51 protein-coding genes and 2 tRNA genes (1 of these 53 running past the window's edge) are annotated in these 57671 nt (G+C 34.7%); 23 read left to right on the plus strand and 30 right to left on the minus strand.

Going from position 1 to position 57671, the window contains the following annotated elements:
- The 8 genes from ICJ83_RS13485 to ICJ83_RS13520 form a co-directional block, all read right to left on the minus strand.
- A protein-coding gene (locus ICJ83_RS13485; RefSeq protein ID WP_188230929.1) for an arsenate-mycothiol transferase ArsC crosses the window boundary here: on the minus strand, window positions 1-307 show its beginning. The gene continues 311 nt to the left of window position 1, outside the view; only the first 307 of its 618 coding nucleotides appear in the window; the start codon lies at window positions 305-307; its stop codon lies off the left edge, out of view.
- Window positions 308-333: 26 nt separating this feature from the next.
- Complete coding sequence (locus ICJ83_RS13490) at window positions 334-801, minus strand: DUF6428 family protein (RefSeq protein ID WP_188230930.1); 468 nt, start codon at window positions 799-801, stop codon at window positions 334-336.
- A 34-nt stretch (window positions 802-835) separates the two neighbouring features.
- A complete protein-coding gene (locus tag ICJ83_RS13495; RefSeq protein ID WP_188230931.1) occupies window positions 836-1165 on the minus strand; it encodes an ArsR/SmtB family transcription factor in 330 nt (109 codons plus the stop codon).
- Window positions 1166-1312: 147 nt separating this feature from the next.
- Window positions 1313-2848: a sulfatase gene (locus ICJ83_RS13500; RefSeq protein WP_188230932.1), complete on the minus strand. Its 1536-nt coding sequence runs from the start codon at window positions 2846-2848 to the stop codon at window positions 1313-1315.
- 263 nt (window positions 2849-3111) lie between these two features.
- The gene (locus ICJ83_RS13505) at window positions 3112-3912 is read right to left on the minus strand and encodes an anti-sigma factor (protein ID WP_188230933.1); all 801 of its coding nucleotides are present in this window, start codon (window positions 3910-3912) and stop codon (window positions 3112-3114) included.
- A gap of 1 nt (window position 3913) precedes the next feature.
- Window positions 3914-4444, minus strand: a complete 531-nt coding sequence (locus ICJ83_RS13510) for an RNA polymerase sigma factor (protein ID WP_188230934.1) — start codon at window positions 4442-4444, stop codon at window positions 3914-3916.
- Between the two features lie 700 nt (window positions 4445-5144).
- Entirely contained in the window at window positions 5145-6488 is a 1344-nt protein-coding gene (gene purB, locus ICJ83_RS13515; RefSeq protein WP_188230935.1) for an adenylosuccinate lyase, read from the minus strand.
- Between the two features lie 65 nt (window positions 6489-6553).
- Window positions 6554-7129, minus strand: coding sequence for an adenylosuccinate lyase (locus tag ICJ83_RS13520; protein WP_188230936.1), 576 nt, complete (start codon window positions 7127-7129; stop codon window positions 6554-6556).
- 54 nt (window positions 7130-7183) lie between these two features.
- On the opposite strand from ICJ83_RS13520, the gene ICJ83_RS13525 reads away from it, so the two are divergent.
- Both ICJ83_RS13525 and ICJ83_RS13530 read left to right on the plus strand, forming a co-directional pair.
- Window positions 7184-7657 carry a heme-binding domain-containing protein gene (locus ICJ83_RS13525; protein WP_188230937.1) on the plus strand — a complete coding sequence of 158 codons (474 nt, stop codon included), beginning with the start codon at window positions 7184-7186 and terminating at the stop codon, window positions 7655-7657.
- A 51-nt stretch (window positions 7658-7708) separates the two neighbouring features.
- Window positions 7709-8941 carry a glycosyltransferase family 4 protein gene (locus tag ICJ83_RS13530; RefSeq protein ID WP_188230938.1) on the plus strand — a complete coding sequence of 411 codons (1233 nt, stop codon included), beginning with the start codon at window positions 7709-7711 and terminating at the stop codon, window positions 8939-8941.
- Between the two features lie 4 nt (window positions 8942-8945).
- Here the strand turns inward: ICJ83_RS13530 and ICJ83_RS13535 are convergent, their stop codons facing one another.
- Both ICJ83_RS13535 and ICJ83_RS13540 read right to left on the minus strand, forming a co-directional pair.
- Window positions 8946-9515: a hypothetical protein gene (locus tag ICJ83_RS13535; protein ID WP_188230939.1), complete on the minus strand. Its 570-nt coding sequence runs from the start codon at window positions 9513-9515 to the stop codon at window positions 8946-8948.
- A 77-nt stretch (window positions 9516-9592) separates the two neighbouring features.
- Window positions 9593-10180 carry a hypothetical protein gene (locus ICJ83_RS13540; protein WP_188230940.1) on the minus strand — a complete coding sequence of 196 codons (588 nt, stop codon included), beginning with the start codon at window positions 10178-10180 and terminating at the stop codon, window positions 9593-9595.
- 157 nt (window positions 10181-10337) lie between these two features.
- Here ICJ83_RS13540 and ICJ83_RS13545 point away from each other — a divergent pair, with 157 nt between their 5' ends.
- Window positions 10338-11975 (plus strand): ABC-F family ATP-binding cassette domain-containing protein, encoded by a 1638-nt coding sequence (locus tag ICJ83_RS13545; protein WP_188230941.1) that lies wholly within the window; start codon window positions 10338-10340, stop codon window positions 11973-11975.
- Between the two features lie 88 nt (window positions 11976-12063).
- Window positions 12064-13512, plus strand: coding sequence for a sulfatase family protein (locus ICJ83_RS13550; protein WP_188230942.1), 1449 nt, complete (start codon window positions 12064-12066; stop codon window positions 13510-13512).
- 98 nt (window positions 13513-13610) lie between these two features.
- Here ICJ83_RS13550 and ICJ83_RS13555 read toward each other — a convergent pair whose 3' ends face one another.
- From ICJ83_RS13555 to ICJ83_RS13565, 3 genes are all read right to left on the minus strand, one after another.
- The gene (locus ICJ83_RS13555; protein ID WP_188230943.1) at window positions 13611-14021 is read right to left on the minus strand and encodes an Hsp20/alpha crystallin family protein; all 411 of its coding nucleotides are present in this window, start codon (window positions 14019-14021) and stop codon (window positions 13611-13613) included.
- 191 nt (window positions 14022-14212) lie between these two features.
- Window positions 14213-14905, minus strand: a complete 693-nt coding sequence (locus ICJ83_RS13560; RefSeq protein ID WP_188230944.1) for an SIR2 family NAD-dependent protein deacylase — start codon at window positions 14903-14905, stop codon at window positions 14213-14215.
- Window positions 14887-16113, minus strand: a complete 1227-nt coding sequence (locus ICJ83_RS13565) for a tetratricopeptide repeat protein (protein ID WP_188230945.1) — start codon at window positions 16111-16113, stop codon at window positions 14887-14889. Before ICJ83_RS13565 ends, ICJ83_RS13560 begins: the two co-directional genes overlap by 19 nt.
- A 38-nt stretch (window positions 16114-16151) precedes the next feature.
- Here ICJ83_RS13565 and ICJ83_RS13570 point away from each other — a divergent pair, with 38 nt between their 5' ends.
- On the plus strand, window positions 16152-16805 hold the full coding sequence (locus tag ICJ83_RS13570) for a TrmH family RNA methyltransferase (RefSeq protein WP_188230946.1): 654 nt from the start codon (window positions 16152-16154) through the stop codon (window positions 16803-16805).
- Here ICJ83_RS13570 and ICJ83_RS13575 read toward each other — a convergent pair.
- The 4 genes from ICJ83_RS13575 to ICJ83_RS13590 all read right to left on the minus strand — a co-directional run bounded on the left by ICJ83_RS13575 (window position 16802) and on the right by ICJ83_RS13590 (window position 21665).
- Window positions 16802-17584, minus strand: a complete 783-nt coding sequence (locus tag ICJ83_RS13575; RefSeq protein ID WP_188230947.1) for a hypothetical protein — start codon at window positions 17582-17584, stop codon at window positions 16802-16804. The genes ICJ83_RS13570 and ICJ83_RS13575 overlap by 4 nt on opposite strands.
- 135 nt (window positions 17585-17719) lie before the next feature.
- On the minus strand, window positions 17720-18484 hold the full coding sequence (locus tag ICJ83_RS13580) for a carboxypeptidase-like regulatory domain-containing protein (protein WP_188230948.1): 765 nt from the start codon (window positions 18482-18484) through the stop codon (window positions 17720-17722).
- Window positions 18485-18584: 100 nt separating this feature from the next.
- Window positions 18585-20387, minus strand: coding sequence for a DEAD/DEAH box helicase (locus tag ICJ83_RS13585; RefSeq protein ID WP_188230949.1), 1803 nt, complete (start codon window positions 20385-20387; stop codon window positions 18585-18587).
- A 396-nt stretch (window positions 20388-20783) separates the two neighbouring features.
- A complete protein-coding gene (locus ICJ83_RS13590) occupies window positions 20784-21665 on the minus strand; it encodes a LysR family transcriptional regulator (protein WP_188230950.1) in 882 nt (293 codons plus the stop codon).
- Window positions 21666-21757: 92 nt separating this feature from the next.
- On the opposite strand from ICJ83_RS13590, the gene hutH reads away from it, so the two are divergent.
- The 3 genes from hutH to hutI are packed head-to-tail and all read left to right on the plus strand — an operon-like array spanning window position 21758 to window position 26490.
- Window positions 21758-23248 (plus strand): histidine ammonia-lyase, encoded by a 1491-nt coding sequence (gene hutH, locus ICJ83_RS13595; RefSeq protein ID WP_188230951.1) that lies wholly within the window; start codon window positions 21758-21760, stop codon window positions 23246-23248.
- Window positions 23249-23254: 6 nt separating this feature from the next.
- Window positions 23255-25252, plus strand: coding sequence for a urocanate hydratase (locus tag ICJ83_RS13600; protein WP_188230952.1), 1998 nt, complete (start codon window positions 23255-23257; stop codon window positions 25250-25252).
- A complete protein-coding gene (gene hutI / locus ICJ83_RS13605) occupies window positions 25252-26490 on the plus strand; it encodes an imidazolonepropionase (RefSeq protein WP_188230953.1) in 1239 nt (412 codons plus the stop codon). The genes ICJ83_RS13600 and hutI overlap by 1 nt, the downstream gene beginning before the upstream one ends.
- 78 nt (window positions 26491-26568) lie before the next feature.
- Here hutI and ICJ83_RS13610 read toward each other — a convergent pair whose 3' ends face one another.
- Window positions 26569-27801 (minus strand): M48 family metallopeptidase, encoded by a 1233-nt coding sequence (locus ICJ83_RS13610; protein ID WP_188230954.1) that lies wholly within the window; start codon window positions 27799-27801, stop codon window positions 26569-26571.
- A 3-nt stretch (window positions 27802-27804) separates the two neighbouring features.
- Entirely contained in the window at window positions 27805-28602 is a 798-nt protein-coding gene (locus ICJ83_RS13615; protein ID WP_188230955.1) for a TrmH family RNA methyltransferase, read from the minus strand.
- Window positions 28603-28684: 82 nt separating this feature from the next.
- On the opposite strand from ICJ83_RS13615, the gene ICJ83_RS13620 reads away from it, so the two are divergent.
- The 4 genes from ICJ83_RS13620 (at window position 28685) to ICJ83_RS13635 (ending at window position 36724) form a co-directional block, all read left to right on the plus strand.
- Window positions 28685-29467 carry a DUF6503 family protein gene (locus ICJ83_RS13620; protein ID WP_188230956.1) on the plus strand — a complete coding sequence of 261 codons (783 nt, stop codon included), beginning with the start codon at window positions 28685-28687 and terminating at the stop codon, window positions 29465-29467.
- 239 nt (window positions 29468-29706) lie between these two features.
- Complete coding sequence (locus tag ICJ83_RS13625) at window positions 29707-33750, plus strand: discoidin domain-containing protein (protein ID WP_188230957.1); 4044 nt, start codon at window positions 29707-29709, stop codon at window positions 33748-33750.
- On the plus strand, window positions 33747-34436 hold the full coding sequence (locus ICJ83_RS13630) for a hypothetical protein (RefSeq protein ID WP_188230958.1): 690 nt from the start codon (window positions 33747-33749) through the stop codon (window positions 34434-34436). The genes ICJ83_RS13625 and ICJ83_RS13630 overlap by 4 nt, the downstream gene beginning before the upstream one ends.
- A 68-nt stretch (window positions 34437-34504) precedes the next feature.
- Window positions 34505-36724, plus strand: a complete 2220-nt coding sequence (locus tag ICJ83_RS13635; RefSeq protein WP_188230959.1) for a TonB-dependent receptor plug domain-containing protein — start codon at window positions 34505-34507, stop codon at window positions 36722-36724.
- Here ICJ83_RS13635 and ICJ83_RS13640 read toward each other — a convergent pair.
- The gene (locus tag ICJ83_RS13640) at window positions 36721-37794 is read right to left on the minus strand and encodes a DUF3810 domain-containing protein (protein ID WP_188230960.1); all 1074 of its coding nucleotides are present in this window, start codon (window positions 37792-37794) and stop codon (window positions 36721-36723) included. The genes ICJ83_RS13635 and ICJ83_RS13640 overlap by 4 nt on opposite strands.
- Window positions 37795-37973: 179 nt before the next feature.
- Between ICJ83_RS13640 and ICJ83_RS13645 the strand changes: the two genes are divergently transcribed.
- A complete protein-coding gene (locus tag ICJ83_RS13645; protein ID WP_188230961.1) occupies window positions 37974-39443 on the plus strand; it encodes an aminoacyl-histidine dipeptidase in 1470 nt (489 codons plus the stop codon).
- Window positions 39444-39594: 151 nt separating this feature from the next.
- Here the strand turns inward: ICJ83_RS13645 and yidD are convergent, their stop codons facing one another.
- The 5 genes from yidD to ICJ83_RS13670 form a co-directional block, all read right to left on the minus strand.
- On the minus strand, window positions 39595-39816 hold the full coding sequence (gene yidD / locus ICJ83_RS13650; RefSeq protein ID WP_188230962.1) for a membrane protein insertion efficiency factor YidD: 222 nt from the start codon (window positions 39814-39816) through the stop codon (window positions 39595-39597).
- Between the two features lie 83 nt (window positions 39817-39899).
- Window positions 39900-41381, minus strand: a complete 1482-nt coding sequence (gene cysS / locus ICJ83_RS13655) for a cysteine--tRNA ligase (protein ID WP_188230963.1) — start codon at window positions 41379-41381, stop codon at window positions 39900-39902.
- Between the two features lie 130 nt (window positions 41382-41511).
- Entirely contained in the window at window positions 41512-42189 is a 678-nt protein-coding gene (gene folE / locus ICJ83_RS13660; protein WP_188230964.1) for a GTP cyclohydrolase I FolE, read from the minus strand.
- A 220-nt stretch (window positions 42190-42409) separates the two neighbouring features.
- Window positions 42410-43927: an OmpP1/FadL family transporter gene (locus tag ICJ83_RS13665; protein ID WP_188230965.1), complete on the minus strand. Its 1518-nt coding sequence runs from the start codon at window positions 43925-43927 to the stop codon at window positions 42410-42412.
- 31 nt (window positions 43928-43958) lie between these two features.
- Window positions 43959-45083 (minus strand): hypothetical protein, encoded by a 1125-nt coding sequence (locus ICJ83_RS13670; RefSeq protein ID WP_188230966.1) that lies wholly within the window; start codon window positions 45081-45083, stop codon window positions 43959-43961.
- 99 nt (window positions 45084-45182) lie between these two features.
- On the opposite strand from ICJ83_RS13670, the gene proS reads away from it, so the two are divergent.
- The 5 genes from proS (at window position 45183) to ICJ83_RS13695 (ending at window position 47889) form a co-directional block, all read left to right on the plus strand.
- Window positions 45183-46661: a proline--tRNA ligase gene (proS, locus tag ICJ83_RS13675; RefSeq protein ID WP_188230967.1), complete on the plus strand. Its 1479-nt coding sequence runs from the start codon at window positions 45183-45185 to the stop codon at window positions 46659-46661.
- A 149-nt stretch (window positions 46662-46810) separates the two neighbouring features.
- Window positions 46811-46882, plus strand: a tRNA-Glu gene (locus ICJ83_RS13680).
- Between the two features lie 100 nt (window positions 46883-46982).
- Window positions 46983-47054 (plus strand) — tRNA-Glu (locus ICJ83_RS13685).
- A gap of 27 nt (window positions 47055-47081) precedes the next feature.
- Window positions 47082-47333 (plus strand): 30S ribosomal protein S20, encoded by a 252-nt coding sequence (gene rpsT / locus ICJ83_RS13690; protein WP_188230968.1) that lies wholly within the window; start codon window positions 47082-47084, stop codon window positions 47331-47333.
- 196 nt (window positions 47334-47529) lie between these two features.
- A complete protein-coding gene (locus ICJ83_RS13695; protein WP_188230969.1) occupies window positions 47530-47889 on the plus strand; it encodes a hypothetical protein in 360 nt (119 codons plus the stop codon).
- An 80-nt stretch (window positions 47890-47969) separates the two neighbouring features.
- Here ICJ83_RS13695 and rho read toward each other — a convergent pair whose 3' ends face one another.
- Entirely contained in the window at window positions 47970-49637 is a 1668-nt protein-coding gene (gene rho / locus ICJ83_RS13700) for a transcription termination factor Rho (protein WP_188230970.1), read from the minus strand.
- A 196-nt stretch (window positions 49638-49833) separates the two neighbouring features.
- On the opposite strand from rho, the gene ICJ83_RS13705 reads away from it, so the two are divergent.
- Window positions 49834-50244, plus strand: a complete 411-nt coding sequence (locus ICJ83_RS13705; protein ID WP_188230971.1) for a DUF4293 domain-containing protein — start codon at window positions 49834-49836, stop codon at window positions 50242-50244.
- A gap of 281 nt (window positions 50245-50525) precedes the next feature.
- Here the strand turns inward: ICJ83_RS13705 and ICJ83_RS13710 are convergent, their stop codons facing one another.
- Window positions 50526-51023, minus strand: a complete 498-nt coding sequence (locus tag ICJ83_RS13710; RefSeq protein WP_188230972.1) for a metallophosphoesterase family protein — start codon at window positions 51021-51023, stop codon at window positions 50526-50528.
- 252 nt (window positions 51024-51275) lie between these two features.
- Here ICJ83_RS13710 and ICJ83_RS13715 point away from each other — a divergent pair, with 252 nt between their 5' ends.
- From ICJ83_RS13715 to ICJ83_RS13730, 4 genes are all read left to right on the plus strand, one after another.
- The gene (locus ICJ83_RS13715; RefSeq protein WP_188230973.1) at window positions 51276-51887 is read left to right on the plus strand and encodes a helix-turn-helix domain-containing protein; all 612 of its coding nucleotides are present in this window, start codon (window positions 51276-51278) and stop codon (window positions 51885-51887) included.
- A gap of 2 nt (window positions 51888-51889) precedes the next feature.
- Window positions 51890-52333 carry a hypothetical protein gene (locus tag ICJ83_RS13720; protein ID WP_188230974.1) on the plus strand — a complete coding sequence of 148 codons (444 nt, stop codon included), beginning with the start codon at window positions 51890-51892 and terminating at the stop codon, window positions 52331-52333.
- 203 nt (window positions 52334-52536) lie between these two features.
- Window positions 52537-53280: a tRNA pseudouridine(38-40) synthase TruA gene (gene truA / locus ICJ83_RS13725; protein ID WP_188230975.1), complete on the plus strand. Its 744-nt coding sequence runs from the start codon at window positions 52537-52539 to the stop codon at window positions 53278-53280.
- Window positions 53280-55049, plus strand: coding sequence for an ABC transporter ATP-binding protein (locus ICJ83_RS13730; protein ID WP_188230976.1), 1770 nt, complete (start codon window positions 53280-53282; stop codon window positions 55047-55049). Before truA ends, ICJ83_RS13730 begins: the two co-directional genes overlap by 1 nt.
- Here the strand turns inward: ICJ83_RS13730 and ICJ83_RS13735 are convergent.
- The 3 genes from ICJ83_RS13735 to ICJ83_RS13745 form a co-directional block, all read right to left on the minus strand.
- Window positions 55046-55831, minus strand: coding sequence for a diadenylate cyclase (locus tag ICJ83_RS13735; RefSeq protein ID WP_188230977.1), 786 nt, complete (start codon window positions 55829-55831; stop codon window positions 55046-55048). The two genes, ICJ83_RS13730 and ICJ83_RS13735, sit on opposite strands and share 4 nt — an antisense overlap.
- A 35-nt stretch (window positions 55832-55866) precedes the next feature.
- A complete protein-coding gene (gene folP / locus ICJ83_RS13740; RefSeq protein ID WP_188230978.1) occupies window positions 55867-56691 on the minus strand; it encodes a dihydropteroate synthase in 825 nt (274 codons plus the stop codon).
- A 268-nt stretch (window positions 56692-56959) separates the two neighbouring features.
- A complete protein-coding gene (locus ICJ83_RS13745; RefSeq protein WP_188230979.1) occupies window positions 56960-57598 on the minus strand; it encodes an NUDIX hydrolase N-terminal domain-containing protein in 639 nt (212 codons plus the stop codon).
- Window positions 57599-57671: the final 73 nt, after the last annotated feature.

Raw genomic sequence — 57671 nt, forward strand, 5'->3', positions numbered from 1 at the left:
TATGGAACCCTGTGTTTTTTAAAGTTTCTGCCGCTTTAGGGAAAAGGGCAGTCGCTTCTGTACCACCAGAATAACAAAACACCGATGTAATATTAAAATAATGTGCCATTGCTTGTGCCCAAACCTGTGATAAATGGCTGCGACGCGAATTATGGGTACATATAAAATTTAATCGAATGTCTTTTTTTGCATTTACTTGATCCTGAATATAATTTATTAAGGGTTGTAAAATGAGTTGTCTTTCTTTACTTGTGTTTTCAGGAGATAGGCTCTGAATCGTTTCTTCAATCTTAGGAAATAATGCCATGTTATATGAATCTATAAGTATTTAAATTAGCAACAACCGCTTCCCGGAATACAGGCGTTTGCATTTTGTAATTCTGATAATTTTACTTTTGGTTTTTCAGTAGGAATACCACAGTTGTCTTTTGCTAAACAATCGGTTTGTTTGTTGGTTAATAAGAAGGTTTTTCCATCGAAATCTAATCCAAATTTACCTATAGTTTCTCCTTGATATTCTACTTCAATTTCATAGTTTTCTAATCCTAATGTTTTTTCTGAAAGCTCAATAATATGCATTAGTTTATCGGGGTGTAATCGGTGGTCGTAATCGTTCGCATTCCACAATTGAAAATTTATAATATTTTCATGACGCACTGTGCCACCACAGTCAATAAATGTTTTATCAATTTTACCAATTTCGGTAACGTGAAAATGACTTGGAACTAACTCTCCATTAGGCAGCTGAAATGCTATAGTTTCTATGTCTTGTAAAGCATTTTTTACTTCTGATAGTTTCATGATTTTATTAATTTAAATAGTTAATGATAAAGAATTAACAGCAGGTGGTATTTGGTAAATCCTGATTTAAAAAATGAGTCATTAAAGTTTTCATTTTTGACCAGGTTTCTGGGTTTATACAATAGCATACACTAGTTCCTTCAACCGAACCTTTTATCAGTCCTAACTGTTTTAATTCTTTTAAATGTTGCGATATGGTAGGTTGTGCTAAACCTATTTCATTAACCAAATCACCACAAACACAAGTTTTAATTTTAAACAGGTGCTGAAGTATAGCCACGCGTGCTGGATGCCCAAAGGCTTTGGCAAATAAGGCAATTTCGTTTTGGAGGTCGGTAAAGATTTCGGTTTTTGCTAATCCCATATTAATTGTTTTATTGCAATATTACGATTAATATGCAGAATAGTTAAATAAAAATTACTTTATTTATTTCTTTATGATGTATTATTAGAAAAAAAGCCTTAAAGTAAGTCTATACTTTAAGGCTTTGTTTGATGAGATGTCTCGATGTTATGGCTGAATAATTTTTAAAACCTGTCCATCTTTTTCTGGATATATGGCTCCCATCTTTTCCATGTTTTCCTGTAGGAGTTTCATCATTACCTTTAGTTGCTCTTTATTCGTTTCTGCTAAATTATGAGCTTCAAAAGGGTCGTTGTTTAAGTTAAATAAGTCGTATTTTGGTTCGCCTTTAACTTGAAAATGATAAACAACTTTCCAATTGTCTTTCACAAAACTTGTAAAATAAGAACTTCTATGATTGTGCGGGAAATGATTCAAAAATACATTGTCCCGATGATCGTTGGTTTTTCCCTTTAACTGTGGTTTTAAATCGTAGCCATCAATTTTATGAGATGCTGGTATTTCAACATGAGATAAATCACAGATAGTAGGGAATAGGTCAAAAATGGTTCCCATTTGATTTTCTAATTTACCTTTGGAAATTTTAAACCCTTTTTGCACTTTAACACGTTTATTTGGTGTTACCCAAGCTGCAATAAATGGAACGCGCATACCACCTTCCCAATGCATCGCTTTTTTACCACGTAAGGGTTCAGAACTACTATAGAAATCTTTGTCTGGTAGGGGTGCATCGGAACCATTGTCACCTAAAAATAAAATAAGGGTGTTTTCACCTAAGCCTAATTCTTTAACATGGGCCATAATATCTCCAAGAGATTTGTCCATGCCTTCAATTAAGGTAGCGTAGGCTTGAGCTTCTTTGGTTTTTCCCGAATTTTCATAATGTGAAGCGAAGCGCGGATCAGATTGAAAAGGTTGATGGACCGCATAATGCGACATGTATAAAAAGAACGGTTTTCCTTCGTTTTTAGCTTCAGTTATTTTGTTGTTGGCTTCTAAAGTTAAAGCTTCAGTTAAAAAAACATCGTCGTCCCAGTATTTTTCCAGTCCAGGAACAGCGCGTGTTTTATCGCCTTTAATGTGGCCATAACCATCCCGACCATAATAACTTGCAGGGTGACCAGCACCGCAACCAGCTATATTTACATCGAAACCTAAGTTTAGTGGGTTTTCGCCATCGTATCCATTGGGACCAAAATGTGCTTTTCCAACGTGAATGGTCTTATATCCGGATTTTTGAAGCAATCTAGGTAAAGTGACTGAAGACTTACTTAAACCCTCCCAATTCCAGTTGGAAGGTCCAAATTCATTTTTGTTGTTTTTTAATAAATGAATCCAGTTTGTGGTTCTGTGACGTGCAGAATTTTGTCCGGTTAAAATTGAAGCTCGGGTAGGAGAACAAACTGAATGCGCATAAAAATTAGTAAATCTAATGCCCTGGTCAGCTAATTGTTCCATGTTGGGTGTGATGTAGAAATCATTTAAAGGATAGGTTTTGGGCTTTCCTTTTTTATCGGTTAAAAATGGTACAGAAGTATCCATTAAACCCATGTCGTCTACCAAGAAAATAATTATGTTAGGCGGTGTATTATTGTTTTGTTGAGCAAAGTTTATGTTGGTTTGAAAAAATAGTAAAACCAGAATGAGTGACAATTTGTTTATTAAGCTGTTTCTATTTCGCATGGAATGTTAGAATTGTTTATTTGTTTGATGAGCTAAAATAAAATTTTGAAAACAAAAATGGAACCAATTAACCTGTAAATTTTGTTTTGATAAGCTTGTTTTAAATGGTTTAACCGGATAAGATTATAATTAACTTAGTTCTTTTTATGTTGGACGATTTATTCCAAAATTAAATTAAAAACAGTTAAACCATAAATGATTTACTGTTTTTAATCTTTTAAGAAGTTATTTAGCGTGATATTATGCTTTATGCTATAAGGCACTTATCCTAAGTTTACAACACCTAGAGTGTAAAGGAATTCCATAGTTGGTGTTTCGCTACCTCCTGCTGGTTCTAAAGTTATTCCAAAAGCTTCACTATTATTAGAATTTTCTATTTCAAAAATTTTATTATTATCACTTATAAAATTATCAATAGTACCTAGACTGGTAGGTGTTAATGGGTTTAGTGTTAATGACCAAACCTGATACACCTTACCTTCTGGTGGTTCTGGTAATCCTTGAGCGTCTAAAAAAATGCGATTACTCTCTTTGTCCCAATACACGTTTGCATAGGTGTTGGAAAAATTACCTTGTCCTGTTAATGGCACCTTGGTAATGTTATTATCACGTAATACCGAAATTAACGTATTGGCTTCTTCTAAACTGTTTTTAGAATTGGCTATTTGCGTTTCTAATAATTGCTGTTGGGTGTTCGCAATTTGAATTTCGGATTCTAATTTATTATTTTGTTTAAGTGTCCAGAATAATCCGATGGTAAGTAAAACGGAAGCTGCCCATCCAGTATATGTAACCCAATTATATCTAGGCATTTTTACGACTTTGACATTCTTATCTTTTAAGTCGAGATGCGATTTTATTGCTTGTAAAGTTTTCTCATTGTTTTTAACTGGCGAAACCGAAGCCGTAAGCTTTATCACGGCTGCTTCAATGTCCAGAACTTCTTGAAGTATTTCAGGATATTGTAGCATCAGGTTATACACTTCTTTATTTTCTTTTTCAGAAAGTGCTCCTGCCACATATAGCTCCAATATTCCTGATTCTATGTAAGCTTTTATATCCATTTTATTTTAATACCATATTTCTTAATTCCTGTATGCAATTTCGGTTTCGAGTTTTAATCGTACCTAAAGGCATGTTTAAAGTTTCCGAAGCTTCAACTTGTGTGTAGCCTTTAAAATAAAGAAGCTCTAAAACCGCTTTACACTGTTCGCCTAATTTTTTTACGAATGCTTTAATGCCGATCGCATCCGTCGATCTATCTAAATTGTCTTTGGTTTCAAGAATATCTACGAAAAAATTAGCATTGAGGTTTTGCTTTGATTTTTTAAAAGCCTTTGATCGCGTTTTATCTATCGCTGCATGTCTTGCAATATTAAGAATCCATGTGAAAAACCGACCCTTTTCAGAAGAATAACTATCGGCATTATGCCAGGCCTTAATAAATACATCCTGCATGACTTCTTCGGCTATATCGATGTCGCGAACAATATTGAAGATGACCCCCTGCATACTTTCACTATACATATGATATAGTTTTTCGAAGGCTTTTTCGTCTTTCTGTTTAAACTTTTCAATTAAGGTGTCAAGATTCATATAGGAAATTAAGTTATCGAAAATAATAAATTAAATAAGAAAAGACTATTTATTGTTTTGGTTTTACTTAAAATTCTAAATAAATCAATATTGGGAGAATTATTCGAATAAATTTAGTTTCTTTTTCTTAATCGTTTTTATTGGAAAAGGAGAAATTGAGCTGGGTTATTACCTAGTCTGAGGGACCATCTTTATGGTTTTGGTTTATATGGGCATGAACACCACCAAAAGTCCTCATCAAAGAAATTTTGCTTTTTTTGAAAGCTTTAAAAAGGCTTCTTTATTAAATGATTAAAGCAGATTTAGGTTGTCTTTTTGCTTTTTATAAGATGGTTTGTAAAGTAGCCTAGGAATGTTTTGAATATATTGTGAAGTGTTTACGAATTTGACTTTGCACCGCAGTGTTTCTTATTCATTAATGTAATTTAATTGTTGTTTAACCTATACAAAAAAAGAGAACCAATGGTTCTCTTTTTTTATTTAATGTATTACGAATATCTTTATTCTTAAGAAATGTTATTGTCCTCTTGTTTTTCCTTATACTTAATGTAAACAAGATTTACAACTATTGTTAAAAGTAAAACAGCAAGTAATGCTTTAATCGCAAAATTGTTTAAAATATTTAACACGCCTCCCGCAAAAAATACGGCTATTAATATACCGCAAAGCAATAGTGATTGTCTGTCTTTTAACATATAAATTAAATTCCCGTATAATTACCAGGTGTAATACGTTTTAATTCTTCTTTTATTGTTTCAGAAACCTCTAAAGTGTCAATAAAATTAGAAATAGAATTTTGATTTATCTTTTCATTTGTACGTGTTAATCCTTTTAGTGCTTCATATGGATTAGGGTAGGCTTCACGACGTAATATGGTTTGAATAGCTTCAGCAACAACCGCCCAGTTATTTTCTAAATCTTCCTCGAATTTAGCTTCGTTAAGTAGTAATTTGTCTAAGCCTTTTAAAGTCGATTTAAATCCTATTATAGTATGTCCAAATGGCACACCAACGTTTCTTAATACAGTACTATCGGTTAAATCGCGTTGTAATCTTGAAATGGGTAATTTGGCCGCCAAATGCTCAAAAATAGCATTGGCAATACCTAAATTTCCTTCAGAATTTTCAAAATCTATGGGGTTTACTTTGTGAGGCATTGCGCTACTACCAACTTCACCTGCTTTAATTTTTTGCTTAAAATAATCCATAGAAACATAGGTCCAAATATCTCTATCAAGGTCTATAATAATATTGTTAATGCGTTTTAAGGTATCAAATAAAGCGGCCATATGATCATAATGCTCAATTTGCGTTGTAGGGAATGAATGGTATAAACCAAGTTTTTCCTGAACAAATTTAGTTCCAAAAGCTTTCCAGTCGATTGCTGGGTAAGCTACGTTGTGCGCATTATAGTTTCCTGTAGCACCACCAAATTTAGCGGCATTTGGTATATCGTTTAATAGTTTTACTTGCTCTTCTAAGCGAACTACAAATACTTCAATTTCTTTACCTAAACGCGTTGGCGAAGCAGGTTGGCCGTGCGTTCTGGCTAACATTGAAATTCCAGACCAATCTTGAACTAAAGTTTTAAGTTTATTTACTACTAAAGTGTATTCTGGCAAATAAACATGATTTACTGCTTCCTTTATGCTTAACGGAATAGCCGTGTTATTAATGTCTTGCGATGTTAATCCGAAGTGGATAAACTCTTTATATTGCGATAAGTTTAAAGCATCAAATTTTTCTTTGATAAAATATTCAACGGCTTTAACATCGTGGTTTGTTACTTTTTCAATGTCTTTTATCGCAATGGCATCTTCACTTGAGAACTCTTTATAAATAGCTCTTAAATCTTCAAAAATTGAAGCGTCAACCTCTTTTAATTGTGGTAATGGAATTTCACATAAAGCGATAAAATATTCTATTTCGACTAGAACGCGATATTTAATTAAAGCTTCCTCAGAAAAATAAGGTGCTAAATCTTCAGCTTTACTTCTGTATCTTCCGTCTATTGGAGAAATGGCGTTAAGTGGTGATAATGACATAAAATGATTGATTTTTTACAAGTTGCAAAGATAGCTTTTTTACCCGTAAAGAACACCTGTCGGGCTTATAAGTTTTTATGCTTTTTAATTTTATTTAAAATATGTCTGGAACGCGATTTGAAAGCTGCTGATTGATGGTGAAAATCTCGCTTTAAAATTTGTATTAATTCAGGGTGAATCCAAGATGTTTCCAAGCCCAGAAAAAAAAGACTTTGCATGGCATGTACCTTTGAGGCAACTTTGTGGTCGTTAATCAACCAATCGAAACAGGATTCAATAATGTGTTCTTTGTGTTTTGTAGTTAATACTTTTTTAAATTCATTAGTTTCTTTTGAAGTATATGCTTCGGTAATTAAAGCACAAATTTTAGCAGTTGGACGTATTGAAGATTCTAAATGAATGTTTTTTAAATTATTTGTGAAAACTTCTAAAAAAGGTATCACGGCATTTAAGTTTTCAAGACAAACAAATTCTAGCACCCATAATGCACGCGATGACGTTTCGGAGTTTGTTAATAATGAGATATCTAATAGTTTGGGAAATAACGTCATGTCTTTTAATACCATTTCTGCATATTTTAAACGATTTTCTCTCGCCCCCGACATATTAGTTAATTCATTAAAAAATTCATCATTAGTCATTTTATATTTTATTACATTTAGCCTTTTAAAATTCAAGTCAAAAAAACATCTGATATGAAATTAACAAAAAAAATTGTTCTGGCGCTATTGGCTTTAATTGTTATAGCTCAATTTTTTAAACCAGAAAAAAATAGTGGAGATATGGCTTCTATAGAGCCTTTTTTAGCAGAAACTAACCCGCCCGAAGATGTGAAATTGATTTTAAAAGAAACGTGTTATGATTGCCATAGTGATGTAACACGATACCCATGGTATAATAATATAACACCAGTAAATTATTGGTTGGCCGAGCATATTGAAGACGGTAAAAAGCATTTCAATGTGTCGAATTGGGTTGATAATTCGGTGAAGCGAAAAGACCACAAATTTGAAGAGCTTATTGAAATGGTGGAAGATAAAAGTATGCCGTTAAAATCGTACACCATTACCCATAGTGAAGCGAAGCTATCCGATGATCAAATTAAAGCGGTTGTCGATTGGGCTAAAATGGTGCGTACTAAATATGCAATGATGCCTAAACCCGAATAAAAGTTCGGTTTTAACGGTTATTTTTGCTGAAAAATAAAATCTAAATTTTTCATGCCAAAGCGTTTGTTAATTATTGGTTTTGTTTGGCCTGAACCTAAAAGTTCAGCTGCTGGAAGCAGAATGATGCAGTTAATTCGGTTTTTTCAATTAGAAAATTATGAAATTACTTTTGTTAGTGCTTGCGCCAAAACCAACAATGCAGTAAACCTTAATGCTATTGGTGTAGAAGATGCGTTTGTAGAATTAAATAATTCTAGTTTTAATGGTTTTATTAAAACCTTAAAACCCGACGTCGTTTTATTTGATAGGTTTATGACCGAGGAGCAGTTTGGTTGGCGTGTGGCACAAGAATGCCCGAATACTATTCGGGTTTTAGATACCGAAGATTTACATAGTTTGCGAAAAGGCAGACATCAAGCGTTTAAGGATAAGCAACCATTTTCAAAACGCTATTTATTCAATGAAATAGCCAAGCGAGAAATAGCCAGTATTTATCGATGCGATTTAACTTTAATGATTTCGGAAGCTGAAATCGAAATTTTATCAACCGATTTTAACGTACCAAAATCGTTATTGGTTTATCTTCCTTTTTTGCTTGAAAAGTTGCCAGAGGAATCAATTGAAGAGTTGCCTTATTTTGAACAACGCAAACATTTTGTAACCATTGGCAATTTTTTGCATGAGCCGAATTTTAATGCGACCTTATACCTAAAGGAAACGATTTGGCCTTTAATCAAAGAAAAGTTACCTCATGCAGAAATGCATATTTATGGCGCTTATGCCACACAAAAGGTAAACCAATTAAATAATATTAAGGAAGGTTTTATGGTTAAAGGCTTTGCCGATGATGCGAATAAAGTTATGCAGCAGGCACGCGTTTGTTTAGCGCCGCTAAGGTTTGGTGCTGGTTTAAAAGGAAAATTAATTGATGCCATGAAAAACGGAACACCTTGCGTAACAACGCGTATTGGAGCAGAGGGTATGTTTGGGAATTTAGCACCAAATGGCTTTATAGAAGATCTACCAGATTTATTTGCCGAAAAGTCAGTACAATTGTATCAGGAGGAAAGTCTTTGGAGAAATAAACAATTAAAGGGTTTCGAAATTATTAAAAAGAGATTTGACGCTGCTAAGCATCAGAAAAATTTATTAGCTGTATTAGTAGAAACCGAAAAGAATCTACCAAATCATCGATTAAATAATTTCACCGGACAAATGCTTCAGCATCACGCCATGCAAAGCACAAAGTATATGAGTAAGTGGATTGAGGAGAAAAATAAATAATTTTCTACTTCAAATCAGATAAATCTAACCATTCAAAATTAGATAGTTTTATGCCCACTGTGCAATCGTCCATACAACCATCAGGGATATAATAACAATCTTTAATAATGTCGTTGCTATCGTAATTAAAAACCACCTTATTGTCGGAAGCGTCTACCGAAAGGTACTCCCTTAAACAGGAATCGTAAAGGTTGTCTATAGTTATTGCCGGTGCACCTGATGCATGCGTGTTTAAAGCTGTTTTATTTTCAGTGAAATTCTCTAAAACAATTCTGTTTTCGAAACCCAGATAATGTCCTGTATCTTCATTAAATAACGAATAAGATTCGTGAACTCTCGAGAAAACTATTCCGTTTATAACCGTAATCGTTGTATTCGTACCTGAACCAAATACAGAGCGGGTACTTATTGTGTATTTATACGAATTGCCATTGGAATCTTTTAAATTATTCCATTGGTCTAAACTTATTCTATAATCGATAAGACTTTCGGCTTTAGTTGCTCGATTACCATCACAACTTAAATAAATAAAAGCTAAAAGAGATAGCGTGAGGGCAACAAATTTCTTTTTCATAAATCCTTTTCTTCTTTGTTTAGGGATCCTAAAAATAAGAAAAAGGTTGCTATTTGTCAAGTTATTCAATTTTAAACTTATAACCATTTAAAGTTAGTGAGCTTAATACCGGTGTAACAATTGTCTGAGCAAAGGTTAGAGGTATAATAACAATTTTTTAAAAGGTTGAGATCGTCAACTTCGAAAACTATATTATTTGTTAATGCATTTACAGTCAAGTATGTGTTTAGGCAAGTGTTATAAAGTTCGTCTATAGTCAAGGCGGGAGCAGCATAACAATATGAAATCGAATTTAAATCGTCTTCACTGGCTTCACAAGAATGAGAGCCAATATTAGATATGTCTTCAATAAAAGAAGTTAAAATAATTCGATTTTCATATTTCAAACGGTTATTGTCCTCATCATATAACGTGTACTCTTCATAAACTCTGGAAAATACAATTCCTTTTTTAACCGTGATTTTAGTTTGGTTCAAATAACCTAAATTAGTTTTCGAACTTACGGTATACATATAAGAACTGGTATGCGAACGTTTTAGATTTTGCCAATGATTCAAACTCATTTTAAAATTTGAAAGTAATTCGGTACCGGAAGTGTCCTCAATATCGTTGGAACAATTTAAGAATAAAAGTACGCATGTTATTAAAAAGGGTTTCTTAAGCATTTATAGACGGTTTAAAGTCTGCCAAGGTACGTTTGTGTCTTATTGTTAAAGTCATGAAAGTTTTAATAAAACGTTAAGAATAGTTTTTTTCAATGTTATTTTACCGTAGCTAATTAGAAGGCTTTTTGCTAGTTTTGCAGCTTTAAATTTCACAAATATGATTTCAGTTGATGCTTTAGCGGTAGAGTTTGGAGGAAGCGCTTTATTTAGCGATGTATCTTTTACGATAAATGAAAACGATAAAATTGCTTTAATGGGCAAGAATGGTGCAGGAAAGAGTACAATGATGAAGATAATAGCCGGCGAACAAAAGGCAACACGTGGTCATGTGCGATTTCCTAAAGACGTTGTTATAGCTTATTTGCCTCAACACTTATTGACGGAGGATAACTGTACCGTTTTTGAAGAAGCCTCAAAAGCCTTTAAACATATTTTTGAAATGCGCGATGAAATGGATCGCTTAAATAAAGAATTAGAAACACGCACCGACTACGAGTCGGATGCGTATATGAATATCATAGAAAAAGTTTCCGATTTAGGAGAGAAGTTCTATGCGCTTGAAGAAATTAATTACGATGCGGAAGTGGAAAAAGCTTTGCGCGGACTTGGTTTTAAAAGAGAAGATTTTACAAGGCTTACCAGCGAATTTAGTGGAGGATATCGCATGCGTATAGAATTGGCGAAAATACTGCTACAAAAACCCGATTTAATTTTACTGGATGAACCTACAAACCACATCGATATCGAATCGGTAATTTGGCTGGAAGATTTTTTAATAAACAAAGCAAAAGCAGTAATGGTTATTTCGCACGATAAAGCCTTTATCGATAATATTACCAATCGTACCATAGAAGTTACTATGGGCCGCATCTACGATTATAAAGCGAACTATTCTCATTATTTACAATTACGCGAAGACCGAAGGGCGCATCAATTAAAAGCTTACGAGGAGCAACAAAAGTTTATAGCAGACAATAAAGCGTTTATTGAGCGATTTAAAGGAACATACTCTAAAACTAATCAAGTTAACTCGCGGGAGCGCATGCTTGAAAAGTTGGAAATTATAGAGGTAGATGAAGTTGATAATTCGGCCTTAAAATTACGTTTTCCTCCGGCGCCACGATCTGGAGATTATCCGGTAACAGTAAAGGATTTATCAAAATCTTACGACGACCATATTGTGTTTAAAAATGCAAGTATGTCTATATCCAGAGGAGAAAAAGTTGCTTTTGTAGGGAGAAATGGAGAAGGTAAATCGACCATGATTAAAGCTATTATGGGAGAAATTGATGTAGAAGGTCAATGCGGTTTAGGACATAACGTCAAGGTGGGATATTTTGCGCAAAACCAAGCCTCGTTGTTAGATGAAAACTTAACCATTTTTCAAACAGTTGATGAAGTTGCCGAAGGAGATATTCGAACACAAATTAAAAATATATTGGGAGGATTTATGTTTAAAGGCGACGATATCGACAAAAAGGTAGGCGTGCTTTCAGGTGGCGAAAAAACCCGTTTAGCCATGGTGAAATTGCTTTTAGAGCCTGTAAACCTCCTTATTCTCGATGAGCCAACCAACCATTTAGATTTAAAGTCGAAAGATGTATTAAAGGAAGCTTTAAAGAATTTTGATGGAACGCTAATTTTGGTTTCTCACGATCGTGATTTTCTTCAGGGGCTTTCAAATAAAGTATTCGAATTTAAAGACCAGCGGGTTATTGAACATTTCGAAACGATTGACGATTTCTTAACACGTAATCGCATTGAGAGCTTAAAACAAATCGATTTAAAGGTATAAATCCTGCATCCGTCTAATAAAGAGATGGAAACCATATTTTTATTCTATTTTTAGGGTAAATAATTTAAACACCCTAATAGAAAGTTTTATGAAGCACCTTTTTTATTGCATTCTGTTTGTTGGATTGTGGTCATGTAAGCAAGCAGAAAATCAACTAGTAAACAAGCAAGAAAAACCTAATGTGGTCTTGTTTTATTTGGATGATAGTGCTTATGGAGATGTAGCACATAATGGTAATCCTACAATTAAAACACCCAATATTACTAAGCTTAAAGAGAGCGGTGTTAATTTTACACAGTTTTATGTTTCGGCAGCTGCGTGCTCAGCATCAAGATATTCGTTACTTACAGGGCGGTATCCTGGCAGGTCTGGTTTAGGTTGGTGGGTTATTTCCCCTGGCACGAAAAGGTATTTACATACAAATGAACTCACCTTAGCCGAAGGTTTAAAATCGGTAGGTTACAAAACAGGTATGTTTGGGAAGTGGCATTTAGGAACCCCAAACGAAAAGAATAATTTTACACCAGACGCATTACCATTAGCTCATGGTTTCGATGAATGGCTAGGAACTAATGTTTCTCATGATTACAATAACGCCATGCTACTAAAAAGTGATCCTAACGGTAACCAGCCAGCGAAGGGATATAGTATAATTGCTAAAAACTTACCTTCTGATACGTTAACCTCCCAATCGTTAACCGGAGTGTGTACTAAGGCAGCAGTAGAATTTATACAGAAAAACAAGTCAAATCCATTTTTTGCTTACATACCATATAATATGCCGCATTTAGGGCTATTTGTAAGTGATAGATTTAAAGGTGTATCACGTAATGGTGAGTTAGGCGATGTCATGGAGGAATTAGACGCTGCTATTGGTGAGGTTTGCAATGCCCTTGAAAAAGCGGGTGTTCGCGATAACACCATTGTAATTTTTTCTTCAGATAATGGTCCCTGGGTAAAATGGAGTACAGTGGCTGAAAGTGAGAAGTATGGAGATACACGTTTAAAGGTGGGCTATGCAACACCGTTTCGTGATGGAAAAGGTTCTACTTGGGAGGGCGGCCATCGTGTACCAGGCATTATTAGTTGGCCTGCAAAAATTAAGGGCAATAGAAACGAGCAAACGCCCATAACCACTTTAGATATTTTACCAACGATACTTTCAATAGCAGGGGCAGACTTGCCTAAAGACAGAACTATAGACGGTAGAGATTTAAGTGCATGGTTAACCAATGAATCTACTGATAAAGCACCAGAAGAATTTAAATTCTTCTATTCTTACGATGATAATATGCCATCGGCAATACGAAAAAATGCATGGAAATTACATACCCGTATTGGTTCTCAAACAGGTAATAACTATGGTTATGAAGTTTCAAAGGAAGCTCCTATTTTATTTCAAGTAGAGCAGGATTTAGGTGAGCGTATTGATGTAGCTGAAGAAAAAACAACACTGGTAGGCGAATTACTGACGGAGTTTAATGCGTTTGAAGAACAACTAAAATCGGAAGGTAGTTTCTGGGATGATAAGCAGTAGAAAAAGTTCTCATTAAGTTCAGTATTATTGCAAATAAAAAAAAAACCGATTGAAAATTAAAACATTCAGTCGGTTTTTTTATGTTATGTAGACGAAAATCAGGCTTTAGATTTATATAAGTCGAAGCTTAATATTTCATTTTTATAATCTACATCTATTTCGTTTTTACGAACATCATCAGGTAAGTCGAATTTACGCTTGAATAATGCAGACGGGTAGCAGTAATAATGTTTTGAATCAGAATTTTTATTCTGATTGTTGCCGTGTCCAATGCGTTCTGTAGTTACAACAAGTTTATCGCCAGAAATATAAAAGTTAAAATCATCTTTTATGTAACCTGGAATTTTCAATTCGTAATGATAACACGTGGCAGTTTCTTGTACTTTGGTTTCAGGTAACTCAGATACTTTTGCTAATTTCTCTTTTTTTTGTTGAATTTCTAAGTCTTTTTGTCGCCTGTAATAGGAGGAATGCGAGTGTTTGTTGTCTTCTTTAATTTGTGATAGCATGGTAATGTTATTAGTTTTAGTTTGTTGTAGAAAAAATAAAGACATTGCATAAGCTCGTAAGCTTGCATTAGGGAACAATGGTAATTGGTTGGTGTCACAGAAGTGAACTTAAATATAGAAAAAAAATTAACAAAAGTTAAATTTTTGATGCTAAAACCTTGTTAATTAATAGGATAATGTTTTGTAATCGATTAATCTTGAAGTAGCTCCATAAATGTTTTGATACCTAAAGTTGCACTTTCTGGAATAACAGTTAATGTAGCGTGACTATCAATATTTGGTTTTGGGTCAATAAAGTAGGTATGTGTATTTGAGGGGATGTAATGGCGCAAGCCTGCAGCGGGATAAACTTGCATTGAGGTTCCAATGATAAGTAATATGTCTGCGGTTTCACAAATTTGCATTGCTTTTTCAATCATTGGCACTTCCTCACCAAACCAAACTATATGCGGTCGCAACTGATACCCCTTTTTACAAGTATCACCAATTTTAAGGTCTGTCTTCCAAGGTATAATGTCAGAAGCATCATAGGTGCTTCTTACTTTAAGCAATTCACCATGTAAATGAATCACGTTGCGACTACCAGCTCGTTCATGTAAATCGTCAACATTTTGTGTGATAATAGATACCTGATAATATTTTTCTAAAGCAGCTAATGCCTGATGCGCCGTATTAGGTTCTACTTCAAAAAGTTGTTTTCTACGTTGATTGTAAAAGTTTAAAACTAATTGTGGGTCAGCTTGAAAACCTTCTGGGGTGGCCACTTGCATAACATCATGTCCTTCCCATAAACCATTTTCGTCTCTAAAGGTTTTTATACCACTTTCGGCGCTCATTCCGGCCCCTGTAAGAACAACGAGGTGTTTTAACTTTCCTTTTTCCATGTTTTATAAGGATTTGATTGAACTAATCCGCTCAATTCATTTTGCCCCTCTTCATCCAAGGATTCTATAAAATCTATCATTTCATTTTTATCGTAACCATCTTCAATTAATTGATTTAAAAAAGATGCGCAGGTATCATAATCCTGTAACAGAGCTAAACATACCAAATAGCTGGCATGACCTTGAAAGAAATCGGCATAATTATCTGATATAAATTTGTAGAGGGGTAGTGCAGCACTATAATTTTCTCTTTCTAATTCGATATTACCTTTCATTAAATTTAAAAAGTCATCTTCGGTATCTGATTGCAATTTTTCTAACAAATTAAGAGCTTGGTCATAGGATTTGTTTAGTATATGATAATCAATTTGCGTTAGGTATAGCGTTGGGTCGTTGGGATACTGGTCTATAATTTGCTTGGTTGCTGCTTTATACTCTTCATTTCCAATTTTAGAGGCACACATACTTTTTATAATCAATAGATATTTGTCGTTACCTAATTCACCTTCTATTGAGTTTAAAGTTTTGTAAGCGTTTGCATAATCTTGGTTATTGTATTTATTGACGCCATCGGCTAATTTGATAAAGTTTTTGGTTGTAGCGTCGTCAAAAATATTTAGAAGGCTTTCTTTTGGTAAACTATATAAGAATAATTTGTTAAAGGTTTTGGTGAGTGTTTCGCCCGAAAGAAATACGTAAATATCGTTAAAGACGAGCTCGTTGTCCTTTTTAGCAATCGTATATTCGTGATAATTCACGCCAGATTCAGGCGTGTATAGCCGGAATAGCATGTAATAGGTTTGTACATCGCTGTAATAGCCGTAATTTAAAAAGTTATAATAACCGCCATTTTCAACCTCAGACATAATTTTTTCGGGTAAAAAGGTTAATTTACTTTTTATGCTTTTAGCGAAATCTTGTTTATAATTTTCCTGCGATTCGGGTGTTTTTACGCTGGTAATGGCCGTATTTATAAAATGGTTTTTATCGAAGTGTTCCATAAAGGCATTAACATCACTACTGTTGATAGCTTCTTCAATACTATAACCTAAATCTACAACTAAGCTGTCGTTTTCGGCATTGTTAAAAAGGTGATTACTATCTTTAATTTGTTGGGCTTTCCTTCCTGTGCGAGAGGTTTGTGAAAAGGAAATGAGATGAAAACTTAGAAATACGATAATTGCTAGTTTGAAATTTTGCGGGGTCATAAGTAAATTAATAGATTCGTATAAATATAATTGTTTTAATGATAGACCAAAAACTTTTAGAATATTTAGAAGGTTATTTAACCGAATCGCGTCGTGAAAAATTTCGTCAGGTTTTGGCCCAGCGTACAAAGCATTTTACCGTAGCTACCGAGGATGTGTATCAGCTGCATAATACAAGTGCCGTAATACGAAGTTGTGATGTGTTTGGTATTCAGGAAGTACATATTGTAGAAGAGCGAAACTCTAAGCGCATAGATCGCGAAATTGCTATGGGAGCCCAAAAATGGGTGGACCTCAATAGATATCATACCGTTAAAGACTGTATAGGTAGCTTAAAGCAAAGCGGGTATCAAATAGTAGCCACAAGTCCACATGCCAGCGATTGCAATTTGCAGGATTTCGATGTAAGTAAAAAATCTTGTTTTTTCTTTGGTAGAGAAACCGAAGGCTTGTCGGATGAAGTTTTAAATGCGGCTGATTGCTATTTAAAAATCCCTATGTACGGTTTTACTGAAAGTTTAAATATTTCGGTAAGTGCAGCAATAATATTGCAACAAGTGACATATAATTTAAAACAGAGCGATTTAAACTGGCGACTAACCCCAGAGGAGCAACTTGAAAAACGTTTAGACTGGGTTAAAAAAACAATTAAAAGTTACGACGATATTGTTGCGCATTATTACGCCAATTAATCAGTGTTAAAGTGGTTAACGTCTTTTGTGTTTGGTTCATTAAACACCCTGCTAAATTTAACTAAAGAATCCAGTAGAATCATATGATTTTCTTTAGAAAGTAGTTTGGCATTCAATTGTTTGGATCCGCAGAAGTCAAAAAATAAAGGAATATCTTTTGTTTTAATGTCTAGATTTTCTCTTAATAAGGTTTCAGTAAATAAATTATTTTTATTGAATAAGGCATAGTAACCCTTGTAGTCTATTGGTTCTGGTGGTTTTACTTTTTCTCTCTTTTTAATTTTAAATAGACTTCTAATAAGGTCGGGCAATAAAGTTAAGTCGCCCCTTGGGTTTGGTGGCGGACTATATAAATAGGGCCTGTTTTTCATATCATTTAATAATTGTTCTCCCAAATTCGAAGAATATACTTTTGCATTAAATGTTTTTGCCTTAGGACTGTTTGTAATGTTAACCGCATTTAATTTATTAATGTTAATCTTGAGCTCAATGACATTTGTATCCTTAAAATGATTTTCTTTTACCACTAGTTTTTGGTGTTCGTAAAATTCAGAAGAAAATAAAAGCGTATCGTTAATGGATGCCCATATAGAAAATTCTCCATTTTCGGAAGTGTAAGTGTAATCTTTTGATGTTACATTGAATACCCCAATATTTTTGGCCACGGATTTATAATCGTAAACAATGCCTTTAAGGGTTTGCCCTGTTAAACACGCAGGAAATAATAAAAGTATCATTAGTTTTTGAAAACTCATAAACATGGTTGTTAGTTTAATCATGTTTAAATTAGTTTACTAGGATGTAAGAAAAGTATATTTTATGAAAGTTTAACGTGGTAATTAACAGTTTTTAAGATGTAATAAATAAAAAAAGGAAGCACATGGCTTCCTTTTTTATAAAAGTATTATTAAGGCTTAACGCGATCTATTTAATAGTTTGTATTCTTCGTAACATTCGCTAATGGCATCCAGTATTTGTAGGTCGTTAGCGGTTTGTATAAACTCTTTTGAGTAGTTACACTGGCTTACAATTTCGTCTAAATCAATACGGTTTATATTTAATAAAGCCATAAGCATTTCTCTATCAAAGCGCGAAGCTAGCAGGTTTCTAATTTCGTCATCCTGTTTCATCTTTTTTAGCTTTCGCATTTCATTTGGTTTTTTTCCAAATACACGATGTAAAAAGTCGGCAGGATTAAAGATTGAACCTACAATTCTAGAGAGCGATCCACGCGAATTCGCCTCATAGCCAGTACTTGATAATCCGGATATATTGTATCTGTAATTATCATTAATAATGGGAACTTGCTTTATGTCTACTTCTAAATAACCCGTTAATCGTAATTGGTTTACAACAACCTCTTCAAGCGCCAAGGCTAGCTCGGTTAACTCGATGGTTGCCGAACCAAACTTAATCCAGTCGTTTGTTACCCTAACTTTAATCGATTTAAAACCTAAAAAAGACAAGTGTAATGTGTCGTTTGGTTTGGCTTTAATTTCAAACTCACCTTGTTTGTTTGTTGCTGTACCAACTACCTGATTAAGGTTAACAATATTTACGTTTTCCAGAGGCTTTTTGTCTGAAGAATTCACTATTACTCCTAATACCTTTTCAGATTCTTGTGCAATACTTATAGTTGAAAAAACTAGAAATAAAAGGAGTAGTAGGTAATTTTTCATGGATCTTTAAAAACGCTTGTTAGTTCATAAAAGTACTAAACAAATGAATAAAACAAGGTGTCTGTAAAACTTTTTGACTAAAAATTAACAAAATTAAGACCTATCGTCTTGAGCGTCTTGGTCTTGAAATTTTTTGATTATTCGATTTTGATTCGCCACCCGAACGACGTCCGGATTTATTATTTCTTTCACCTTTAAACTCTCCCGAACGTCTAGAGCGTGTTTCTTTTTTACCGCCACGACGATCTCCACGAGGAGCACCAGAGCGTTTTCCACCACGTCTTCCGCCACCACGATTTTCAGATACTTCTACATTTACGAAACGACCTTCATGTTTAAAATCGGTAAAGTGTGCTAATACTTTTTCTCTTAACTCATTTTCTGTATTAAAGAACGAGAAACTGTCTTTGGTTTCTACTTTAAACACATCATCACGACCTAAATCCAGTTGTTCCTTTAAAAAGTCTTTAAGCTTCATCCAGTCGAAACCATCTTTCGAGCCGACATTGATAAAGTAACGTGTTGAATCGTTTTTACCACCTTTATAGTCGCGTTCGCTTTCATCGCGGTTGCTGCCTTCAGAAACATTAAGGTCTTTCGATTTTTGATAGTAATTAAAGAAACGCGTGAACTCAACAGAGAATACTTTCTTAATTAATTCTTCTTTAGTAGTATCTTCAAATAATTCATTAATACTGCTTAAGTATTTATCAATTTCGTGATTAACTTCAGTATTATGAATTTTATTGGCTAGCGACATCAGTTGCACTTCGCAAATTTCCATACCGTTAGGAATGTCTTTTTTGTCGAATTGCTTTTTAATAATGCGCTCTATACTTTTAATTTTACGTACTTCACTTTTAGAAACAATAACCATTGAAACCCCAGTTTTTCCAGCACGTCCGGTTCGACCAGAACGGTGTGTATAGGTTTCTACTTCGTCTGGTAATTGGTAGTTAATTACGTGAGTAACATCGTCAACATCAATACCACGCGCAGCTACATCGGTAGCTACCAGCATTTGAATTTGATTTTTACGGAAAGCGTTCATCACCAAATCACGTTGGTTCTGACTTAAATCTCCATGTAATGCACCTGCATTGTAACCATCTTCAATAAGTTGTTCGGCAACTTTTTGGGTGTCGCGTTTTGTTCTACAGAAAACCACCGAAAAAATATCTGGATTGGCATCGGCCAAACGTTTTAAAGCTTGATATCGGTCTCTGGCATTTACTAAATAGTATTCGTGCGATACATTACTAGAGCTTTCATTTTTATTACCAACAGTGATTTCCTGAGGTTTATGCATGAAGTCTTTTGCAATGGCAGCTACTTCTTTTGGCATAGTAGCAGAAAATAACCAGGTGCTTTTATCTGCAGGCGTATGCGATAAAATCGCGTTGATATCTTCTTTAAAGCCCATGTTTAGCATTTCGTCGGCTTCATCTAAAACAGAGTATTCAATTTTAGTTATGTCAACCATATTACGGCTAATCATATCTTTCATTCTACCAGGCGTAGCAACTATAATTTGTGCACCACGCTTAACGTCTCTTGCCTGTTCCGAAATACTAGCACCACCGTAAATAGCGACAACGTTAAGTCCGTTACAGTATTTACCGTAAGCTTTTAACTCATTTGTTATTTGTAAACAAAGTTCTCGCGTAGGCGATAAAATTAATCCTTGTGTAGTACGACTGTTTAAATCTATTTTTTGAAGCATTGGAAAACCAAAGGCAGCAGTTTTACCTGTACCCGTTTGCGCTAAAGCCACTAAATCGCCTTCCGTCTCTAATAAAAGCGGAATAGCCTTTTCTTGAACTTCACTTGGTTTTTCAAAACCTAAATCTGTAATTGCTTGTAATAGGTCGTTGTTAAGACCTAAATCTTGGAATGTGCTCATTCTTTTTTATAAGTATTCGATTATGTTATGTAGTGCTACATAAGAAGTGAATCGACATACTTAAACCTAAACCTCTTGTAACACATCCTCACTCTGAGGAATTTCGTGAAATTCAATTTAATTTACCGTTTAATGGTTTTGAGGAACAAACCTTGAAAATATTATCAAGCAGTTGTTCGGGTTTTGAATTTCAAGCGGCAAAGATAGACTTTTTTTTCTTAGCACAATCGACAAGATGTGTCGGTGTTTATTAATTTTAAGTTAAATGAATTTTTAGGCCTCCTGTTATGGCGTAACCCTTTGAGTCAGGATATTCGCTGCAAGTCCGCGCTCGTACCTCGCTGTGGGCTTTCCACTGCTATCCCTAACGCAAAAAAAGAAATCGAATATGTAAAATTATTTAATCAGACTAAGCACATGATTTAAAATAGGGTTTCTATTATTTTGATTCCAAACAGCCGAAAGCACCGTGCGCTGCTTTATGTTATGGAGTTCTATAAATTCAATAGAAGAAATCGATGGATTTTGTAGTGATTTAGGAACAATGGAAATCCCAAAATTGTTTTCAACAAGTTTATAAATAGAATCGGCATGGATGGTATTATGAGACACTAATGGCGAGAATCCGCTGTCATGAAAAATTTCCATAACCACTTCATAGTACGACGAACTGTACTCAGGGTCGAACAATATAAAATGTTCATGTTGTAGTTGACCTAAGCTTTTGAAATTACTACTATTAATAGCATGATCTTTTGGTAAAACCAGACAAAATGGCTCTTTCAGTACAGGAACAGACATTAAACCTTTTGGTACCCGTTCTAAACGCACAAATCCGATATCGATATCTTGAGACATTAAACCTTCAATTTGTTTTTTATTATCCATTTCTTTCAGGCTGTAAAGAATGTTAGGGTGTGACTTTGTAAATTTTAACAACAAATCGGGTATAATGTGTTGCATAGCGGAACCCACATAACCCAAGTTTAATTGTCCTTCTTTGCCGTCTTCCAGTAATTTTGCATGATTCAAAATACCATCCAGACTTTTTAGGTTTTTCGATAATTCTTCTTTTAGGTATATACCGGCAGAGGTTAGTTTTACTTGGCGGTTATGCCTGTCAAAAAGTTTAACCTCAAGACCATCTTCCATGTCTTTAATCTGGCGACTCAACCCTGGCTGTGATATGAAAAGTTTTTCTGCAGCTTTTCGAAAATGAAGTGTTTCAGCGACAGCTAAAAAATACTTAAGGTGTCTTAATTCTATTTGATAACTCATAGTTATTATTTGTTTGTAATAATGGTATTATTAAGTATCAAATTTATCGATAATTTTGTAAACACAATCATATTCAATTTAATATCACGAAAATGTTCATATACGGTATAGATAAATTAACAGTAGATAAAGTCCTTGAAATAGCTTCAGGTAAGGAAAAAGGCGGCTTAACAGATTACGCCATTGCCAAGGTTAACGAATGTAGGTCAAAGGTTGAGGTTATGGCAAATTCCAATAAGGCTGTATACGGTATTAATACCGGCTTTGGTCCTTTGTGTGATGTGAAAATATCACCGGAAGAAACCAGTTTGTTGCAGAAAAACTTGTTGATAACACATGCTGTTGGTGTTGGGAATCCTATTGATAAAGATCTCTCAAAAATTATGCTCATCTGTAAAGCACATGCTTTAAGTCGCGGGTTTTCGGGAATCCGACTTGAGGTTATTGAGCGTATCATTTATTTTATTGAAAACGATTTGTTGCCTGTTGTACCCGAACAAGGTTCGGTTGGAGCGTCGGGCGATTTAGCGCCATTATCACATTTGTTTTTACCATTATTTGGTGAAGGTGAATTTTGGATTGGAAATGATATTATTCCTGCGAAGGAAGTTTTGAAAGCACATAAATTAGAACCAATTGAGTTGGCGGCTAAAGAAGGTTTAGCGCTTATAAATGGCACGCAATTTATTTTAGCCCACGCCATAAAAGGCTTGAAGAAAATGGAGTATCTCCTCGATTTAGCCGATGTTGCTGGAGCTATGAGTTTAGAGGGATATCAGGGCAGTGCTTCCCCTTTTAAAGAATTGTTGCATAGTATTCGTCCGTTTAAAGGAAATTTAGAGGTGGCAGGGCGTATGCGCATGCTTTTTGAAAACTCTAATAATATCAAATCTCACGAAAACTGTGAACGCGTTCAGGATCCGTATTCTATGCGTTGTATCCCGCAAGTGCACGGCGCGTCGAGAAATGCTTATTATCATTTAAGTGAATTGGCGGAAATAGAAATGAATTCGGTTACCGATAACCCGATTGTTTTAAGTGAAACCGAAGCGATTTCGGGAGGTAATTTTCACGGACAACCGCTAGCCATGGCTTTAGATTATGCTTCAATTGCTGCTTCAGAATTAGGAAATATAGCAGACCGTCGTTGCTATTTATTATTAGAAGGAAAATTTGGACTACCTCGTTTATTAACGGCTAGTGGCGGTTTAAATTCCGGTTTTATGATTCCGCAATACACTACGGCGGCTTTAGTTACCGAAAATAAATCGTTGTGTTTTCCTCCATCGGCAGATAGTGTGCCAACCTCACTTGGGCAGGAAGACCACGTGTCTATGGGAAGTATCTCAGGACGTAAATTCAATCAGATTTTAGGCAATATAGAAAAGATTCTAGCCATAGAATTAATGTATGCCGCACAAGCCATGGAGTTCAGAAGACCAAATACGTTTTCTGTGATTTTAGAGCAAAACTTCAAAATTATAAGAAGTAAAGTGGCTAAGTTAGAAGAGGACCGTATTCTTAAAGACGACATTAATGCGCTCATTCAGTTAGTTAAAAATCAAGCATTCATTGTAAAATAAAACGCTATGACATTTCAAGAATTGATATTACAAGGTATTCCAAGTGAATTGCCACCACAATATAATTATCCACAGGATGCTAACAGAGCACCAAAACGAAAAGACATTTTAAACAAAGAGGAAAAGCAATTGGCCATTAGAAATGCGCTTAGGTATTTTCCAAAACAGTGGCATGAAATTTTAGCACCCGAATTTGCTCAGGAGTTGAATGATTTCGGTAGAATTTATATGTATCGATTCAAGCCAACTTACAAAATGTATGCTCGAGGTATAGAAGAATATCCGGCAAGAACGGTTCATGCGGCAGCTATTATGCTGATGATTCAAAATAATCTGGATCCTGCGGTAGCTCAACATCCTGAAGAATTAATAACCTATGGTGGTAATGGAGCTGTATTCCAAAACTGGGCACAGTATTTATTAACTATGCAGTATTTGGCAACAATGACCGATGAGCAGACGCTTCATATGTATTCTGGGCACCCGATGGGATTATTCCCTTCTTCTAAAAATGCGCCTCGTGTTATTGTAACCAATGGTATGATGATTCCAAATTATTCAAAACCTGATGACTGGGAAAAATTTAATGCGCTTGGTGTTACGCAATATGGACAAATGACCGCAGGCTCATTTATGTATATTGGTCCGCAGGGTATTGTTCATGGAACAACCATTACTGTTATGAATGCTTTCAGAAAGAAGTTGCCAAAAGGAGAAACTCCCGAAGGCAAAATATTCTTAACAGCTGGTTTAGGTGGTATGAGTGGTGCGCAGCCTAAGGCAGGAAATATTGCGGGCTGTATCACTATTGCTGCTGAAGTAAATAAAAAAGCAGCAAAGAAGCGTCATGAGCAAGGTTGGGTAGATGTGTTGGTTGATAATTTAAATGATTTAGTATTACGTGTTAAAACGGCTCAGGAAAATAAAGAAGTGGTTTCTATTGCTTACATAGGAAATGTTGTTGATATCTGGGAGCGTTTTTATGAAGAAGACATTTTTATTCATGTGGGGTCCGATCAAACCTCGTTACATATTCCATGGACTGGTGGTTACTATCCGGTTGGAATTTCTTATGAAGAATCCAACCGATTAATACGAGAAGAACCCGAAATTTTTAAAGAAAAGGTGCAGGAATCATTACGCCGTCATGCTGAAGCCATAAATAAACATGCCGAAAGAGGTACTTATTTCTTTGATTATGGTAATGCCTTTTTATTAGAAGCGTCTCGTGCAGGAGCCGATGTGATGGCCGATAATAATATCGATTTTAAATACCCGTCATATGTTCAGGATATTCTTGGTCCTATGTGTTTCGACTACGGTTTCGGGCCATTCCGTTGGGTATGTACGTCCGGTAAACCTGAAGATTTAGATAAAACAGATGAAATAGCAATGACGGTGCTTCAGGAAATCATGAAACATTCCCCTGAAGAAATTCAGTTACAAATGCAGGATAACATCACCTGGATAAAAGATGCTAAAAAGAACAAAATGGTTGTGGGCTCGCAAGCACGTATTTTATATGCCGATGCCGAAGGACGTGCTAAAATTGCTGAAGCTTTTAATAATGCCGTTGCAGCAGGACAAATTGGCCCAGTGGTTTTAGGTCGTGATCACCACGATGTTAGTGGAACCGATTCACCATATCGTGAAACATCTAATATTTACGATGGAAGTAAATTTACCGCCGATATGGCTATTCATAATGTTATTGGTGATAGCTTTAGAGGAGCCACCTGGGTGTCTATACACAATGGAGGAGGCGTAGGCTGGGGTGAAGTTATGAATGGAGGTTTCGGAATGGTTTTAGATGGTACCCCGGAAGCAGAGGCTAAACTTAAAAATATGTTATTTTTCGATGTAAATAACGGTATTGCCAGACGAAGCTGGGCTAGAAACGACGAAGCTTTGTTTGCCATTAAACGCGAAATGGAACGAACGCCTAATTTATCGGTAACAATGCCTAATTTAGTGGAAGATGATTTACTCGAAAACTTATTTTAATGCGAATACTATTTAAAAACATAAAAGAATTACTTCAGGTTCGGGAAACTTCGGTAGATTTTGTTTCTGGTAAAGAAATGAGCCAATTACCAACTATTAAAAAGGCCTATTTATTGGTTGAAGATGGCATTATTAAGGATTTTGGTGCTATGACTGATTTCTCAAATGTTGAAACAGACGAAGTTGTTGATGCCTCGGGTAAAATGATATTACCAACCTGGTGCGATTCACATACCCATTTGGTGTATGCTGGAAATCGTGAAAGTGAGTTTGTAGATAAAATAAAAGGCTTATCGTATCAGGATATAGCAAACAAAGGTGGAGGGATTTTAAATTCAGCCAAAAAACTACAGGAGACAACGGAAGACGATTTATACCAACAAACCAAAACCCGTTTAGATGAAATCATCGCTTTAGGAACTGGGGCTGTTGAAATTAAATCAGGTTACGGTCTAACTGAAGGTTCCGAATTAAAAATGCTTCGTGTTATAAGGCGCTTAAAAGAAAACTATAGCTTACCAATAAAAGCGACATTTCTAGGGGCTCACGCGGTACCATCGGAATATAAAGATGATAAAGCTGGTTATTTAAATATGTTGGCAGAAGTATTGATGCCAAAAATTGCGGAAGAAAACCTAGCAGAATTTGTAGATGTGTTTTGTGAAGAAGGTTATTTTTCGGTTGCAGATACCGAGTTTGTTATGGAGGCTGGAAAGCGTCACGGATTAATACCTAAAATTCATGTGAATCAGTTTACCTCAATAGGCGGTGTTGAGTCCGGAGTAAAATTCAACGCACTTTCTGTAGATCATCTGGAAGAAATGACCGATGATGACATAGAAAATTTGAAAGGCACTAAAACTATGCCTGTTGCATTGCCAGGTTGTTCATTCTTCTTAAGTATTCCGTATACGCCAGCAAGAAAAATGATTGATTCTGGATTGCCATTGGCTTTAGCTACCGATTATAATCCAGGGTCTTCGCCTTCAGGAAATATGAACTTTGTGGTATCCGCAGCTTGTATTAAAATGAAGCTTACACCCGAAGAAGCTATCAATGCGGCAACTCTTAACGGAGCTTACGCTATGGGGCTTCAAAATCAAGTTGGAAGTATAACGAAAGGGAAGGATGCAAATTTAATTTTGACTAAATCGATAAATTCTTATAACTTTATTCCATATTCTTTTGGTGTTAATCAAATCGAATCGGTTTATATAAAGGGAATACCTGTTGTATAAACTTTAATTAACTAAACTAAACTAAGTAAGGCGTGTTATTAAACACGCCTTTTTTATATGTATTAGAGTTTTAAAGATCTATCGTTTTAAATTCTTAATTCGTTGCAATAGGGTGGGGTGAGAGTAATGCATGAAAACGTATGCAGGATGAGGTGTTAAATTACTCAAACTGTTTTTTGATAATTTCTTTAACGAGGTAATTAAAGGTTCTGCTTTGTAGGTAGTTTTAGCAAAATCATCTGCTTGGTATTCAAAAGCGCGAGATACCATATTCATAATTAACCCTGTTATTTCAGATATTGGCGCATAAAGTAAACCAAAGGCAACGAGTCCAATATGGAAACTTGGTGTGTTAACGCCTAAAGCGTTTGAAAGTAGTGGATTAGAAATAAATAGCGACAACACATAAAGCATGATGCCGGTAAGTAAAACTGAAGAAATTAAATTAAAAATGATGTGTTTCTTTTTATAATGCCCAACTTCGTGAGCCAGAACCGCCACAATTTCGTCGTCGTCTAAGTCGTTTATTAAAGTATCGTAAAGTGTTACCCGTTTTTTACTTCCAAAACCAGAAAAATAGGCATTTGCTTTTGTGCTTCGTTTCGAGCCATCTATCACAAAAATTTTATCAAGTTTAAAACCAACGGTCTTGGCGTATTCCGAAATTTTATCGCGTAAACTTCCGGTTTCTAATGGCGTTTGTTTGTTAAATAACGGTACAATTAGTTTAGAATAAAACATATTCATAAATACCGTAAAAGCAGTCACCAGCGCCCAGGCATAGAGCCAGAAATGGTCTCCAGTGGATTGGTAAAACCAAATGACTAATGCCAGAATACCTCCCCCAACGAAAACCATCATAAACCAGCCTTTAATTTTATCAAGCAAAAAGGTTTTTAAAGTTGTTTTATTAAATCCGAATTTTTCTTCAATAACAAAGGTGCTATAATATGAAAAGGGTGTTGTTAGGATATCGCTTCCAATCATGATGATTCCGAAGAAAATTAAAGCTACAATTATTGGATTCTCGCTATAACTTCTTGCTATGGTGTCTACAAATGCAAAGCCGTCTAAGAATAAAAAACCAAGTGTTAAAACAATGGAGAATGTTGATGTAATGATGCCAAATTTATATGTGGTAGCCTTATAGCGTTGCGATTTTTTATAATCGTCTTCATCATAAACATCGTGTAATTCTTTCGGAAGTGTGTCATTGAAATGTTTAGCATTTAAGGCATCTAAAATTTTATCAACAATAAAATTGATAATGATTATGGCTATAATAATATTAAATAGGGTAGTTGAGGTCATGGGTTAATTAAAATTTCGTTGTCTTTTACATTCAAAAATTAGAATTCCAGCAGCTACCGAGACATTCATGGAATCGATTTCACCCTGCATGGGGATAATAATATTTTGTGTAGCATGTTTTAGCCAGTTATCGCTTAATCCTGTGGCTTCAGTACCTACAACTATGGCAGTTGGTTTGGTGAAATCTTGAGTGTGATAATTTACCGAAGCTTGTAAGGCGGCACAGTATATATTTATATTTTTAGATTTAAGGAAAGCTACGATATCGTCTGTACTGCCTGTAGCAATCTGGTTGGTGAAAACGCAGCCTACACTAGAGCGAATAATGTTTGGATTGTACAAATCGGTTTTCGGGTTCGCAATAATAACTGCGTCAGCATTGGCTGCATCGGCAGTTCGTAATAGGGCTCCAATATTACCTGGTTTTTCAGGAGCTTCGGCAACCAAAATTAAAGGGTTTTTTGATTGAAAGATTAAATCGTTAATAGTGTGATTTTTACTCTTTGCTACCGCCAAGAGACCCTCTGTGGTATCTCGATAAGCCAGTTTTTCATAAACATCTTTCGAAACCTCAATGCTATTTGCGGCTAGATTTGAAAATGTGTCCAATTTGGTTTCAGATATCAAATCCGGATAATATAAAATGGTGTCTATCTTGTAGTTTCCTTTTACGGCCAAATTAATTTCTCGAATACCTTCAATTAAAAACAATCCCGATTTCTTCCGTTCCCGAGCTTTATCCTTAAGCTGAACGAGCTGTTTGATATAGGTGTTTTGTACACTGGATATTTGTTTCTTCATAAGGAACGCAAAATTAATGGTTTTCATGTAATTTAGTTAGTTTTTGGGCGACAAAGCCAATTAACCAATCAAAAATTATATTATGAAATACATTTTAGTCTTTTTTACTTTTTTTGTAATGGTCTCATGTAAGCAAAAATCTAATACTCCTGGTTTAATTAGTAATAGAGATGAGAATGTTAATAGTTATCCAGAGTCTCTTCAAAAAATTTTCGAAGCACATGGCGGTCTGAGTCGATGGAAAGGGATGCGAAGTTTGGAGTTTACTATGTATAAACCGGATGGCGACGAAGTTACTTTGGTTGATTTAAAACAAAGGAAATCGCTTATATCAATGCCAAAACACAATTTGGGATTCGATGGAAATCAGGTTTGGCTAGAAAATAAAGATACTGTTTCGTATAATGGTAATCCAAAATTTTATTATAATCTGATGTTTTATTTTATTGCGATGCCGTTTGTTTTGGCAGATGATGGGATTAGTTATTCGAAAGCGCAACCTTTGAATGTTGATGATAAAACCTATCCAGGAATTAAAATTTCATATGCAAATGGCGTAGGTGAATCATCAGATGATAACTATATTTTATATTTTGATGAAACCACTCATAAAATGGTTTGGCTGGCCTATACCGTTACTTATTTTTCGAAGGCGGAGTCGGATAATTTCAATTTTATAAAGTACAATCAATGGCAGGAAGTAAATGGATTGTTACTGCCTAAGGAATTACAATGGTATCGTGTTGATCAAGGTAAACCTATAACAGTCGCTAATAAAGTGGATTTTGGAAATGTAAACATTTCAGAGGAGATACTTGAAAAATCTGTTTTTCAGATACCGGATAATGCTACAATTGTTAAATAATTAAAAGATACAAGCGAGAAATGAAAGTAAAAGCTGTCTGTTAAGGCAGCTTTTTTTATGAGGTATAATTATAAAAGTAGCAACTTGCCTTTATTTTTTTGGAGAATGCTATATGTTAATTAATTGTGTGGAAAATGAGGAGTAAAAATAACATTTTGTGCATTTCTTAAATGAAAGGTTATGCCAAAAGCAAAGCATAAATATTAATAACGAATTAAACTAAAAAAGACTTTTAAACAATGAAGAATAAACTGCAATTTATAATCTTCATGTTGATTTTAGGCTTCGGTCTAACGCTTCATGCACAAAATAATTATACGCCCTACGACGATTTACCTGGTATTCCTAAAGATAATAAACCCGCTTATCAAGAGGATTATCCAGATTGGGCAAAACTTTTATATCGTTATCCTATAAACTTTAACGAATTAGAGCAAATGTACGCGGCTTACGATAAAACAATTCGTTCAATACCAAAATCAGATAGGGAATTTAGGGCTATAGTTCGCTACTATAAGTTGTGGAAACCTATTGTTTTACAATATGTTGATGAAACAGGGGGAATAAATTTGCCCACCGATTCACCGCTTCAGGTTCTAAATAAAATGAATAGTTTAAAGACTACGAATCAAACTTCAGATGCATCAAACTCGAACTGGACTTTTTTAGGACCTAAAAACACATTTTGGTTAAATACAAATGTAACTGGACCAACTCCAGGAGTAGCACCTTGGCAGGTAAATGTATATTGTTTTGATGTCTTTAAAGGGAATTCAAATATTATATATTGTGGAACAGAAACCGGTTATGTAAATAAAACTACAGACGGAGGTTTAAATTGGAGTCTGTTAGCTCCTAATTATGTTTTTGGGGGCATACAGGCTATTTTAGTTCATCCAACAAATCCAGATATTGTTTATGTATCTTCCAATTCTAAAATTCATAAAACTACTGATGGAGGTTTAACATGGAATGCTATAAACACTAATTCTAATTTTAAGGCAAACCATATTATTATGGATCCCTCAAACGATAATAAATTAGTAGTTTCTTCAGATAAAGGGGTTTATGTTTCTACCGATGCTGGTGTAAATTGGTTGCAGAAAACAACTGAGATGACTTACGATGTTGAGTTTAAGCCAGGAGATAGCAATATTATTTATGCCATCTCCGAAGGTACAAGTTATTTTAAAGCTGTGTATTCAACGAATGGAGGTGATTCCTTTTCGAACATACCTAATTTTCCTTCCAACATTGTTAAAAATTCAGGAGGCTTATTGGCTGTAACACCTGCAAACAATAATATAGTTTTGGCAACTATGTTAAGTGAAAATAAAAAACCGTATTTATATAAAGGCGTTTTTGAGAATAATACCTGGATTTGGTCAGAAGTTATAGAATGCGCTACAAATACTTTCAAATATGATAATGGGCAAGGCTATTACGATTTGGTTTTAGAAATTTCACCTGCAGATGAAAACAAATTCATGGTGGGAACGACAACATTATTTAAAACAAATGATGGCGGAGTTAGTTTTGATGCCATTGGAGGGTATTTTGGAAGATTTCAAATTCATCCAGACATTCAGGATATGAAATGGTTTGCAGATAATTCGGTTTGGCTAGCTACCGATGGTGGAATGAGTTTTTCCAACGACGCTTTCGAAACCGATTTTCAACCTAGAATAAATGGTATTGTAGGATCACATATGTGGGGCTTTGATCAAGGTTGGAATGAAGATATTACTGTTGGGGGAAGATATCACAATGGGAATACCGCGATGGCTGATTTTTATAATGGTAAAGCATTAAGGATGGGTGGGGCCGAATCTCCAACAGGTTGGGTGCTACAAGGAAAAAGTCGTCAGGTAGTATTTAACGATTTAACCCCAAATGGGTTTATATTACCCGAAACTGCAGAAGGAATTGCAGAAGGAAGATTTAATATAGGAAAGTTTCCTAATATGCTTGAATATGGAAATAATCGAGGAAACTTAATTCATCATCCAAATTATCATGGCATTCTTTTTCTTGGAGAAGGTAATAGCGTATGGAAAAGTACTGATTCAGGTGTTAGTTTTAATGAGTTGGAAGCTTTCTCAGGTCAGGTATTATCGATTCAAATTAGTAGAGTAAACCCCAATATTATGTATGCTGATGTAAAAGGAGCCGGCTTATATAAAACAGAAGACCAGGGGGAAACTTGGGTTTTGAAACCAGCATTGCATAGTGGCACAATGGGAGGAACTAAAATGCAAGGAAGAACTATTTTTAAGCTGTCCTTATTTGAAGAAAATACTATTTATACCTGTTATTCTAATGGTTTGGGGCAAAGCGTTAAAGGACAGGTTTTTAAATCAACTGATGGGGGAGACAGTTGGATTAATTGGTCTGGGGTGTTAGATGTGTATACAAAATGTCTGGCTATTCAACCTAGTAACGATGGAAAAGATTTAATTTATTTATTTACAAGTAAACGAGCAGGGGTGCCATCGGGAGTGTTTTATCGAAAAAGCGATGCCACATCTTGGAGCACTTTCGCTAATAATTATCCAGGGAATTTTGATATTAATACAGCCATACCATTTTTTAGAGATGGGAAAATGCGTATTGCTGGTAATGGCGGTGTTTGGGAATCGCCGTTACAGGAACAAAATTATACGCCTATTGTAGAGCCTTGGGTGGATGGCCTTTCAAATAATTGTTATGATAATGTATTACAATTTGATGATCATTCAATAGTAAATCATAGCAATACAAGTTGGCATTGGGATATCTCACCGGCTCCAGCTTATATTAGTGATGCTAATGTTAGAAATCCACTGGTAAGACTTGGAGCTGCCGGAAGTTACAGTGTCACATTAACCCTTACGGTTAATGGTGTAGCGTATTCTAAAACCATTGAAAATATGGTTACAACTACAACTTGTCCGTCGGTAAGTGATTGTTCAAATCCAGGAGAAATTCCACAAAGCGAATGGGCTTTGCTGTATGTTGATAGCCAGCAAAACAGTACCGCAATTAATGCTTTTGATGGTGACCCAAATACACATTGGCATTCCAAATGGAGCCCAACCAACGATCCGCTTCCACATGAAATTCAAATTGACCTGGGAGATAATTACAGTATTAGTAAGTTTACATATTTACCCAGACAGGATGGTAGTGCGAATGGTAAAATTAAGGATTTCGAGTTATATTTTAGTTTCGATAAGAATAATTGGGGTGATCCCAAATATACAGGACAGTTCATTAATTCATCAGCGGAACAAAGTGTAAATTTTTCAGAGGCTGTACAGGGCCGATATATGCGCTTAGTCGCTTTAAGTGAAGTTAACGGACAAGTGTGGACTTCGGTAGCAGAGTTAACTGTTAACGGATGCTATTTTGATAATTGTCCAGGAATAGATAATGCAGATCAAAAGGATTTTGACGGTGATGGTATTGGAGATGCCTGTGACGACGATGTAGATGGTGATGGTGTTTTAAATGAAAGTGACCATTGTCCTGAAACTCCACTCAGTGATTTTGTTGATGCCAATGGTTGTAGTTTAATTAATTTACCCAGTAATAACTTTAAAGTGCAAACTATTGCAGAAACCTGCAAAGAAAGTGATAATGGTAAGCTAATAATTAAGTCACAAGATATCTCCTATAATTATGTTTTAACCTTGTCCCAAAATAATAATGTAATAGGAACTTATAATTTTTCTGATACGGTAGAAGTGACTAGTTTAATGGCTGGAAATTATACCGCCTGTATAACAATAAGCACCGAGCCAGATAAGTTTAAGCGATGTTTTGACGTGAAAATTACTGAGCCGGAAGATTTATCGGTATACGCTAAAATAGATAATGATAAAAAATCAATAGATTTTAAGTTAAATCATGGCGATGTTTATAATATTAATCTAAATGGAAAAACAATAACCACCTCCGAATCTGAAATATCAATCAATTTAAAATCAGGAACAAATGTATTACGTATAACAACAGATAAAGCATGCCAAGGCGTATTCGAAAAAACAATTATGGTTTCAGATGTGGTAATGGCATTTCCTAATCCTTTCCATGATACGTTTAGCGTTTATCTAGGAAATATTAATGAAAATATGGTTTCGATAAAGGTTTATTCAACAACTGGTAAATTAATTCAAATGCGAACGTTAGAGGTTAATAATGGACTGATAGTGGTTGATGGGACTCAGTTTCCGCAGGGCATGTATATGGTGAATGTAACCTCGAACAGTATCAATACAAATTTTAAAATTATCAGAAAATGAAAAAGTTTTTAGTTATATATGTTAGTTTTCTAATATTTGGTTGTAGTAATGGTAGCGATTCAAGTGACGATGGGGAGGTGAAAGACCCTGCTGCTGCACTGCTTGTATTTCCTGAACCGAACAGTGAATGTACAGAAGGTAGCAATAAAACAACCACACGCAGTACTATAAAATTTGAATGGAATTCTTCAATTAATACCGATAATTATAATCTAGTTGTGAAAAACTTAGAGACAAATTCTGAAAATATTTATAACACAACTCAAACTTATAAAGAAGTAAGTTTAAGTAGAGGGGTTGCGTTTTCTTGGTATGTGGAATCTAAGTCTAATACATCAGACATTATAGCTAAAAGTGAGCTCAGGAAATTTTATAATGCGGGTGACGGGGAGCGTGCGTATGCACCTTTTCCTGCAGATATTATTGCACCATTGAATAACGAAACTTTATCTGAAACTACCATATTTTTAGATTGGAATACATCCGACCTAGATGGAGATGTCCTTTCTTATGATGTGTTTCTTGATACAGCTAATCCGCCTGCTTCGTTTAAAACCGGAATTACAGAAAGTAAATTAGAAGGGGTTCAGGTAGAAGCTAGTACAACATACTACTGGAAGGTTTTAACGAGAGATGCACTAGGAAATGCATCAACTTCAGAAACGTATAGTTTTAAAATTGAATAGAAGTTTGTAAGCATGTAATATAAATAAAGCTAAGAGACTTCAGTCTCTTAGCTTTATTGTTTGTAATTATGATCCTTAAAAAGAAAGTAACAATAATTAAGCGAGTAATAATTTTATTCCTGTTTTTAGGTTTTAATTTGGCTGGATTTGCACAGGCATGGCAGCCAATTATTAAAGAAGTTAAACTAGATAGAATTATTATTGGAGCTAAACGCTATAGCGATTCAGTTAAAAAAGTTTCTCAAAAAATAATTAAAGTTTCAAAAGAAACTATTGAATTTCAAAACTTTCAAAATACCGCCGATGTTCTAGCCAATAGCGGAACAGTAACCGTTCAAAAATCGCAGCAAGGTGGTGGAAGTCCTGTTATAAGAGGATTTGAAGCTAGCAGAGTGTTATTGTTGGTAGATGGTATTCGAATGAATAACCTTATTTTTAGAAGCGGACATCTTCAAAATGTCATTACTGTAGATGAAAATATGCTTGAACAGGTTGATGTTCTTTTCGGGCCGTCATCAACGGTATTTGGAAGCGATGCGTTAGGAGGAGCCATTAATTTAAAGACAAAAAATGCCAGATTTATTTCTGAAACCAAAGGAAAGGAGTTTTCTGGTAGTGCAGTTGCAAGGTATAGTTCTGCTAATTATGAGAAATCATTCTACACGGATTTAAATATCGCTGGAGAAAAGTGGGCTTCATTAACAGCATTCTCACTTAACGATTTTGACGATTTAAGAATGGGTGCAAAAAGAAATGGTAAAAATGATTATTTTGGTGAACGTCCATATTACGTGGAGAGTGAGCGTGGTGTTGATGAGGTTGTGGTTAATTCAAACAAATATGTACAGAAATTTTCTGGCTATAAACAATATAATGCGATGCAAAAATTGGTATATATGCCTAACGAAGTGACATCACATCAATTAAACCTGCAGTTTTCAACGACTTCAAATATACCCAGATATGACCGCCTTACAGATTTAGTTGGTGGTCAATTAAAATACGCAGAATGGTATTACGGTCCGCAAAAACGATTTTTAGCAGCCTACCGATTTAAAAAACAAAAGGTACTTTTTAATAGCGACATGACGATAGGCTTGAGCTATCAAAATATTGAGGAAAGTCGAATGAATCGAAAATTTAATAATGATTTTAAAAAGAGCCAAATTGAAAAGGTAAATGTGTTTTCGGTTAATGTTGATTTAAATAAAACTGTTGGCAAAGGAAATTTATTATATGGCTTTGAAGTATTTCATGACCGTGTAAATTCTAGCGCAAAATTGAATAACAGGGTAACGGGATATGAAACACTAGCAGGGACGCGCTATCCTAATGGAAAGAATTATATGTTAAGAATGGATGCGTTTAGCACTTATCAGTCAAAATTATCAAAAACGACTACTTATAATTTTGGAGCTAGAATAGGGTATAGTTTGTTAAGAAGTAATATTTCTGATAATACGGTATTTGTATTGCCTTTCAAAAAGATGAAGCAAAACAACGTAACCTATAGCGGCACAGCAGGAATCGTTAACAAATTAGGTAATTCGCGCGTGGTTTTTAATGTGTCATCAGCATTTCGAGTGCCAAATATAGACGATTTGGGAAAAGTATTCGATTCGGGTGGCGGTATCTTAATTGTGCCAAACCCTGAGATAAAACCTGAAAAAACAATCACTTCAGATGTGTCTTTTACAATAGGAGAGGGTAAAAACATAAAGTTTGAAGCCACATTTTTTTACACGCATTTTTTTGATGCTATTGTTACCGATAATTATACATTTAAGGGAGAGGATTCCATTGAGTATGAAGGTGAATTAAGTAATGTTTATGCGAATCAAAATAAAGGAAAAGCAAGAATATTTGGCGTGTCTTCTATTTTAAATTTGAAGTTAACTAAATCGTTAGAATTTACTGGTACATTTAATTATACCAATGGAAGAATTTTAGATGAAGAATCGCCCTTAGACCATATTCCTCCTGTTTTTGGTAAATTAGGATTAAGATATAAATCCAACATCTATGAAATTGATTTATATGCATTATACAATGGTAGAAAAGCTATTGAAGATTATTTTTTAAATGGTGAAGATAACGAACGTTATGCTCCTAAAGGCGGTATGCCAGCCTGGTATACCCTTAATTTAAAAGGTGGGTATCATATATGCCCTCATTTAAATATTTATTCTGGCGTAGAAAATATTTGCGATACACAGTATCGTACTTTTGCTTCAGGAATTAATGCTCCAGGAAGAAATTTATATCTTGGAATTAAGTATACTTTTTAATTTACTGATGAATTATAATCAAAATAATTACTTAATAGAGCCACCACATAACTATAACTTTCCATGCCTTTTGTTTGCTGATTTGCTTTTAGATAATTACTGTAAAACAATTTAAAAAGGGGTTCAAATGGATTTTGATGTGCTTCCCAAAAATCTCGTGTTTCTTTGTAATTTTTTAAAATCCCTTCATTAACATCAGCTATTAAATCTTCATAAAGGCATTCGTCTCTTGAATAAATTTCATTCAAACAGTAGCGTAAACCAAAGGTGTATCCTGCATAATTAAAGTATATGTCGTCATGATTAATAGCTGCGAGACAACCTATAAAATTAGCCTCATTTTCGGCGGCATAACCCAATTGATGAGCTATTTCGTGCGACGAAGTCGTGGGGATTTTAATGGTTGGGATTATGGCATCAACCTGAGCTTCATTTGTTAATGGGTTTAAGTAACCGCTAAACCCCATATAGGTTAGCGGATAACTAAAAAGTGATTTTTTAACGCTCTTTGGATGATAATCCAAATGAGGGAAAATAGATTTCAAGTTTTGGTAACCCAGCGGAGCTAAATTCAAAATTTCCGATTTATTGTATGGTATTACTACCTTAACAGTATCGTTCTGAGTGATTTTTAGATGAATTTTGTTTGAAGTATTAATAAGTTTGTTGGTTACATCAACTAATTGCTCAGTGGTATAATCTGCATTTAAATTTAAATTTTTATGTAGTGGTAGTCGGTGGTAGTTTAGCCCCCAGCACAAATGAAACAAACCATAAACGATTGAAACTGCTGCAAAAATATCAATGAGCCATTGGATGGTATCGCGATAAACACGTTTTCGATTTAAAAATAACCAACGTACAATGTAAATTAATGCTAAAGCATATATTACGTCTCCAAATGAAAAGGGGAACCATCCCAGAAAAAATCGAAATATTTTAGAAATTAAAGGGTAAACACCATTGCTGTAATACGTTTCAATAAATTCAGGGTGCTTGGATAATAGTTTAACTAAAAGGTATTGCGGTACAAGAAGTAGGGCTATAATGGTTTTATTCTTTTTCGGCATGATTCAAAAATAATAAAAATAAGTGCCCGACAATCGGTAATTAAGTCTAGATTTTATTTAAGTTCAACTTTAATTTGTTTACTTAATTTTTTGTTATAATAACGATGCCACATCTACTAGCAGTAAATGTTAAAGTCATTACTGTTTTGTTACCTTTGTAGTAACAAAAAAATGATATAATGAGTTCAGAAATAAGACAACTTCAACCCCAACAAGTTTGGAATAAATTTGCCGATTTAAATGCTGTGCCAAGGCCTTCTAAAAAAGAAGGTAAGGTTATTGCTTTTATGAAAGCTTTTGGTGAAAATCTAGGATTGGAAACTCTGGTTGATGCCGTTGGAAATGTGATTATTAAAAAGCCAGCAACGTCAGGAATGGAAGACAGAACGACCGTTGTTATGCAATCACATCTCGATATGGTACATCAAAAAAATAACGATACAGTTTTTGATTTTGAGACACAGGGCATCGATATGTATGTAGATGGAGATTGGGTTCGTGCAAAAGGCACAACCTTGGGTGCTGATAACGGTTTAGGCGTTGCTACAATAATGGCCGTTTTAGAAAGTGAAACGATTGCACATCCTGCTATTGAAGCTTTGTTTACTATCGATGAGGAAACAGGAATGACTGGAGCAATGGGATTAGAAGCAGGATTGTTGTCGGGTGGCATTCTTCTTAATTTAGATACAGAAGAAGATGATGAAATAGGCGTTGGATGCGCTGGTGGTATTGATATTACCGCAACCAGAGCATATGTTGAAGAAGAAACACCAGAGTTTAAAATAGGATTCGAGATTAAGGTAAAAGGGCTGCAGGGAGGCCATTCAGGAATGCAAATTCATGAAGGATTAGGTAATGCCAATAAGATTATGAATCGTTTATTGTTTGACGGTTTTGAAAATTTTGGTTTACGAATTTCTCAAATAGAAGGAGGTAGTTTACGTAATGCTATTCCTCGTGAAAGTACGGCTATTGTTGCTATTGACGGGATTCATGAAGAAGCCTTTTTATTAGAAATGCAACTTTTAGCTGATACCATAAAAAGTGAGTATAAGACAATGGAACCAGATTTAGAAATAATCGTTTCTAAATGTGAGACACCAGAAAAAATAATGGATTTAGGTGTTCAGGAAGGTTTTACAAGAGCAATATATGCGGCGCACAACGGCGTGTATCGAATGAGTGCGGATATTCCTGATTTGGTAGAAACATCAAATAATATAGCTAAAGTCGTTTTAAAAGAAGGAAAAATTCATGTTGGCTGTTTAACAAGATCTTCTGTAGAGAGCTCTAAAATGGATTTGGCCAACACTTTAAGAGCAACTTTTGAATTAACAGGATGCGAAGTGGATTTCTCAGGGGATTATCCTGGTTGGGCGCCTAATATGGATTCTGCTATTCTGAAGGTTATGACAAAATTGTATGAAGATTTGAATGGTGAAAAACCTCATGTTGCTGCATGTCATGCTGGTTTAGAATGTGGCATCCTTGGTCAAAATTATCCAAATATGGATATGATTAGTTTTGGACCAAATATTAAGGGGGCACACTCACCCGACGAGCGTGCTCAAATATCTTCGGTTAAGAAATATTGGAATTTCGTATTAGAGATATTGAAGAATATTCCTGTTAATAATGTTAAATAAAACGTATTTCAACGTGATTATTTGCGTTTTATCGATATTTTATATATTTTAGTATCAGATTTTAAAAAGCATATTTTTTGAATGAAACATAAAGTAAGCCCCATAGGTCTCTAAAAAGAAACATTCAAATTTATGCTTTTCAAAATTAGTTTCATGGAACCGGGTCGTATCCCGAGCCACCCCAAGGGTGGCAACTACATATTCGTTTAATGGCCAACCAGCCACCTTTAAACACCCCATGCTTTTGAAGTGCTTCTTTGCTGTAATGTGAACAGGTTGGAGTGTATCTACAAGTTGCAGGTGTTAATGGAGATATTACTGTTTGATATACTTTTATTAAAAAAATAAAAGGAGCAACAAGTAGTTTTTTCATTGAGAAATAAAATTAAAACAGAATAAGTAAGAGCGGAATCATATCAATAAATTGCATTCGACTCCGCTCTTATTTTTTGATTATTAATTTACAGAAAACGTTGTTCCGTCTTTGCCATCTTTTAACTGGATACCAGAATTAGCCAGTTCATCACGTATTTTGTCAGATAAGGCAAAATCTTTATTGGCTCGCGCTTCTTGTCTTAGTTGTATTAAAATATCAACGGCCGCCGATAATTTATCTGTACCTGAGTTTGTTTTGCTTACATTTTCAAGCCCTAATACATCGAAAGTGAAAATGTTAATAGTGTCCTTTAATGTCTTTAAATCGTTTTCAGTTAATGTTGCTTTTCCGTCTTTAATTTGATTTATAAATTTTACTGCTTCAAATAAGTGGGCAATTAAAATTGGCGAATTAAAATCATCGTTCATAGCATCGTAACAAGCCTTTTTCCATGCGTTAAGGTCTATTGTTGAAGCGCTTGAAGCTGTCAGACCATCTAACAAATTGATAGCTTCCATTAGCCTTAAAAACCCTTTTTCACTCGCCAGTAAACCATCGTCAGTTAAGTCTAAAACACTGCGGTAATGTGCTTGAGCAATGAAAAAACGTATAACACTAGGAGCAAAAGCCTTACTGAAAAACTTATTGTTTCCAGAAAGCAATTCGTCTGGATTTACTGTGTTTCCTGTTGTTTTAGACATGCGCTGTCCATTAAGTTCCAGCATATTAGCATGCATCCAATAATTGACAGGAGTTTCTCCTTTGGCAGCTTCATTTTGAGCAATTTCACATTCGTGATGCGGGAATTTTAAATCCATACCGCCACCGTGAATGTCGAATCGGTCACCTAAATATTTGGTGCTCATAGCAGTGCACTCAAGATGCCAGCCAGGAAATCCATCGCCCCAAGGTGAGGGCCAACGCATAATATGCTGAGGTTCTGCTTTTTTCCATAGTGCAAAATCCTGCGGATTCTTTTTGTCACTTTGTCCGTCTAATTCACGAGTGTTGTGAATTAAATCTTCCAACTTACGTTTACTTAATTTTCCGTATTCGTGACTTTCATTAAATTTATGAACATCGAAATATACCGAACCATTAACTTCGTACGCAAAGCCATTATCGATAATATTTTTTATAAGTTCTATTTGTTCTATAATATGTCCCGTGGCTGTGGGTTCTATACTTGGCGGAAGGAAATTGAACGTATTTAATATATTGTGAAAATCTACAGTATAGCGTTGCACAACTTCCATCGGTTCAATTTGTTCTAATCGTGCCTTTTTTGTGATTTTATCTTCACCCGCATCAGCATCATTTTCTAAATGACCTGCATCTGTTATATTTCTTACATAACGTACTTTATAACCTAAATGCTTAAGATACCTAAAAATCATATCAAAAGACATAAATGTTCTTACATTGCCTAAATGCACGTTACTGTATACGGTTGGGCCACATACATACATGCCAACATGGCCGTCGTTAATAGGTTTAAAAAGTTCTTTCTTTCCTGTAAGTGAATTATAAATACTTATGTGTTGATCTTTAAAAAGCTGCATTGATATGTGCGGTTTGTAGTTTAATGATTGAATTCAGGTTTTTATAAACGAATGTTGATAAGAGATCAATAAGGCATATCTTAATTCGTTAAAATCTTATTTAGATTCAACGCTTAAACTATAACATTAGTTAAAATTTGGTATCTAATTTTATGTAATCTAAAAACTCTCTTCGAACGGCTTCTTCCTTAAATTTACCGCCAAATTCAGAGGTAACTGTACTACTTTCTATATCGCGAATACCTCTGGAGTTAACGCATAAATGTTTAGCGTCTACAACACATGCTACATCTTCGGTGCCTAAAACGTCCTGAAGTTCTTTAACTATTTGAATGGTTAAGCGCTCTTGTACTTGTGGTCGTTTCGCATAGTAATCAACGATACGATTCATTTTTGATAATCCAACAACTGAACCATTAGAAATGTAGGCAATATGTGCTTTTCCAACGATAGGGAGTAAATGGTGTTCGCACGTTGAGTAAACCGTAATGTTTTTTTCCACAAGCATTTCACCATACTTATACTTGTTGTCAAAAGTAGAAGCGCTAGGTTTTTTATTTGGATCTAAACCGCCAAAAATTTCTTTTACAAACATTTTTGCTACACGGTTAGGCGTACCTCTTAAACTGTCGTCGGTTAAGTCTAGCCCTAAGGTTTCCATAATATGACGGACATCGTCTTTTATAATTTCTATTTTTTCTTCATTAGAAAGCTTAAAAGCATCACCACGCATAGGAGTGTCTGATGAAGTTCCAATGTGGTCGTCTCCTAAAGATTCAAATTCTTCTATGTTATTCTCAATTTTCATCTGTTCATTTCATTGTTGTTTAGTTGAATGATAATCATATCATTAACCAAAAAAATCACTTTAAGTTTGCAAAGATAAGCAAAACAGTTTTGTTATGATTTGTATTATTAAACAATTAATTTAGAGGGTCTGTCTGTTTTTATCTCTATTAATTACATTTAAAAAGAAAAAAGCCTGAATTTTAGTATTCAAGCTTTATGTATTGTTGATGTAATTCTTTTTATAAGTTAAAACTTAATGAAAAAGTAACGTTCGAATTGGTTTGGTCTATTGAAGCTGTTTCTATTAAACCAACATTATATAGAGGTGTTTCAAATGAACGTTGTGCTTGGTCGAACGCGAGATCAAATTTTACGTTGCCAAAATTATAACCGAGCCCAACAGAAAAACCGTTTAAATCGCCTACTGTTACCCCATTGGTGTATGGGCTTTCTTCATAGCGGTAACCACCTCTAAGGCTAAGTTGTTTTATTCTATATTCTCCTCCAATACGATATGTAGAAGCCGCCGTAAAAATATTGCTCATTATATTATTTTGGTCGGCATAAAAGGCATCGGAAGTTGGTTTGAATTTTGTGTTTCCATAATCTTTATACGAATAATCGAAACTTATCAAGCCTTGAGTACCAAAAATATAAGCTAAGCTTCCGGTTAATTTTCCAGGTGTTTGAAGTTGGTATTGCGGATAAATGTTAATGATTGACGGAAGGTATTCAACATCAGGTTCGGCAAGGTTTGTATTAATATATTGTGTGGTTTCTTCTCTTATAGTATACCATGTTGGAGAATCGTAAGTAGCGCCGACTCTAAATTCATTCGTTACTTTTAATATACCACCTAGTTGAAAAGAAAACCCGTTACCAGTTGTTGATAAGGAATTGTCAAAATCAATAAATTCGATATCACCTCCATTAAAATTGTCTTCCATCAAGCTTGTTACACGATCATAATCAATAAAATGCGAATTTAAGTTAAGTCCTAAATACAAATTGTCTTGATATTGTGTGGCAAAATTAAATGATATTTTTCCATTATAACCAGTTGAAATATAGGCGTAATCGTGGGCAAAATTACCCGTTGCAACATTAGCAACATAGGATGTGTTATCGTCAGTATCAGTAACAGGGTCTAAAACATACGCTTGGTAACCTAAAAAAGCTTGCTGGTGCCCAAATCCAAATCGAGATCCAATATCCTGATACGCATCTTCAATAAACCTGTCATTGAGTGAAATTTCATCTAAACGAACACCATTGGCGTAGTCATAAAAATAACTGGCTATAGAGTTGCTAAATTGACCATCATCGTTGGTGTTAGTTCCAATAGCATTCCATGCATTTTCATGGTTGTTTGTTTTCTCATAAGCGACACTCAAAGAAAATTTGCGCCACGGGGAATTATTCCGAGCAGCAAAAACAAAAGCCGCTCCACCTTGGTTTAAATCAAATTTAGAAGTGTTTATTTTGTTGAAACCATTAAAGTATTGGGTTTCATTTTTTACATCTGTATTTGACAGTGAAAAGGAAACATGACTGGCATTAAAAACGGCCGAGCTGGCAGGGTTTATACTCACTGCACTCATATCGCCACCTAAGGCACCAAAAGCCCCGCTTAAAGCTCTAAAACGAGCGGTTCCCTGAATTTCATCCTGCGAGTATCGCAGGGCGTCACTGATATCTTGGGCATTAATAGCACACACCGATAACATACCTAGTAGAAATAGGTTTAAGGTTTTCATATATTTTTCTTTTTCTTTTTTTTATTGAATTTTATCGTCTTCCACCACTAGATGATCTAGAGCCTCCACTTGAACGACTGCTACTGCCAGATGATCTCGATACGCCAGAACTTGATCTGGAACTTGAACCAGAACTGTAGCTGCGACTTGGTGTGTAGCTGCCACTGTTCGAAGATGATCTTCTAGAATAGTTGCTATTGCTATTCGAGTTTGAAGGTGTGTAGCTTCTACTTGTTGTTCTTCTAGTTGATGATGAAGCTCTTGAGGTAGAATTTCTAGAAGGTGCATATGTTGACGAGGAACGTCTTTGCGTTGTTGAGGTTGCACGTGTTCCATTCGTATTATAACTACGTCTGTCGGCACTAACACCATTTCTGTTAATACTGCTTCTTCGCGTTACATATTTAGATTGTGTGTCCGAATTGCTACTACCTCTTCTGTTAACAGAAGAACTTGCAATCGCTCGGTTACTGTAGCTGCCTCTTCGGCTTGCACTGTAGGCAATATTTCTTCTATCGTATATTCCGTTATTACCATAATAGCCTCCGTAATATCTTCCTCTGTATGGAGATCCATAATATCCCCAGCCATTATAATAAGGACCACACCAAAAAGGGTCATAAAAGCCCCAATTGTTCCAACCCCAGTTGTTCCAGCCCCAACCTACAGTCCAATTGTTCCATCCATAATTCCACCCGTAATTCCAACCCCAATTGTTCCAACCCCAGTTGTTCCAGCCCCAATTATTCCAATAAGGGTCACCCCAGAAACCATAACCAGTGTTAAAATTAATGGTAACATTACTATTTTCTTGACCCCAGCCGCCATAACCTTGATAGTCGTTTAATTGCGCGTCATCCTCTGTGTATCCTGTTGTTTCATAGTCATCGATATCGGTGAAAATTTCGCTGTTAGCAATAATTTGATCAGCTTCTATAGATTTATTTTTAAAGTAATTGGAGTAATAATTACTGTTAGAATTATCTTTTGGCACTTCAACAACAGCTGCTTCATAGCGGTCGTATTGTTCTGTGCTTCCGTAAATCCCATCATTAGCGCCAACATACTGATAAGAACTACATGAAGACAAGCCAATTACCAAGCCTAAAACGGCCAAGTATGGCATTTTCTTGATTAAGTAGTTGTTAAATTGCATATCATTCGATTTTTATTGTTGAACATAACAAAAATAGTTAGTTTTGCGAAACTATTTCTATATTTAACATAATCACAATATTTGTGCCAAAATACTAATATGAGTAAAAAACTTACCAGTAGAGCAGAAGATTATTCAAAATGGTATAACGAACTTGTAGTAAAGGCTGATTTAGCCGAGAATTCTGCTGTAAGAGGTTGTATGGTAATTAAGCCTTACGGATATGCTATTTGGGAAAAAATGCAGGCGGAATTAGACCGAATGTTTAAGGAAACAGGACATGAAAATGCTTATTTTCCATTGTTTGTTCCAAAAAGTTTATTTGAAGCCGAGGAGAAAAATGCTGAAGGATTTGCTAAAGAGTGTGCTGTTGTAACACATTACAGGTTGCAAAACGATCCAGATAAACCAGGTAAATTAAGAGTAGATCCAGAGGCTAAACTAGAAGAAGAACTTGTTGTTAGGCCTACTTCTGAGGCTATTATCTGGAATACCTATAGAAATTGGATACAATCCTACAGAGATTTACCCATATTAATTAATCAATGGGCAAATGTGGTTCGTTGGGAAATGCGTACTCGATTGTTTTTACGTACTGCCGAGTTTTTATGGCAGGAAGGTCATACAGCTCATGAGACAAAAGCTGAAGCATTGGCAGAAGCAAAAACGATGAATAATGTATACGCAACTTTTGTAGAAAAATTTATGGCTATTCCTGTAGTTCAAGGAGTTAAAACTGAAAGTGAACGATTTGCAGGTGCCGAAGAAACTTATTGTATAGAGGCATTGATGCAGGACGGAAAAGCACTTCAAGCAGGAACATCACATTTCTTAGGGCAGAATTTTGCAAAAGCGTTTGATGTTAAGTATGCGAATAAAGAAGGTAAACAGGATTATGTTTGGGCTACATCATGGGGTGTTTCTACGCGTTTAATGGGGGCATTAATTATGACTCACAGTGATGATAACGGTTTGGTATTACCTCCAAACTTAGCCCCAAATCAAGTGGTGATTGTGCCTATTTATAAAAACGAAGATCAATTATCAGAAATAACCGAAGTCGCTAATACTATCATGAGCGATTTGCGAGCTAAGGGAATTACTGTAAAATTTGATAATAGAGATACACAGCGTCCAGGTGCTAAATTTGCACAGCATGAATTACAAGGTGTGCCTTTAAGAATTGCAATTGGACCTAAAGATCTCGAAAATGGTACAGTTGAATTAGCACGACGAGACACGCTTACCAAATCTATTGTAACATTAAATGAACTCGCAGTAACTGTCGAAGAATTGCTAAAGGAGATTCAAGAGACCTTATTTAATAAGGCATTAAACTTTAGAGATACTCATGTAACAGAGGTCGATACTTTTGAGGAATTTAAGAATGTTCTTGAAACGAAAACAGGATTTGTATCTGCACATTGGGATGGAACTAATGAGACAGAAGAGAAAATAAAAGAATTAACTAAAGCTACTATTAGATGTATTCCTTTGGATATGAAGGAGGAAGAAGGTGTTTGTGTGTATTCAGGTAAGCCATCAAAAGGACGCGTTTTATTTGCTAAAGCCTATTAATTGAAAATTTTTTTAAAAAAAAATTAATTAGGTATTGCAGCATTTAAAAAAAGGTGTAATTTTGCAACCGCAATCGAGAAAATTGCCAGTTATTTGAAATGTATATTACGTTAGAATTGTAAAATTCTTTCTGCATTCAAAAATACAATGGCCCGTTCGTCTATCGGCTAGGACGCCAGGTTTTCATCCTGGTAAGAGGGGTTCGATTCCCCTACGGGCTACTAATTTTCTCAATTTAACAAAGTACATTAATTTATTGAAAAGAAGTTGTAAGTGTAATAAATATGTGTTACATTTGCGCTCTCGAAAAACAATAGTAATGGCCCGTTCGTCTATCGGCTAGGACGCCAGGTTTTCATCCTGGTAAGAGGGGTTCGATTCCCCTACGGGCTACAATATTTTAATAATATATAAAAGAAAATGGCAAATCATAAGTCAGCATTAAAAAGAATTAGAAGTAACGAAGCTAAACGTTTAGTTAACAAGTATCAGCACAAAACCACTCGTAATGCTATCAAGAAATTACGTGAGTTAACTGATAAAAAAGAAGCAGAAGCTTTATTTCCTTCGGTTGTATCTATGTTAGATAAATTGGCAAAGAAAAACATTATTCATGCTAACAAAGCGGCTAACCTAAAATCTGGTTTAGCTAAGCACGTAGCTGCGCTTTAATAGTTAGAATACATAATAAATATTTAAAAGCTTCTCTTTTAAGAGAGGCTTTTTTTGTTATATATCAAGTATTTTTATTGCAGCTATTTGGTTATAATTTAATTAAATTGATTAGAAAAAATTCCGATTTTGTTTTCTAATGCTCTAAATTTGCAAAAGCAGAACATAGTTAAACTATTTATATAATATACGTCCTTTGGAAAATACTAAAGCCATAAAATTAATTGATAAGATTTTAAATAATCTGGATCAATCAGGAATCAATACAGATGTATTAATTGATGACCTAAAAACATTAAGAGGCTATGCCTTAGAAGAGCAAATTCCTTTAGTTGTAAAAGTATTACGATTAACTTACGAGCATATTCAGGAAAATGAAACCTTTTTAATACCTATGCTTGAAGAGGAAGATGATGAATTTGAAACAGAAGAAACAGCAGTTGAAAGTTCGCCTGTTGAAAGTTTAAAATATGTATTGTCTCTAATGAAAAATTTAGATAATAAGATTAATGTAGCAGACTTAAAAGAGTATAGAGATCTTTTAAATAACTTTTAATTTTTATTATTAGAATATAATTTGAAACAAAAAAACCTTTCTGAAAAAGAAAGGTTTTTTTGTTTTTATTAAATCGGTTTTTAACCATTCATTGAGATTAAAAACTCTTCATTATTTCTGGTTTGTTTAACACGATCGTTAATAAATTCCATAGCTTCAACAGGGTTCATATCTGCTAAATATTTTCTCATAACCCACATACGTTGTATTGTTGCTTCATCCAATAGTAAATCGTCGCGTCGTGTACTTGAAGACGTAAGGTCGATAGCAGGGAATATTCTGCGGTTGGCAATTTTTCTATCCAACTGAAGTTCCATATTACCGGTTCCTTTAAATTCTTCAAAAATAACCTCATCCATTTTCGAACCTGTCTCGGTTAATGCGGTCGCTATAATGGTTAGAGAACCTCCATTTTCAATATTTCTAGCTGCACCAAAGAAACGTTTTGGTTTATGTAAAGCATTAGCATCAACACCACCACTTAATATTTTACCAGAGGCAGGCTGAACGGTATTGTAAGCACGAGCTAGTCGGGTAATGGAATCTAAAAGAATAACAACGTCATGGCCGCATTCTACTAAACGCTTGGCTTTTTCCAGTACGATATCGGCAATTTTTACGTGTTCATGAGCTTCTTTGTCAAATGTTGATGAAATAACCTCACCACGCACGTTACGTTGCATATCGGTAACCTCTTCAGGACGTTCGTCGATAAGTAAAATCATTAAGTAAACTTCAGGGTGGTTAGCGGCAATTGCGTTAGCCACATCCTTTAGTAACATGGTTTTACCCGTTTTAGGTTGCGATACAATCATACCACGCTGTCCTTTTCCTATTGGCGAGAACAAGTCCATAATTCTTGTAGAAATCGTACTTTGCTTTTCAGCAATATTGAATTTCTCTTTCGGGAATAAAGGGGTTAAGTGTTCGAATGCTACACGGTCTCTAACCACTTCTGGTTTTTGACCATTAATTTTATTAACCTTAATTAAAGGGAAATATTTTTCGCCTTCTTTTGGAGGTCGTACGTTTCCTAAAACAGTATCTCCTTTTTTTAATCCAAATAAGCGAATTTGCGATTGTGAAACATAAATATCATCAGGAGAAGATAAATAATTATAATCCGATGATCTTAAAAATCCGTAACCGTCCTGCATAATGTCTAAAACACCTTCACTTTCTATAATGGCATCAAATTCAAAATCAGGCTCGCGATAACGGTTTCGGTTATCTTTATTACCAGCTTCAACATTATTATTGTTGTTATTATTTTTTTGGTTTTTGTGCTGGTTTTGTTTATGCTGGTTATCCTTTCGCTGGTTTTTGTTTTGATTATCCTTCTGGCGGTCTTGTGGTTGGTTATTACTCGACTTAGGCTTATTTTGTTTCGGTTCGGGTTTATCCGATTTGTTTTCAGAAGCCGCTGGTTTTTCACTTGAAGGACTTTTTGCTGTAGGTTGCTTAGTTTCTACTTTTGCTTCCTTACTTACAGGTGCACTTTTGCTGCGTTGTACACGTTGTCTCGGTTTTTTGACTTCATTTTTAGGGGCTTCTTTAGTCTTAGGAGTAGCTGTTTCAGAAGAATCAACGACAGCTTTAACTGCTTTTGGGTCTGCAGCCTGATGGTCTAGTATTTGATAAACTAAATCCATCTTTTTTAAAGAACGATACTTAGGAATGTTCAGTTTTTTAGCAATCTCTTGTAAATCAGAGAGCTTTTTTGCGTTTAATTGAGAAATTTCAAACATTGATGTTTAATATAATATATTTTAGAATTTTAAAATTTGGGTTTTTCTGAAAAAAAATGATTTTATTCTGAAGAATTAACAACCTGTTAATGCGGCTGTTGAGAATTGTTATTGCAATTATACAACTTTATTTTAATTTTTTGTAGTAAAATTTTAAAAGAAACCATTATTTTTGCCTTCGAGTTTAAAAAAACCAATGATACAACGAATACAAACATTATATCTTTTATTAGCTTCAGCTGTATCTGCCGGCTTAATTTTTGTTTTTCATTTATGGATTACAGGAAATGATGTCGTGATTTATGCTAAGGATAATTTATTGTATTTGGCTTTGTTTTTGGCTTCGGCAGCCTTGTCGTTAGTCACTATATTTAAGTATAAAAACAGGAAGTCTCAATTTATGTTGGGGCGACTAAACATCATATTAAACTTTATTTTACTAGGATTTTTTGTGTATCAATCTCTAAATTTATCTGGAGAAACTAACGTTTCAGAGAAAGGTATTGGGATGCTTCTTCCTATCATTTCTATCGTATTTTTAGCTTTAGCCAATAAAGCAATTAAAAAGGATGAAGATCTTGTAAAATCTGTAGATCGATTGCGATAAACCTAACATCTTAGTAGTATTAGTGCGTTAAAAACCCTTGGTATTTATATCGAGGGTTTTTTTATTTATGATGTTACCCTTTCGTTGGGTATGTGGCTACTTGGTCGCTTACCTAAATCCATAACAATAGAAAATAAGAAAAGTTACAAGTGAAAATTGTGAAAAATACGAACCTTGGTTGAAGTGTTCTCGAAGTACGCGAAATTATTTCGAGAACGTTCGGTTAGTTAAAAAGTCTAAAAGTAAAGTATTATTTTGCGCAAAACCCAAAGACCAAAGCACTAATACCTATCTTCAAATTCAATAACCTCCAGATTGTCTATTTTACCACTATCGATGGTGAATCGCAACATAGTGCGTACTTTATGAAAACCGTGTTTGCCTACAGCACCAGGATTCATATGTAATAGATTTAATGTTTTGTCAGGCATTACTTTTAAAATGTGCGAATGACCACAAATAAAAAGTTTTGGTGGATTTTCTTTTATAGCATCACGAACCCTCATGTTATAGGCATTTGGATAGCCACCAATATGGGTAATCCATACATCCACACCTTCGCACATAAAACGATTATTTTCAGGAAACTCGGTTCGTATTTCAGAATTATCGATATTGCCATAAACCGCACGAATCGGTTTTAGGGCTTTTATGGCATCGGTAACATGTAAGTCGCCAATGTCTCCTGCATGCCAAACTTCATCTACTTGCTTTACATATTTTAAAATTTTTTCGTCAATATAACTGTGCGTGTCTGAAAGTAACAAGATTTTGGTCATGCGTAGAATACTAATTTGGGTGTAAAAGTAGAGATACTAGTTATAGATACAAAGTTTAATTTGTTTCATTTATGGTTTTTTGTATTTTATTTTGATGCATAAATAAGAGGTGAAACTTAAATTTTATAACAAATAAATTCTTTGACAAAGCCTATAACTATTGCTATTAGCAGTAGTGTCATAAAATTGTCATATCGATTTTATGAGAAATCTTGATAATAATTTTTAGTTTGGCTGAAGAAAGTATAAAATATGGATAATAATTTACTGTCCCATAAAATTAAAAATCTCCGAAAAAGTAAAGGACTTTCTCAAGAAGCACTTGCTAATATAGCAGGATTAAGTTTAAGGACCATTCAAAGAATAGAAAATGAAAATAAAAACCCTTCAGGAGATACTATTAAAAGATTATCATCGGCTTTAGAAGTTTCCCCTGATTTTTTAATTGAATGGCAACCAAATGAAAACCCTAATTTTTTGCTAATACTTGCTTTATCTCCAATACTTTTCTTAGTCAATTCGTTTTTTGCTGTCATAGTACCATTAATACTATGGTTATTAAAAAAGGATAGTGTTAAAGGTGTTAAGGAGCTTGGTGCAAAAGTTATTAAAATGCAGGTAATATGGATTGTAGTTTATTTTGCATTTAGAACTTTTAACTTTTTAAGATTGGATTATATAAGAAAAACAACAAAGCATTTTACTCAAGATGAATGGGATGCTTTTTTATTTGATATAGAAAGTCAGGCTTATTTAAAGTTAGGTTTTACATTGTTAAATGTAATCATAATATTTTATGTAACGTACAAGACATATTTGCACAACCAGTCAAACTATCAAATATTAAAAATTAAAACAGAATAATTATGAAAAACCTTTTATTAGTATTTACACTTCTATCTATCATTTCATGTAAAAAAGAGAACTCAAAATCTTATCAAAATTTTATCGAACCATGTCGTTATAATGTTATAAGCTATCAAGTAAAGGATACCTCTTTTTTTAAAATAGTTGGAAATGTTATGCAAAATAAAAATACCCATGTGCAAGTAAAGGGAGATTCTACTTTTGTTGTTTCTGAAGAATTAGGAGAATTGATATTTAATGGTAGTGATTTTAATTACAAGATAGAAAAAGACTCATTATTTCTCTATGATGGTAAAGTTAGCTTATCTTATAAAATATTGGATATTTATGCAAACGCAATTAGTATTCAGATTGATAATAACCCATATTTGAATCGTATAGATTTTGTAAAGCCAAAAGATCAGAGAAGAAAGGTAGCTGAAGAGATTAAAATAGAGTTTTAAGTAAATTTGCTTTTTCAAATCAGTTTATATCGCGCTATGGATTGAGCGAAACCTTTGATCTGGCCAAATACCGTGATTAGCAAAATCTCGGACAAAAGGGTAACACCGAAACCCATCTTTTAATATAGAATTAAGACCTAGATTTTCGTAAGAATACTAAAACTGTCTATCTTTGCTAATTCATTAAAAATAATTGGGTTAATTTGAGGTACTTTGTTGAGTTGTCATATAACGGAAGCGCTTATCATGGATGGCAAAATCAGCCAACAGCTATATCGGTGCAGGAGGTTTTAGAGAAAGGTATAAGTACTTTGTTAAAATGTCCCACAGCCGTTGTTGGTGCGGGTCGAACAGATACCGGCGTACACGCTACCCAAATGTTTGCGCATTTCGATACAGAAGAAATTTTTGATGCGGAGCAATTGGTCTATAAACTTAATGCTTTTTTGCCCAAAGATGTTGCTATACATGATATTTTTAAGGTAAAACCCGAGGCTCATGCACGTTTCGATGCGATTAGTAGAGCTTACTTGTATCGTATTGCATTGAAGAAAAATGTATTTAATGTAACGGCAGCATATTATGTGAAACAGCCTTTAGATGTTTCAAAAATGCAGGAGGCTTGCGAAATTTTGTTTGAGTATAATGATTTTCAGTGCTTCTCAAAGGTAAATACCGATGTAAAAACGTATCATTGTGAAATTATGAAAGCCGAGTGGTTTTTTAAAGATGACGAGCTGCATTTTGTTATTAAAGCCGATCGATTTTTACGCAATATGGTGCGCGCTATTGTGGGGACTATGGTAAATATTGGATTGGGTAAAATAGAAGTAAATGATTTACACGCAATAATACAATCTAAAAACAGGAGTAAGGCTGGGTATTCGGTACCTGGACATGCTTTATATTTAACCCAAGTAGCTTATCCTAACGATATAAGACTGTAATGAGTAAAACAAAAGAAAACATTTTTGATTTTGTACTTTTTAAAAGACTATTTCAATATATAAAACCATACAATGTAGTATTTGTTGCCTTGGTGGTTTTAGTGGTGTTATTAGCAGCATTTAGTGCTGCAACGCCATATATAACAAAATACGCGATAGATAATAGTATAGAAATAAAAGCCTCTGAAAGCTTTTTGTATTATGTTCTTATCATGTTTGCTGTGCTCATTCTGCAAACCGTTTTTCAGTTAGCCTTTATTTATTATGCGGCTTGGTTAGGACAAAATCTGGTGGAGGATGTTCGGGTAAAATTATTTAATCACTTGCTTAAGTTTAAGATGAAGTATTACGACAACTCATCGGTAGGCGTGTTAATTACCAGAGCAGTTACTGATATGGAGCGTATTGCCGATATTTTTGGTCAAGGTCTGTTTATGATTTTTAGAGACTTACTTACCATGGTGGTTGTTTTTGGTGTTATGGTTGTTATAAACTGGCGTTTAAGTCTCATCGTTTTTGTGATGTTGCCTATATTACTTTATGCCACGCGCGTGTTCCAGAAATACATGAAGGTTGCTTTTGAAGAAGTAAGAAACGAGGTTTCGAACCTAAATTCTTTCGTACAGGAGCGCTTAACAGGTATGAAGATTCTTCAATTGTTTACCCGTGAAGATGTGGAATACAAAAACTTTAAAGCTATAAATGAACGTCATAAAAAGGGTTGGTTAAAAACAGTTTGGTATAATTCCATATTTTTTCCTTTGGCTGATTTAGTTTCTTCGGTTTGTATAGGGGCAGTAGCCTGGTACGGTGGTTTAAGTATTGTGCTCGAGAATAACGAGGTGTCTCAGGGGGACTTAATAGCATTTATCATGTTTATTCCAATGTTATTCAGGCCGTTGCGACAAATAGCAGATAAATTTAACACTTTGCAAATGGGCATGGTGGCTGCAACACGTGTTTTTAAGGTATTGGATACGACATCGCAAATTGATGATACCGGAACGATAGTGGCTGAAAATTTTAAGGGTGATATTGCCTTTAAAAATGTTGTATTTAGTTATGTGGAAGATGAAGCTGTATTAAAGGGTATTTCTTTTGAGGTTAAAGCAGGTGAAACCATTGCGATTGTAGGAGCTACTGGAGCAGGAAAGTCTACTATAATTAACTTGCTTAATCGTTTTTATGAAATAAAATCAGGAGAAATAGCTATTGATGATGTTAATATAAAAGATGTCACCTTAGCGTCATTACGAACGCAAATAGCAGTTGTTTTACAGGATGTGTTTTTATTTGCTGATACGATTTTAAATAATATTACTTTAAATAATCCAGAGATTACTGAAACCCAAGTGGTAGAGGCTGCCAAAGAAATAGGCGTGCACGATTTTATTTCCAGTTTACCCGGTGGCTATCATTACAATGTAAAAGAACGTGGTGTTATGTTGTCATCTGGGCAAAGACAGTTAATTTCGTTTTTAAGAGCTTATGTTACCAACCCTAGTATTTTGGTTTTAGATGAAGCAACCTCTTCTGTCGATTCGTACTCCGAGCAACTTATTCAAAACGCTACCGAAAAAATTACAAAAAACAGAACGTCTATAGTTATCGCTCATCGTTTGGCAACTATTAAAAAAGCCGATAATATTCTGGTAATGGATGCTGGTGAAATTGTTGAACAAGGTACACACGACGAACTTCTTAAAAAAGAAAACGGGTATTATAAAAACCTTTACGAAGTGCAGTTTTTACAGGAAGAAGTCGTTTAAGCTAAATCATTTTTTATTAATGTTTTTAAACCTTCCGTAGTGTCGAATACAATAAATTCACCATCCTTAAAATAAGATACTTGCCCGGTTTCCTCACTTACTACCAGTGCTAATGCATCGGTTTTTTCGGTAACACCAATCGCAGCTCGATGGCGTAATCCAAAACGTTTAGGAACCGTTTTTTCATTATTCAATGGTAAGATAACTCGTGTGGCTTTTACAATATTATTACTTACTATAATAGCCCCATCGTGTAATGGGCTATTTTTAAAAAATATACTTTCAATAATAGGTTGAGTAACTCTAATATTCATTTCATCACCACTCGAGCTCAAAAAATCCAGATTGTTGTTTCGTTCAAAAACAATTAATGCCCCTGTGCGCGATTGCCCCATTTTTGTACAAGCCGATATAATGGCGTCGACATTGGTTTCGTCTTCATTTTCCGTTTTCAAAAAACTGAATTGCTTTAAAAAATTTCTTCTGCGATTAAAATTAGTAGAGCCTACCATAAGTAGAAACTTTCTGATTTCTGGTTGAAAAACAACAATAAGCGCAATGATTCCTACTTTCATAAAACCACCGAAAATCCCTGAAAGTAATTCCATATTAAGGAACTCGGTTAACCGCCAAACCAAATAAATAATAATGATACCAATAAAAATATTGATGGCTACGGTGCCTTTAATGAGTTTATAAACATAATAGAGTAGAAGTGCTACCAGAATAACATCGATAATGTCTATAACTGAAAATTTTAAAAGGTCATTAAATATATCCAAGGTGAATGGGTTTTGGTAAATTTAGTAAAATAAGATTAATTATTAAGAGCTTCTAAAAGCCGGATACTTTCCATAGCTTCCTTTACATCGTGAACTCTTAAAATATGAGCACCTTTTTGCAAAGCTACGGTATTTAATACGCTTGTTCCGTTTAAAGCTTCTTGTGGTGTAATACGAAGTTGTTTGTATATCATCGATTTTCTAGATACGCCTACTAGTATAGGTTTTTCGGTTATTTTAAAGCGTTCTAAATGGTTTAATAGTTCGTAGTTTTGCTCTAAAGTTTTAGAAAAACCAAAGCCTGGATCTATAATCACATCAATAATCCCTAGTGCTTTTGCATTCGACATACGCTCTGAAAAGTAACTGAGTATATCTTGAACTAAATGGTCGTACTTGGTGAATTGTTGCATGTTTTGCGGTGTTCCTCGCATGTGCATCATAATGTAGGGCACACGGAGTTGCGCGATTGTTGGTAACATGTTTTCATCTAAAAGTCCAGCGGATATGTCGTTTATTATGGCAGCACCCATATTTACAGCTTGTGTTGCAACTTTACTCCTAAACGTATCTATGGACAGCAAGGTGTCTGGAAATGAATTGAGTATTAATTCTATTATGGGCGTGATACGTTTTAGTTCTTCATCTTCAGAAACAAAATCGGCATTTGGTCTTGAGCTATAGGCGCCAACGTCTATAAAAGTTGCTCCTTCAGATAACATGGTTTCGACATGTGTAAGAATATCCGATGCATTTTTATGTTTACCACCATCGTAAAAGGAATCTGGTGTAATATTTAAGATTCCCATAACTTTCGGACTCGATAAGTCGATAAGTTGCCCTTTGCAGTTTATAGTCATGACGTTTGTAATATGGTTTTAATAAAACCTGTTGTTAGATTTTGAAATATGTTACGAGGATCAAATAACGCATTTTTTCCAACCTTAGTTTATATGAATATTTTTACCAAAAATATGGAATCATTGTTAAAATAGAATAATGTAAATGTGAGGATTTACCAAGTGTATTTCTAATTACTCCACCAGAATCGATTAAAATATGTGTAATAGCTATAGTAACTATCTTTATTATGGCATCTAGAATTAAAGTTAAATATTTTAGATGTGATTAATCGAAAGTTGTTTCCCATTGGGTAGAATTATAAGCTTTAAAACAGAGTTCAATCTGGTCTTTTGTGTTTTTTTCTGTGGCCAGTAGGGGCAATTCATTTAATGCAAAAAATCGACGCTCTAAAGTCTCGGAATTTGGAGTAAAGTCGCCGTCAACTATATCGCAAAGCACGAATATTTTACAAACACCATATGCGTATTCTGGTTTATTATGTTTTTTTCTATCCTGAACGGCAAGAATTTTTAATGGAATGGCGGTATATCCAGATTCTTCTTTTACTTCTTTAATTGTGTTTGATTTTACAGATTCGTTCACATCTACCCATCCGCCTGGTAGTGACCAGGTGCCGTTTTTTTCTTTCACCAATAAAATTTTTTGATTTTGAATTATTACCGCCCTGGTATCTAGTTTAGGTGTTTGAAACCCTGTTTCATTACAAAATACCTCATTTACTTTATCGAAGGTCCAACCCGATTTTAAGCTCATTATTTCTGCCGAAATAGCTCGGATTCTTTCAAATCGTTCCAGGTCAAAAACATCTTTAGAGTAAGTTAGCCCTGCTTGGGCGATAAATTGTAATTCTATAGCCCAATCTAGCCATTGATTATCTTTTTTGTCGGGATATGGGTTTTGCATGAAATGTATTTAAATGATTTATTTGATTAAAATTGATATGGATTTATTAGGATAAAAATACAGAAATACAATG

Source organism: Aestuariibaculum sediminum, from assembly GCF_014596945.1.
GTDB lineage: Bacteria > Bacteroidota > Bacteroidia > Flavobacteriales > Flavobacteriaceae > Aestuariibaculum > Aestuariibaculum sediminum.

Bases quoted from the DNA above. Each gene is read 5' to 3' on its own strand.
- ICJ83_RS13490 (WP_188230930.1), bottom strand. From the start codon at position 801: ATGAAACTATCAGAAGTAAAAAATGCTTTACAAGACATAGAAACTATA.
- ICJ83_RS13495 (WP_188230931.1), bottom strand. From the start codon at position 1,165: ATGGGATTAGCAAAAACCGAAATCTTTACCGACCTCCAAAACGAAATT.
- ICJ83_RS13500 (WP_188230932.1), bottom strand. From the start codon at position 2,848: ATGCGAAATAGAAACAGCTTAATAAACAAATTGTCACTCATTCTGGTT.
- ICJ83_RS13505 (WP_188230933.1), bottom strand. From the start codon at position 3,912: ATGGATATAAAAGCTTACATAGAATCAGGAATATTGGAGCTATATGTG.
- ICJ83_RS13510 (WP_188230934.1), bottom strand. From the start codon at position 4,444: ATGAATCTTGACACCTTAATTGAAAAGTTTAAACAGAAAGACGAAAAA.
- purB (WP_188230935.1), bottom strand. From the start codon at position 6,488: ATGTCATTATCACCACTTAACGCCATTTCTCCAATAGACGGAAGATAC.
- ICJ83_RS13520 (WP_188230936.1), bottom strand. From the start codon at position 7,129: ATGACTAATGATGAATTTTTTAATGAATTAACTAATATGTCGGGGGCG.
- ICJ83_RS13525 (WP_188230937.1), top strand. From the start codon at position 7,184: ATGAAATTAACAAAAAAAATTGTTCTGGCGCTATTGGCTTTAATTGTT.
- ICJ83_RS13530 (WP_188230938.1), top strand. From the start codon at position 7,709: ATGCCAAAGCGTTTGTTAATTATTGGTTTTGTTTGGCCTGAACCTAAA.
- ICJ83_RS13535 (WP_188230939.1), bottom strand. From the start codon at position 9,515: ATGAAAAAGAAATTTGTTGCCCTCACGCTATCTCTTTTAGCTTTTATT.
- ICJ83_RS13540 (WP_188230940.1), bottom strand. From the start codon at position 10,180: ATGCTTAAGAAACCCTTTTTAATAACATGCGTACTTTTATTCTTAAAT.
- ICJ83_RS13545 (WP_188230941.1), top strand. From the start codon at position 10,338: ATGATTTCAGTTGATGCTTTAGCGGTAGAGTTTGGAGGAAGCGCTTTA.
- ICJ83_RS13550 (WP_188230942.1), top strand. From the start codon at position 12,064: ATGAAGCACCTTTTTTATTGCATTCTGTTTGTTGGATTGTGGTCATGT.
- ICJ83_RS13555 (WP_188230943.1), bottom strand. From the start codon at position 14,021: ATGCTATCACAAATTAAAGAAGACAACAAACACTCGCATTCCTCCTAT.
- ICJ83_RS13560 (WP_188230944.1), bottom strand. From the start codon at position 14,905: ATGGAAAAAGGAAAGTTAAAACACCTCGTTGTTCTTACAGGGGCCGGA.
- ICJ83_RS13565 (WP_188230945.1), bottom strand. From the start codon at position 16,113: ATGACCCCGCAAAATTTCAAACTAGCAATTATCGTATTTCTAAGTTTT.
- ICJ83_RS13570 (WP_188230946.1), top strand. From the start codon at position 16,152: ATGATAGACCAAAAACTTTTAGAATATTTAGAAGGTTATTTAACCGAA.
- ICJ83_RS13575 (WP_188230947.1), bottom strand. From the start codon at position 17,584: ATGATTAAACTAACAACCATGTTTATGAGTTTTCAAAAACTAATGATA.
- ICJ83_RS13580 (WP_188230948.1), bottom strand. From the start codon at position 18,484: ATGAAAAATTACCTACTACTCCTTTTATTTCTAGTTTTTTCAACTATA.
- ICJ83_RS13585 (WP_188230949.1), bottom strand. From the start codon at position 20,387: ATGAGCACATTCCAAGATTTAGGTCTTAACAACGACCTATTACAAGCA.
- ICJ83_RS13590 (WP_188230950.1), bottom strand. From the start codon at position 21,665: ATGAGTTATCAAATAGAATTAAGACACCTTAAGTATTTTTTAGCTGTC.
- hutH (WP_188230951.1), top strand. From the start codon at position 21,758: ATGTTCATATACGGTATAGATAAATTAACAGTAGATAAAGTCCTTGAA.
- ICJ83_RS13600 (WP_188230952.1), top strand. From the start codon at position 23,255: ATGACATTTCAAGAATTGATATTACAAGGTATTCCAAGTGAATTGCCA.
- hutI (WP_188230953.1), top strand. From the start codon at position 25,252: ATGCGAATACTATTTAAAAACATAAAAGAATTACTTCAGGTTCGGGAA.
- ICJ83_RS13610 (WP_188230954.1), bottom strand. From the start codon at position 27,801: ATGACCTCAACTACCCTATTTAATATTATTATAGCCATAATCATTATC.
- ICJ83_RS13615 (WP_188230955.1), bottom strand. From the start codon at position 28,602: ATGAAGAAACAAATATCCAGTGTACAAAACACCTATATCAAACAGCTC.
- ICJ83_RS13620 (WP_188230956.1), top strand. From the start codon at position 28,685: ATGAAATACATTTTAGTCTTTTTTACTTTTTTTGTAATGGTCTCATGT.
- ICJ83_RS13625 (WP_188230957.1), top strand. From the start codon at position 29,707: ATGAAGAATAAACTGCAATTTATAATCTTCATGTTGATTTTAGGCTTC.
- ICJ83_RS13630 (WP_188230958.1), top strand. From the start codon at position 33,747: ATGAAAAAGTTTTTAGTTATATATGTTAGTTTTCTAATATTTGGTTGT.
- ICJ83_RS13635 (WP_188230959.1), top strand. From the start codon at position 34,505: ATGATCCTTAAAAAGAAAGTAACAATAATTAAGCGAGTAATAATTTTA.
- ICJ83_RS13640 (WP_188230960.1), bottom strand. From the start codon at position 37,794: ATGCCGAAAAAGAATAAAACCATTATAGCCCTACTTCTTGTACCGCAA.
- ICJ83_RS13645 (WP_188230961.1), top strand. From the start codon at position 37,974: ATGAGTTCAGAAATAAGACAACTTCAACCCCAACAAGTTTGGAATAAA.
- yidD (WP_188230962.1), bottom strand. From the start codon at position 39,816: ATGAAAAAACTACTTGTTGCTCCTTTTATTTTTTTAATAAAAGTATAT.
- cysS (WP_188230963.1), bottom strand. From the start codon at position 41,381: ATGCAGCTTTTTAAAGATCAACACATAAGTATTTATAATTCACTTACA.
- folE (WP_188230964.1), bottom strand. From the start codon at position 42,189: ATGAAAATTGAGAATAACATAGAAGAATTTGAATCTTTAGGAGACGAC.
- ICJ83_RS13665 (WP_188230965.1), bottom strand. From the start codon at position 43,927: ATGAAAACCTTAAACCTATTTCTACTAGGTATGTTATCGGTGTGTGCT.
- ICJ83_RS13670 (WP_188230966.1), bottom strand. From the start codon at position 45,083: ATGCAATTTAACAACTACTTAATCAAGAAAATGCCATACTTGGCCGTT.
- proS (WP_188230967.1), top strand. From the start codon at position 45,183: ATGAGTAAAAAACTTACCAGTAGAGCAGAAGATTATTCAAAATGGTAT.
- rpsT (WP_188230968.1), top strand. From the start codon at position 47,082: ATGGCAAATCATAAGTCAGCATTAAAAAGAATTAGAAGTAACGAAGCT.
- rho (WP_188230970.1), bottom strand. From the start codon at position 49,637: ATGTTTGAAATTTCTCAATTAAACGCAAAAAAGCTCTCTGATTTACAA.
- ICJ83_RS13705 (WP_188230971.1), top strand. From the start codon at position 49,834: ATGATACAACGAATACAAACATTATATCTTTTATTAGCTTCAGCTGTA.
- ICJ83_RS13710 (WP_188230972.1), bottom strand. From the start codon at position 51,023: ATGACCAAAATCTTGTTACTTTCAGACACGCACAGTTATATTGACGAA.
- ICJ83_RS13715 (WP_188230973.1), top strand. From the start codon at position 51,276: ATGGATAATAATTTACTGTCCCATAAAATTAAAAATCTCCGAAAAAGT.
- ICJ83_RS13720 (WP_188230974.1), top strand. From the start codon at position 51,890: ATGAAAAACCTTTTATTAGTATTTACACTTCTATCTATCATTTCATGT.
- ICJ83_RS13730 (WP_188230976.1), top strand. From the start codon at position 53,280: ATGAGTAAAACAAAAGAAAACATTTTTGATTTTGTACTTTTTAAAAGA.
- folP (WP_188230978.1), bottom strand. From the start codon at position 56,691: ATGACTATAAACTGCAAAGGGCAACTTATCGACTTATCGAGTCCGAAA.
- ICJ83_RS13745 (WP_188230979.1), bottom strand. From the start codon at position 57,598: ATGCAAAACCCATATCCCGACAAAAAAGATAATCAATGGCTAGATTGG.